This window comes from Vibrio sp. 1159 (assembly GCF_033340395.1).
GTDB lineage: Bacteria > Pseudomonadota > Gammaproteobacteria > Enterobacterales > Vibrionaceae > Vibrio > Vibrio alginolyticus.
This window is the reverse complement of sequence record NZ_JAWOWL010000019.1, coordinates 1-57,671: the sequence shown is the minus strand read 5'-3', so window position 1 is coordinate 57,671 and position 57,671 is coordinate 1. Positions and strand designations below refer to the sequence as shown.

General features: G+C 44.1%; 54 protein-coding genes (1 of these 54 running past the window's edge). 26 read left to right on the top strand and 28 right to left on the bottom strand.

What is annotated here, in order from left to right; genetic code table 11:
• The 7 genes from sucC to sdhC form a co-directional block, all read right to left on the bottom strand.
• A protein-coding gene (gene sucC / locus R7127_RS15510) for an ADP-forming succinate--CoA ligase subunit beta (protein WP_005382179.1) crosses the window boundary here: on the bottom strand, positions 1–832 show its 5' portion. 335 nt of this gene lie to the left of the window's left edge; the window shows 832 of its 1,167 coding nt (coding positions 1–832); its start codon is at positions 830–832; its stop codon lies off the left edge, out of view.
• A gap of 213 nt (positions 833–1,045) precedes the next feature.
• Positions 1,046–2,254: a 2-oxoglutarate dehydrogenase complex dihydrolipoyllysine-residue succinyltransferase gene (odhB, locus tag R7127_RS15505; RefSeq protein ID WP_005382177.1), complete on the bottom strand. Its 1,209-nt coding sequence runs from the start codon at positions 2,252–2,254 to the stop codon at positions 1,046–1,048.
• Positions 2,255–2,282: 28 nt separating this feature from the next.
• Positions 2,283–5,108, bottom strand: a complete 2,826-nt coding sequence (sucA, locus tag R7127_RS15500) for a 2-oxoglutarate dehydrogenase E1 component (RefSeq protein WP_005382176.1) — start codon at positions 5,106–5,108, stop codon at positions 2,283–2,285.
• A 171-nt stretch (positions 5,109–5,279) separates the two neighbouring features.
• Positions 5,280–5,990: a succinate dehydrogenase iron-sulfur subunit gene (locus tag R7127_RS15495; protein WP_005382174.1), complete on the bottom strand. Its 711-nt coding sequence runs from the start codon at positions 5,988–5,990 to the stop codon at positions 5,280–5,282.
• Between the two features lie 15 nt (positions 5,991–6,005).
• Entirely contained in the window at positions 6,006–7,772 is a 1,767-nt protein-coding gene (gene sdhA / locus R7127_RS15490) for a succinate dehydrogenase flavoprotein subunit (protein ID WP_005382172.1), read from the bottom strand.
• The gene (gene sdhD / locus R7127_RS15485) at positions 7,773–8,117 is read right to left on the bottom strand and encodes a succinate dehydrogenase, hydrophobic membrane anchor protein (protein ID WP_005382169.1); all 345 of its coding nucleotides are present in this window, start codon (positions 8,115–8,117) and stop codon (positions 7,773–7,775) included.
• Positions 8,111–8,503 carry a succinate dehydrogenase cytochrome b556 subunit gene (gene sdhC, locus R7127_RS15480; RefSeq protein ID WP_017634811.1) on the bottom strand — a complete coding sequence of 131 codons (393 nt, stop codon included), beginning with the start codon at positions 8,501–8,503 and terminating at the stop codon, positions 8,111–8,113. The genes sdhD and sdhC overlap by 7 nt, the downstream gene beginning before the upstream one ends.
• A 396-nt stretch (positions 8,504–8,899) precedes the next feature.
• On the opposite strand from sdhC, the gene R7127_RS15475 reads away from it, so the two are divergent.
• Entirely contained in the window at positions 8,900–10,189 is a 1,290-nt protein-coding gene (locus R7127_RS15475; protein WP_005382163.1) for a citrate synthase, read from the top strand.
• Positions 10,190–10,281: 92 nt separating this feature from the next.
• On the opposite strand, the gene R7127_RS15470 is transcribed toward R7127_RS15475, so the two are convergent.
• Positions 10,282–11,040 (bottom strand): Nif3-like dinuclear metal center hexameric protein, encoded by a 759-nt coding sequence (locus R7127_RS15470; protein ID WP_033906914.1) that lies wholly within the window; start codon positions 11,038–11,040, stop codon positions 10,282–10,284.
• A 231-nt stretch (positions 11,041–11,271) separates the two neighbouring features.
• On the opposite strand from R7127_RS15470, the gene R7127_RS15465 reads away from it, so the two are divergent.
• The gene (locus R7127_RS15465) at positions 11,272–12,045 is read left to right on the top strand and encodes a DUF1853 family protein (RefSeq protein WP_033906915.1); all 774 of its coding nucleotides are present in this window, start codon (positions 11,272–11,274) and stop codon (positions 12,043–12,045) included.
• 61 nt (positions 12,046–12,106) lie between these two features.
• Here the strand turns inward: R7127_RS15465 and pgm are convergent, their stop codons facing one another.
• Together pgm and seqA are read right to left on the bottom strand one after the other, a co-directional pair.
• The gene (pgm, locus tag R7127_RS15460; protein ID WP_033906916.1) at positions 12,107–13,753 is read right to left on the bottom strand and encodes a phosphoglucomutase (alpha-D-glucose-1,6-bisphosphate-dependent); all 1,647 of its coding nucleotides are present in this window, start codon (positions 13,751–13,753) and stop codon (positions 12,107–12,109) included.
• A 92-nt stretch (positions 13,754–13,845) separates the two neighbouring features.
• Positions 13,846–14,388 carry a replication initiation negative regulator SeqA gene (gene seqA / locus R7127_RS15455; protein WP_005382149.1) on the bottom strand — a complete coding sequence of 181 codons (543 nt, stop codon included), beginning with the start codon at positions 14,386–14,388 and terminating at the stop codon, positions 13,846–13,848.
• Positions 14,389–14,480: 92 nt separating this feature from the next.
• Between seqA and R7127_RS15450 the strand changes: the two genes are divergently transcribed.
• The 3 genes from R7127_RS15450 (at position 14,481) to fldA (ending at position 16,164) form a co-directional block, all read left to right on the top strand.
• Positions 14,481–15,248 (top strand): alpha/beta fold hydrolase, encoded by a 768-nt coding sequence (locus R7127_RS15450; RefSeq protein ID WP_017819953.1) that lies wholly within the window; start codon positions 14,481–14,483, stop codon positions 15,246–15,248.
• Positions 15,249–15,360: 112 nt separating this feature from the next.
• Positions 15,361–15,582 (top strand): DUF2788 domain-containing protein, encoded by a 222-nt coding sequence (locus R7127_RS15445; RefSeq protein ID WP_005393038.1) that lies wholly within the window; start codon positions 15,361–15,363, stop codon positions 15,580–15,582.
• A 48-nt stretch (positions 15,583–15,630) separates the two neighbouring features.
• On the top strand, positions 15,631–16,164 hold the full coding sequence (gene fldA, locus R7127_RS15440; RefSeq protein WP_005382146.1) for a flavodoxin FldA: 534 nt from the start codon (positions 15,631–15,633) through the stop codon (positions 16,162–16,164).
• Positions 16,165–16,216: 52 nt separating this feature from the next.
• Here fldA and R7127_RS15435 read toward each other — a convergent pair whose 3' ends face one another.
• Positions 16,217–16,720, bottom strand: coding sequence for a DUF4442 domain-containing protein (locus tag R7127_RS15435; protein ID WP_005382144.1), 504 nt, complete (start codon positions 16,718–16,720; stop codon positions 16,217–16,219).
• Between the two features lie 200 nt (positions 16,721–16,920).
• Between R7127_RS15435 and fcrX the strand changes: the two genes are divergently transcribed.
• Positions 16,921–17,370 carry a ferric iron uptake transcriptional regulator FcrX gene (gene fcrX / locus R7127_RS15430; protein WP_005382141.1) on the top strand — a complete coding sequence of 150 codons (450 nt, stop codon included), beginning with the start codon at positions 16,921–16,923 and terminating at the stop codon, positions 17,368–17,370.
• A 221-nt stretch (positions 17,371–17,591) separates the two neighbouring features.
• On the opposite strand, the gene glnS is transcribed toward fcrX, so the two are convergent.
• Together glnS and nagE are read right to left on the bottom strand one after the other, a co-directional pair.
• The gene (gene glnS, locus R7127_RS15425) at positions 17,592–19,262 is read right to left on the bottom strand and encodes a glutamine--tRNA ligase (RefSeq protein ID WP_005382124.1); all 1,671 of its coding nucleotides are present in this window, start codon (positions 19,260–19,262) and stop codon (positions 17,592–17,594) included.
• A 276-nt stretch (positions 19,263–19,538) separates the two neighbouring features.
• The gene (gene nagE, locus R7127_RS15420) at positions 19,539–21,032 is read right to left on the bottom strand and encodes an N-acetylglucosamine-specific PTS transporter subunit IIBC (RefSeq protein ID WP_318142043.1); all 1,494 of its coding nucleotides are present in this window, start codon (positions 21,030–21,032) and stop codon (positions 19,539–19,541) included.
• A gap of 489 nt (positions 21,033–21,521) precedes the next feature.
• Here nagE and nagA point away from each other — a divergent pair, with 489 nt between their 5' ends.
• The 4 genes from nagA (at position 21,522) to asnB (ending at position 27,441) form a co-directional block, all read left to right on the top strand.
• Positions 21,522–22,658 carry an N-acetylglucosamine-6-phosphate deacetylase gene (gene nagA / locus R7127_RS15415; protein WP_171343129.1) on the top strand — a complete coding sequence of 379 codons (1,137 nt, stop codon included), beginning with the start codon at positions 21,522–21,524 and terminating at the stop codon, positions 22,656–22,658.
• A gap of 2 nt (positions 22,659–22,660) precedes the next feature.
• Positions 22,661–23,875: a DNA-binding transcriptional regulator NagC gene (nagC, locus tag R7127_RS15410; protein ID WP_025766988.1), complete on the top strand. Its 1,215-nt coding sequence runs from the start codon at positions 22,661–22,663 to the stop codon at positions 23,873–23,875.
• A gap of 81 nt (positions 23,876–23,956) precedes the next feature.
• The gene (locus tag R7127_RS15405) at positions 23,957–25,546 is read left to right on the top strand and encodes a cation:proton antiporter family protein (protein WP_318142042.1); all 1,590 of its coding nucleotides are present in this window, start codon (positions 23,957–23,959) and stop codon (positions 25,544–25,546) included.
• Positions 25,547–25,776: 230 nt separating this feature from the next.
• Entirely contained in the window at positions 25,777–27,441 is a 1,665-nt protein-coding gene (gene asnB, locus R7127_RS15400; RefSeq protein ID WP_005384979.1) for an asparagine synthase B, read from the top strand.
• 115 nt (positions 27,442–27,556) lie between these two features.
• Here the strand turns inward: asnB and rfaH are convergent, their stop codons facing one another.
• Complete coding sequence (rfaH, locus tag R7127_RS15395) at positions 27,557–28,057, bottom strand: transcription/translation regulatory transformer protein RfaH (protein ID WP_005382098.1); 501 nt, start codon at positions 28,055–28,057, stop codon at positions 27,557–27,559.
• Positions 28,058–28,390: 333 nt separating this feature from the next.
• Between rfaH and R7127_RS15390 the strand changes: the two genes are divergently transcribed.
• Positions 28,391–29,779, top strand: coding sequence for a peptide MFS transporter (locus tag R7127_RS15390; RefSeq protein ID WP_005382097.1), 1,389 nt, complete (start codon positions 28,391–28,393; stop codon positions 29,777–29,779).
• A 49-nt stretch (positions 29,780–29,828) separates the two neighbouring features.
• Here R7127_RS15390 and hemH read toward each other — a convergent pair whose 3' ends face one another.
• The 3 genes from hemH to htpG form a co-directional block, all read right to left on the bottom strand.
• Positions 29,829–30,791, bottom strand: coding sequence for a ferrochelatase (gene hemH, locus R7127_RS15385; RefSeq protein WP_064353706.1), 963 nt, complete (start codon positions 30,789–30,791; stop codon positions 29,829–29,831).
• A 167-nt stretch (positions 30,792–30,958) separates the two neighbouring features.
• Positions 30,959–31,603, bottom strand: coding sequence for an adenylate kinase (adk, locus tag R7127_RS15380; protein ID WP_005382094.1), 645 nt, complete (start codon positions 31,601–31,603; stop codon positions 30,959–30,961).
• A 320-nt stretch (positions 31,604–31,923) separates the two neighbouring features.
• Complete coding sequence (htpG, locus tag R7127_RS15375; RefSeq protein ID WP_017819957.1) at positions 31,924–33,828, bottom strand: molecular chaperone HtpG; 1,905 nt, start codon at positions 33,826–33,828, stop codon at positions 31,924–31,926.
• A gap of 271 nt (positions 33,829–34,099) precedes the next feature.
• Between htpG and R7127_RS15370 the strand changes: the two genes are divergently transcribed.
• Genes R7127_RS15370 through R7127_RS15355 form a run of 4 tightly spaced genes read left to right on the top strand, consistent with a single transcriptional unit; the run spans position 34,100 to position 36,607 of the window.
• Positions 34,100–34,978 carry a transcriptional regulator gene (locus tag R7127_RS15370; protein WP_085569965.1) on the top strand — a complete coding sequence of 293 codons (879 nt, stop codon included), beginning with the start codon at positions 34,100–34,102 and terminating at the stop codon, positions 34,976–34,978.
• 11 nt (positions 34,979–34,989) lie between these two features.
• Positions 34,990–35,505 (top strand): transmembrane regulator ToxS, encoded by a 516-nt coding sequence (gene toxS, locus R7127_RS15365; RefSeq protein ID WP_005382091.1) that lies wholly within the window; start codon positions 34,990–34,992, stop codon positions 35,503–35,505.
• Positions 35,506–35,551: 46 nt separating this feature from the next.
• On the top strand, positions 35,552–36,307 hold the full coding sequence (locus R7127_RS15360; protein WP_047102891.1) for a sulfite exporter TauE/SafE family protein: 756 nt from the start codon (positions 35,552–35,554) through the stop codon (positions 36,305–36,307).
• A gap of 21 nt (positions 36,308–36,328) precedes the next feature.
• Complete coding sequence (locus R7127_RS15355; RefSeq protein ID WP_005382088.1) at positions 36,329–36,607, top strand: SelT/SelW/SelH family protein; 279 nt, start codon at positions 36,329–36,331, stop codon at positions 36,605–36,607.
• Positions 36,608–36,646: 39 nt separating this feature from the next.
• Here R7127_RS15355 and yfcE read toward each other — a convergent pair whose 3' ends face one another.
• From yfcE to R7127_RS15325, 6 genes are all read right to left on the bottom strand, one after another.
• Positions 36,647–37,192, bottom strand: a complete 546-nt coding sequence (gene yfcE, locus R7127_RS15350; RefSeq protein ID WP_138939153.1) for a phosphodiesterase — start codon at positions 37,190–37,192, stop codon at positions 36,647–36,649.
• Between the two features lie 75 nt (positions 37,193–37,267).
• Positions 37,268–37,477 carry a hypothetical protein gene (locus tag R7127_RS15345; RefSeq protein WP_005382086.1) on the bottom strand — a complete coding sequence of 70 codons (210 nt, stop codon included), beginning with the start codon at positions 37,475–37,477 and terminating at the stop codon, positions 37,268–37,270.
• 149 nt (positions 37,478–37,626) lie between these two features.
• Complete coding sequence (locus tag R7127_RS15340; protein WP_005382085.1) at positions 37,627–38,034, bottom strand: CBS domain-containing protein; 408 nt, start codon at positions 38,032–38,034, stop codon at positions 37,627–37,629.
• Positions 38,031–38,381: a P-II family nitrogen regulator gene (locus R7127_RS15335; RefSeq protein WP_054578025.1), complete on the bottom strand. Its 351-nt coding sequence runs from the start codon at positions 38,379–38,381 to the stop codon at positions 38,031–38,033. The genes R7127_RS15340 and R7127_RS15335 overlap by 4 nt, the downstream gene beginning before the upstream one ends.
• On the bottom strand, positions 38,371–39,162 hold the full coding sequence (locus tag R7127_RS15330; protein WP_005382078.1) for a DUF1538 domain-containing protein: 792 nt from the start codon (positions 39,160–39,162) through the stop codon (positions 38,371–38,373). The genes R7127_RS15335 and R7127_RS15330 overlap by 11 nt, the downstream gene beginning before the upstream one ends.
• Positions 39,159–39,893, bottom strand: a complete 735-nt coding sequence (locus R7127_RS15325; protein WP_005382077.1) for a DUF1538 domain-containing protein — start codon at positions 39,891–39,893, stop codon at positions 39,159–39,161. The genes R7127_RS15330 and R7127_RS15325 overlap by 4 nt, the downstream gene beginning before the upstream one ends.
• A 255-nt stretch (positions 39,894–40,148) precedes the next feature.
• On the opposite strand from R7127_RS15325, the gene R7127_RS15320 reads away from it, so the two are divergent.
• From R7127_RS15320 to R7127_RS15295, 6 genes are all read left to right on the top strand, one after another.
• Positions 40,149–41,063 (top strand): TIGR01777 family oxidoreductase, encoded by a 915-nt coding sequence (locus tag R7127_RS15320; protein ID WP_047102894.1) that lies wholly within the window; start codon positions 40,149–40,151, stop codon positions 41,061–41,063.
• 44 nt (positions 41,064–41,107) lie between these two features.
• Entirely contained in the window at positions 41,108–41,935 is an 828-nt protein-coding gene (locus R7127_RS15315) for an SDR family oxidoreductase (RefSeq protein WP_064376311.1), read from the top strand.
• 472 nt (positions 41,936–42,407) lie between these two features.
• Complete coding sequence (locus R7127_RS15310) at positions 42,408–43,262, top strand: co-chaperone YbbN (RefSeq protein WP_064376312.1); 855 nt, start codon at positions 42,408–42,410, stop codon at positions 43,260–43,262.
• Positions 43,263–43,421: 159 nt separating this feature from the next.
• Positions 43,422–44,339 carry an SPFH domain-containing protein gene (locus tag R7127_RS15305; RefSeq protein ID WP_005382060.1) on the top strand — a complete coding sequence of 306 codons (918 nt, stop codon included), beginning with the start codon at positions 43,422–43,424 and terminating at the stop codon, positions 44,337–44,339.
• A 3-nt stretch (positions 44,340–44,342) separates the two neighbouring features.
• Positions 44,343–44,804 carry an NfeD family protein gene (locus tag R7127_RS15300; RefSeq protein ID WP_017634826.1) on the top strand — a complete coding sequence of 154 codons (462 nt, stop codon included), beginning with the start codon at positions 44,343–44,345 and terminating at the stop codon, positions 44,802–44,804.
• 617 nt (positions 44,805–45,421) lie between these two features.
• Positions 45,422–45,604: a hypothetical protein gene (locus tag R7127_RS15295; protein WP_021707681.1), complete on the top strand. Its 183-nt coding sequence runs from the start codon at positions 45,422–45,424 to the stop codon at positions 45,602–45,604.
• Positions 45,605–45,644: 40 nt separating this feature from the next.
• On the opposite strand, the gene R7127_RS15290 is transcribed toward R7127_RS15295, so the two are convergent.
• The 3 genes from R7127_RS15290 to zipA form a co-directional block, all read right to left on the bottom strand.
• Positions 45,645–47,054, bottom strand: a complete 1,410-nt coding sequence (locus R7127_RS15290; RefSeq protein WP_005382055.1) for a hypothetical protein — start codon at positions 47,052–47,054, stop codon at positions 45,645–45,647.
• A gap of 510 nt (positions 47,055–47,564) precedes the next feature.
• The gene (gene ligA, locus R7127_RS15285) at positions 47,565–49,577 is read right to left on the bottom strand and encodes an NAD-dependent DNA ligase LigA (RefSeq protein ID WP_033906925.1); all 2,013 of its coding nucleotides are present in this window, start codon (positions 49,575–49,577) and stop codon (positions 47,565–47,567) included.
• Positions 49,578–49,667: 90 nt separating this feature from the next.
• Positions 49,668–50,624 carry a cell division protein ZipA gene (gene zipA / locus R7127_RS15280; RefSeq protein ID WP_005382051.1) on the bottom strand — a complete coding sequence of 319 codons (957 nt, stop codon included), beginning with the start codon at positions 50,622–50,624 and terminating at the stop codon, positions 49,668–49,670.
• Between the two features lie 251 nt (positions 50,625–50,875).
• Between zipA and cysZ the strand changes: the two genes are divergently transcribed.
• The 5 genes from cysZ to crr all read left to right on the top strand — a co-directional run bounded on the left by cysZ (position 50,876) and on the right by crr (position 55,806).
• Positions 50,876–51,619 (top strand): sulfate transporter CysZ, encoded by a 744-nt coding sequence (gene cysZ, locus R7127_RS15275; RefSeq protein WP_025998633.1) that lies wholly within the window; start codon positions 50,876–50,878, stop codon positions 51,617–51,619.
• A 164-nt stretch (positions 51,620–51,783) separates the two neighbouring features.
• Entirely contained in the window at positions 51,784–52,752 is a 969-nt protein-coding gene (gene cysK, locus R7127_RS15270; protein WP_005382045.1) for a cysteine synthase A, read from the top strand.
• A gap of 300 nt (positions 52,753–53,052) precedes the next feature.
• Positions 53,053–53,310 carry an HPr family phosphocarrier protein gene (locus tag R7127_RS15265; RefSeq protein ID WP_005382043.1) on the top strand — a complete coding sequence of 86 codons (258 nt, stop codon included), beginning with the start codon at positions 53,053–53,055 and terminating at the stop codon, positions 53,308–53,310.
• A 140-nt stretch (positions 53,311–53,450) separates the two neighbouring features.
• Positions 53,451–55,175, top strand: a complete 1,725-nt coding sequence (ptsI, locus tag R7127_RS15260; RefSeq protein ID WP_033906926.1) for a phosphoenolpyruvate-protein phosphotransferase PtsI — start codon at positions 53,451–53,453, stop codon at positions 55,173–55,175.
• A 121-nt stretch (positions 55,176–55,296) separates the two neighbouring features.
• The gene (gene crr / locus R7127_RS15255) at positions 55,297–55,806 is read left to right on the top strand and encodes a PTS glucose transporter subunit IIA (RefSeq protein ID WP_005382041.1); all 510 of its coding nucleotides are present in this window, start codon (positions 55,297–55,299) and stop codon (positions 55,804–55,806) included.
• A gap of 96 nt (positions 55,807–55,902) precedes the next feature.
• Here the strand turns inward: crr and R7127_RS15250 are convergent, their stop codons facing one another.
• On the bottom strand, positions 55,903–57,027 hold the full coding sequence (locus tag R7127_RS15250) for a flagellin (protein WP_033906927.1): 1,125 nt from the start codon (positions 57,025–57,027) through the stop codon (positions 55,903–55,905).
• A gap of 116 nt (positions 57,028–57,143) precedes the next feature.
• On the bottom strand, positions 57,144–57,671 hold a 528-nt coding region (locus R7127_RS15245; protein WP_206946719.1), incomplete at its 5' end, for a flagellin.

The window sequence follows — 57,671 nt, the reverse complement described above, 5'->3', positions numbered from 1 at the left end:
GGTTTACGATATCCATCGTACCCATTGCTAGGCCTGCACCGTTAACCATACAGCCAACGTTACCGTCTAGTGCTACGTAGTTCAGCTCCCACTGAGCTGCGTGTGCTTCACGCTCATCTTCTTGTGAAGGATCGTGCATTTCACGAAGCTTAGGCTGACGATACAGTGCGTTTGAGTCGATGTTGATCTTACCGTCAAGACATAGCAAGTTGCCTTCGCCAGTAATCACAAGTGGGTTGATCTCTAGCAGAGCAAGATCGTACTGAGAGAACATAGTGCCAAGACCCATAAAGATCTTAACGAATTGTTTGATTTGGTCGCCTTCAAGACCAAGTTTGAACGCTAGCTCACGACCTTGGTAAGCTTGTGGACCTACTAGTGGGTCAATTGCTGCTTTGTGGATGAGTTCCGGCGTTTCTTCCGCAACTTTTTCAATTTCCACACCACCTTCGGTAGAAGCCATGAAAACAATCTTACGGCTAGCACGGTCAACTACCGCACCTAGGTATAGTTCGTTCGCAATATTTGAAGCTTCTTCAACAAGGATTTTTGTTACTGGCTGACCGTTAGCGTCAGTTTGGTAAGTCACTAGGTTTTTACCTAACCACTTCTGTGCAAACTCTTTAACGCCTTCTTTTGTATCGTGTAGCTCTACGCCACCCGCTTTACCACGGCCACCAGCGTGAACCTGACATTTAACTACTTTCTTGGCTGTACTAATACGGCCTGCGGCTTCAAAAGCTTCTTGTGGTGTATCACACGCGTAGCCTTCTGGCACAGGCAAACCGAATTCTGCAAACAGCTGTTTGGCTTGGTATTCATGCAAATTCATTTCGATATTCCGTTTGTTTTTCCCTTAAGGGATTTATTATTTCCATAACGCTGCAGTCTTGGCTGCTTGTACGTCTGTAGGGTCTTCTCAAATAAATCCTTCATCATGAGTTCTCATACTGAAGGATTCAAATGAAGGCCAAACGTTGAGCTAGTCTAGCCATTGAAATTTTTAACGTCTAGCTACCTACGATAACTAGACGTTTTAGCGATATTAAACGTCTAATAGGAGACGTGCTGGGTCCTCTAGTAACTCTTTAATCGTTACTAGGAAACCAACTGATTCACGACCGTCAATTAGGCGGTGATCGTAAGATAACGCTAGGTACATCATCGGCAAGATTTCAACTTTGCCATCCACTGCCATCGGACGCTCTTGGATCTTATGCATACCAAGAATCGCTGATTGAGGTGGGTTGATGATTGGTGTAGACATAAGTGAACCAAACACACCACCGTTTGTGATAGTGAAGTTACCGCCCATTAGCTCGTCTACCGTTAGCTTGCCATCACGACCTTTGATAGCCAGCTCTTTGATGCCTTTTTCAACATCAGCGAAACCAAGCTTGTCACAGTCTTTTAGGACAGGTGTAACTAGACCACGTGGCGTTGATACCGCCATGCTAATGTCGAAGTAGTTGTGGTAAACAATGTCATCGCCATCAATCGAAGCATTTACTTCTGGGTAACGCTTAAGCGCTTCTGTTACTGCTTTCACGTAGAAAGACATGAAGCCTAAACGAATACCGTGACGCTCTTCGAACTGATCTTTGTACTGCTTACGAAGGTCCATGATTGGTTTCATGTTCACTTCGTTAAACGTCGTTAGCATTGCCGTGTTGTTCTTCGCTTCTAGCAGACGGTTAGCAACTGTCTTACGAAGGCGAGTCATTGGAACACGTTTCTGACTGCGAGCCGCTGCCGGCACGTCAACCACTGCTGGCGAGTCTTCTTTTGACGCAGATTTAGCGTTCGCAAGATGCGCTTCAATATCTTCGCGCGTAATACGACCACCAACACCAGTGCCTTTCACTTGGCTTGCTTCTAAGCCATGTTCAGCCAATAAACGGCGCACTGCTGGGCTTAGTGCGTCATTACTTTCTTCGCTAAGCGCAGCTTTGTGACGCTTATCAGGAGATGCTTCAGTACCTTCTGTTTTGTCTGCAGTTGGTTCACCTGCAACTGCGCCTGGCTTCAATTTAGCAATGATTTGTTTAGAAAGTACTGTCGCACCTTCTGCTTCAACAATAGCTTCTAAAACGCCAGCTTCCGGAGCTGGAACTTCTAGCACAACTTTGTCTGTTTCGATGTCAACCAAAACCTCGTCACGCTCTACTGCGTCGCCTGGTTGTTTGTGCCATGTCGCTACGGTTGCATCAGCAACTGATTCAGGTAAATCTGGAACCAGAATTTCAATTGTCATATCTGTTTCTTCCTTTAACTTCTAATTCTTAATTCGAAGTTTTTGAGTTCACGTTCAGAGCGTCTTCAACCAACGCTTTTTGTTGTTTCAAGTGCACCGACATGTAGCCAACTGCTGGCGAAGCAGAAGCTGGGCGACCTGCGTATTTAAGATTTGCACCTGCAGGAATAGCGGCACGGAAGTTATGTTGGCTACAGTACCAAGCACCTTGGTTCTGAGGTTCTTCCTGACACCACACGAAGTCTTCAACGTTAGTGTATTGAGCAATTGCTGCTTGTACTTCTTCCATTGGGAATGGGTAAAGCTGTTCAATACGCACGATAGCAACATCGTCTTGCTCGTTGTTACGGCGCTGCTCTAGTAGGTCAAAGTAAACCTTACCAGCACAGAACACGACACGTTTCACTTTGCTTGGTTCTAAATCATCTACTTCTGGAATTGCAGATTGGAATGTACCATCCGCCAAGTCTTCAATCGTTGAAGTACATAGAGGGTGGCGCAGCAAAGATTTCGGCGACATAACAATGAGAGGTCGACGCATTGGGCGTACAACCTGACGACGAATCATGTGGTACACCTGAGCCGGTGTTGAAGGAACCACAACCTGCATATTTTGCTCAGCACAAAGCTGAAGGTAACGCTCTAAACGTGCAGATGAGTGCTCAGGACCTTGACCTTCATAACCATGAGGTAGAAGCATAGTAAGACCGCACAAACGCGCCCACTTTTGCTCGCCTGACGAGATAAACTGGTCGATAACAACTTGTGCACCGTTGGCAAAATCACCAAACTGTGCTTCCCAGATAGTTAAACCACCTGGTTCGGCTGTTGCGTAACCGTATTCAAACGCCAACACAGCTTCTTCTGACAATACTGAGTCAAAGACTTGGAATGGCCCTTGGTTGTCATGAATATTCGCTAATGGAATGTAAGTGCTTGCATCGGTTTGGTTATGAAGAACCGAGTGACGGTGGAAGAAAGTACCACGACCCGAGTCCTGACCAGAAAGACGAATACGCTTGCCATCGTCAACCAATGTAGCATACGCCAATGTTTCAGCCATACCCCAGTCAATAGCTTTTTCACCGGTCATCATTGCTAGACGATCGTTGTATAGCTTATTAACACGGCTTTGCAGTTTATGGCTTTCTGGGTACTGACACAGACGATTGCCTAGCTCAATAAGGCGTGTCTTGTCGTATTTTGAATCCCACTCCATATCCCATTCGTGCCCTAAGTAAGGGGACCAGTCTACAGAGTGCAACGCCATTGGACGCCATTCTTTAACAACCACTTCACCGCGATCCAATGCATCGCGATACTCATTGACTAACTGAGTCGCTGTCTCGATATCTGACTCATTTTTGTCGATCAGAACATCTGCATACAATTTGCGTGGTGTAGGATGCTTTTTGATTTTCTGGTACATCAAAGGCTGAGTCGCATTTGGCTCATCCGCCTCATTGTGACCGTGGCGACGGTAACATACAAGATCGATCACGACATCGCGCTTGAACTCGTTACGGTAATCCAATGCAATGCGAGTAACAAAAGCAACTGCTTCAGGGTCATCTGCATTTACATGGAAAATTGGCGCCTGCACCATCTTCGCGATGTCGGTACAGTACATCGTAGAACGCGTGTCACGAGGATTAGACGTCGTAAAGCCTACTTGGTTGTTGATGACGATACGTACCGTACCACCAACTTGGAACCCACGAGCAAGAGACATGTTGAAAGTTTCGGCAACCACACCCTGACCAGCGATTGCTGAATCACCGTGGATGGTGATAGGAAGCACTTTGCTACCTTGATTATCACCCAAGCGGTCTTGACGTGCTCGAACTGAGCCCATGACTACCGGGTTTACGATTTCTAGGTGCGATGGGTTAAATGCAAGTGCTAAGTGAACATCACCGCCTGGAGTCGCAAAATCAGCAGAGAAACCTTGGTGATATTTCACATCACCCGTACCCCAAGTTTCGTCGTGTTTACCTGCGAACTCATCAAACAGGTCTTGAGGTTTCTTACCAAGTACGTTCACCAGCATGTTCAAACGACCGCGGTGAGCCATACCGATAACCACTTCACGCATTCCACTTGTACCCGCATGACGGATCAACTCTTTCGTCATCGGAATCAGCGCATCACCACCTTCTAAAGAGAAACGTTTTGCACCTGGGAATTTCGCCCCGAGGTAACGCTCCAAACCTTCAGCGGCTGTTAGCTCTTCTAGGAATGTGCGCTTCTCATCTTTGTTGAATGATGGCTGGCCTACGACAGACTCAAGGCGTTGCTGAATCCAACGCTTTTGCTCTGTGTCAGTCATGTGCATGTATTCAGCACCGATGGAACCGCAATAAGTTTTGTTGAGGGCTTCATAGATATCTTTCAACTTCATGGTTTCTTGCCCAACAGCAAAAGAACCTACGTTGAAAGTTTCTTCGAAGTCATCTTCGGTAAGATTATGAAAAGCAGGGTCTAACTCCGCCACTGTTGGGCGTTGCCATAGACCTAGTGGGTCTAATTCTGCAGCTTCATGCCCGCGGAAACGGTATGCGTTGATTAGCTGTAGAACTTTTACTTGTTTTGCATCGACATCTGGGTCACTAACTTGGACATTGTAATGCTTTGTTTCTCTAGCGAGTCGTCGGAAGTAGTCACGGACACGTGAATGTGGTTGTTCTGCCACTTCTTCTGATGGCTTAGGCAAGCCTTCAAAAACACGTTTCCACTCCTCACTTACCAGATCGGGATCACTTAGATACAGTTCGTAGAGGTCCTCTACATACGTTGCATTGGCGCCAGCCAAGTGTGAAGACTCGAGCCATGCCTTCATCACGCCGTTGTGCATATTTTCCCTTAACCAGTAGTTTTCACGTTTGCTTCGGTCTTTGCCGAGCTATAAGAGCCGACTAAAAATACGGTCGGCAATTTTTGTATTCTTTACTCGAATATTACTGAAGCAGTGAAGCGGTCATATCGGGTGATCCGCAACACTGCGACATTCCTAAGAGCGAGTAAATTAAACCGAACGATTAACCAACATCGACTTAATGTGACCGATGGCTTTCGTCGGATTTAATCCCTTAGGACAAACACTTACACAATTCATGATGCCATGGCAACGAAAAACGCTAAATGCATCATCAAGATCAGACAAACGTTCATCTGTTGCCGTATCGCGGCTATCAATTAGCCAACGGTACGCTGCGAGAAGACCAGCTGGGCCGATGAATTTATCAGGGTTCCACCAGAATGATGGGCAAGACGTTGTACAACATGCACACATGATACATTCGTACAATCCATCTAAATGCGCACGATCATCAGGCGATTGTAGGTTCTCACGTGATGGTGGTAATGCACCATCATCAATCAAGAATGGTTTAACTTTCGCATAGTTATCATAGAACTGCGTCATGTCAACGATAAGATCGCGCACGACAGGTAACCCTGGTAGTGGACGAATAACTATCTTATCGCCTTGTAGAGCAGATAACGGTGTGATACACGCTAGGCCGTTTTTACCATTCATATTCAAACCATCAGAACCACATACCCCTTCACGGCATGAGCGACGGAACGCGATGCTTGGATCTTGCTCTTTTAGCAGAATCAATGCATCAAGCACCATCATGTCTGAGCCTTCGTCTACCTCAAGGGTATACTCTTTCATGTAAGGCTTGGTATCCACATCCGGATTGTAACGGTATAAAGAGAAGTTTAATTTCATAGTCGTATCCTCCCTTTAGTATGTACGTACTTTCGGCGGGAAAGCTTCACGATGCGTTGGCGTCATGTTCACATCACGCTTAGTCATCGCTTCTGTTTCCGGATTGTAGATAGAGTGGCATAGCCAGTTCTCATCATCACGCTCAGGGAAATCGAAACGAGCATGTGCGCCACGACTCTCTGTACGGTAGTTCGCTGCAACGGCAGTTGAAAACGCGGTTTCCATCAGGTTATCAAGTTCTAGACACTCGATACGCTGCGTGTTGAACTCTGAAGACTTGTCCGCTAGATGCGCATCTTTCAAACGTTCGCGAATCACTTTCAACTCTTCTAGACCGGTTGCCATCGCATCGCCTTCACGGAATACCGAGAAGCTGTTTTGCATGCATGCTTGTAGGTCTTTACGAATCTGAACTGGATCTTCACCACCAGTGCTGTTTTCCCAACGCATAGTACGCGCTAGAGACGCTTCAATATCAGATTCTGTTGCAGGACGAGCTTCTGCTTGCGCTGCTAGCGTTTCGCCAAGGTGCAAGCCAGTAGCACGACCAAATACGACCAAGTCTAGTAATGAGTTGCCGCCCAGACGGTTAGCACCGTGTACCGATACAGAAGCAATCTCACCACATGCGTAAAGGCCTTGTACTTCCATCTCGCTACCGTCGGCCTTCTGCTTAATTGCTTGGCCAGAGACTTGAGTAGGTACACCACCCATCATGTAGTGACAAGTTGGAATTACTGGAATTGGCTCTTTCACAGGGTCAACGTGTGCAAATGTACGAGACAGTTCACAGATACCTGGTAGACGTGATTCAAGTACTTCTTTACCAAGGTGATCAAGTTTCAACTTGATATGTGGACCCCAAGGACCATCACAGCCGCGGCCTTCACGGATTTCAATCATCATTGAACGAGCAACCACGTCACGACCAGCAAGGTCTTTCGCGTTTGGTGCGTAGCGCTCCATGAAGCGTTCACCATCTTTATTTAGAAGGTAACCACCTTCACCACGACAACCTTCCGTCACTAGAACACCCGCGCCAGCAATACCTGTTGGGTGGAACTGCCACATTTCCATGTCTTGCATTGGAACGCCTGCGCGAAGTGCCATACCAACGCCATCACCCGTGTTGATGTGCGCGTTAGTGGTCGATGCGTAAATACGACCTGCACCACCTGTAGCTAGAATGGTTGCTTTTGATTTGAAGTAACAGATTTCACCCGTTTCCATACAAATCGCAGTACAACCCATGATTGCGCCGTCTTGGTTTTTCACAAGATCCAAAGCGTACCACTCCGAGAAGATGGTTGTTTTGTGTTTTACGTTTTGCTGGTAAAGCGTGTGAAGAAGTGCGTGACCAGTACGGTCTGCTGCAGCGGCTGTACGAGCAGCCTGCTCACCACCAAACTCTTTAGATTGACCACCGAATGGACGTTGGTAGATGGTACCATTATCAAAACGAGAGAATGGCAGACCCATTTTTTCAAGCTCGATAACTGACTCAGGACCATTTTTACACATGTATTCAATCGCGTTCTGGTCACCGATGTAGTCGGAACCTTTAACGGTATCGTACATGTGCCATTGCCAATCGTCTTTGTGCGAGTTACCCAGAGCAACAGTAATGCCACCCTGTGCAGACACAGTATGAGAACGTGTTGGAAATACTTTTGACAACAAAGCACATGATAGGCCTTGTTCTGAAATTTGTAGTGCAGCGCGCATACCTGCACCACCAGCGCCGATTACTACGGCATCAAACTCACGAACTGGAATAGACACTTACGCACCCCACAGAATAAATAGACCAGAGAAGACATAGCCGAATAGCACGGCAATAACACCAAGTTGTAGTGCGCCACGTAGTTTCGCGCACTTAATGTAATCAGTTAATACCTGCCACAAACCAACCCATGCGTGAATCAGGATCGAGACAAGTGCCAACATGGTGAATACTTTAGTGAAGGTACCACCAAAGAATTGGGTCCAAGATGCGTAAGAGATATCTGAAAATGCACAGAAGCTAATCAGATAAATCGTGTATAGCGTCATAATGATTGCAGTTGCACGAATTAGTAGGAAATCGTGTACACCATTACGACCAAATGAAGATACGTGTTTTACCATACCAAGATCCCCGCCAATAATGATAATACTGCTGTTGCACCAAACGCGACTTTAGCGCTCATCGTGCCTGAATCTAGTTCTTCAAAGTGACCTAGATCCATCAATAAGTGACGGATACCACCTGCGATGTGGTAGGCAAGTGCAGTAAGAATTCCCCACAGGATGAATTTTACGAAGAAGCTATCGACGATGTCAGCGGCTTCCATAAAACCCATTGGGGATGACAGAGAAATGGATAGTAACCACAGTAATATACCCACCGCAACAAACGTAATTACCCCAGACACACGGTGTAGGATGGATGCGATTGCTGTGATAGGAAAGTGGATGGTCTGTAAATCTAAATTAACAGGTCTTGACTTTCTTTCTTTCACGGGCTTGCTCACTCAGCTCCATTGAGCATTTATTGTTATAACCAATTTCAGCTTCCAAACGTACAAAAGTTAACATCTATTTAACAAACATCGCGAGTAACCACTCAGATAATTGTAAACAAGTTGTTAACAAACGGAATCCAGCAACAAACCTCACTCTTTGTTTCTAGCCCCGAATTTATAAGGATTTAACTAAAATTTTCTTTGCCAATATACGGCGAGCAACATTCTAATACAATTGGTGTAACAAATTATGCTACATAGAACAGATTTTTAACGATTTTCATGAGAAAAATCATAACAAGTGCACACAAAGATGGAGAAAAATTGACTTTAAGCTTTAACAACAGTACAAAAATGGCACATAAACATCCTGGACGGATTAAATAATAAACAAAGGAGATTGTTATGGCGGATAAGAAAGCGACCCTTCATGTTGAAGGTCAAGCGCCAATCGAACTGCCAATTATGGACGGTACGCTAGGTACACCTGTAATTGACGTTCGTAAGCTGGGAGCCAATGGTTACTTTACTTTTGACCCAGGTTTTCTTGCCACTGCATCTTGTGAATCATCAATCACGTACATCGATGGCGGCAAAGGTATTCTTTTGCACCGCGGTTTCCCGATTGATCAATTAGCCAATAACGCAGATTACTTAGAAGTATGTTACATCCTTCTTTATGGTGAAGCCCCTACCCGAGAACAATACGAGCAATTCAAAACGACCGTTACTCGTCACACAATGGTACACGAGCAAATCGCAAGCTTTTTCCATGGCTTCAGACGCGATGCTCACCCAATGGCGGTAATGTGTGGTGTAGTTGGAGCACTTGCAGCCTTCTATCACGACTCTCTTGACATTAACAACGACGAACACCGCGAAATTGCAGCGTACCGTCTGCTGTCAAAAATGCCAACACTGGCGGCGATGTGTTACAAATACTCTATCGGTCAGCCATTTATTTACCCTCGTAACGACCTTAGCTACGCTGAGAACTTCTTGCATATGATGTTCGCAAACCCTTGCGAAGAGTATGAAGTAAATCCTGTGGTTGCCCGTGCGATGGATAAGATTTTCACTCTACACGCGGATCACGAACAGAATGCGTCGACATCAACTGTACGCCTAGCTGGCTCTTCTGGTGCGAACCCATTTGCATGTATTGCCGCTGGTATTGCATCCCTTTGGGGACCTGCTCACGGTGGTGCAAACGAAGCCTGCTTGAGAATGCTAGAAGAGATTGGCAGCGTCGATAACATCCCTGAATATGTAGACCGCGCGAAAGACAAAGATGACCCATTCCGCTTAATGGGCTTTGGTCACCGCGTTTACAAGAACTACGACCCACGTGCGACAGTAATGCGCGAAACGTGTCATGAAGTTCTCAAAGAGCTAAACATTCAAGACCCTCTGCTAGACGTTGCAATGGAACTTGAGCGCATTGCGCTTTCTGATGAGTACTTCGTGTCTAAGAAGCTGTACCCGAACGTAGACTTCTACTCAGGTATCATTCTTAAAGCGATTGGTATTCCAGTTTCTATGTTTACGGTTATCTTCGCGATTTCTCGTACCATCGGCTGGATTGCTCACTGGAACGAAATGCACAGCGATCCACTGAACCGCATCGGTCGTCCTCGTCAGCTATACACTGGCGAAACACAACGTGAGTTTTCTCCACTTCACGAACGTGAATGATCTTTTAGTACGAAGATAGACAAACAAAAGGGTTGAGATTTTCGTCTCAACCCTTTTTTCTTTTTTGCGTTTAACGTTATTAATGGAGAACGCTAAACCGGATTATCAATATCGATAAACTCCACATGTAGGCCATATTCATCCGCTAGCCATTTGCCTAAGGCCTGAACACCATAACGCTCAGTAGCATGATGACCTGCAGCAAAGTAATGAATGTCCATTTCACGAGCGGTATAAGTGGTGCGCTCTGAAATTTCTCCAGAGATAAATGCATCCAGCCCGTGCTGTACAGCAAGTTCAATGAAATCCTGCCCTCCACCAGTGCACCAGCCGACTGTCTCAATCATCTTATCGGTATTCTCTGGAGCGATATGCAGAGGCTCTCTATCAAGAACTTGGTTGATCTTACTCGCAAATTCAACACCAGACATCGGCTTTTTCAAGCGCCCAAACATAACAACTGACTGAGGGTGCCCTTCAAGCCCACCTTCTACTTCGATTTCAAGTAAGCGAGCTAATTCAGCGTTGTTGCCTAGCTCTGGATGAATATCTAGAGGAAGGTGATAACCATATAAGTTGATATCGTTTTTGATCAGACTACGAATTCGTTTACCTTTCATGCCACGAATTGGCTCAGGCTCACCTTTCCAAAAATAGCCATGATGAACAAGCAATGCGTCTGCATTAAGCTCAATCGCTTTATCGATTAAGGCTTGAGAGGCGGTTACGCCAGTGATAACACGCTTTACCGCTGATTTCCCTTCTACCTGTAACCCATTTGGTGCGTAATCTTTAATTAACTGCGGTGACAGTTTGTCATTAAGAATCTGTTCTAGCTTTAAGTTATTCATTATTACTTCCAATTTCTAGCGCATGTAAACCTAAATAACCTCTTGATGGAATCAGACGAAAGAATGCAACCTAGTTGATACAACAACGTTTTGACATCTGGCACCTTGATATCATTTAGGTCTTTAAAGTGTACCTCGAACCCTAATATCGATGCTAGCCACCCTACCCTCAAAAGCAAATTTAGTTACAATAACAAAGCTTGTCGCCTCACCATAAATTTAGGGATACGGATGAACCAACTGCAACGCTTTTACCAATGGATCGCCACTTCACCTCCGCTTTTCAAGTTAACCCCTCCGTTTGCAACCTTAGAAGATATCTCGGTCAAACCTTTGAATAGCTCAGAACAATACAATGGTAATCCGAGACTGGGTTTTTTATATCAGCACCTATGCACTGCGGCTCTTTCTAATTCAGAACGATATCAGATTATTGCCGAAGAAATTCAGTTAAACGACGCGGAAGGTAAGACCATTGGTGCTGTCGATTTAGTGTTGAGGAATACAGAATCAAATCAGATAGAACATTGGGAAGTGGCGATTAAGTTTTATCTTCTTTACAACGGCATTTGGTATGGCCCGAATGCTCACGACCAGTTACATGTAAAATTGGATAGAATGCTCACGCATCAGCTGAAAATGAGCGATCGCCCGGAATTTCAAAAAATAATTCCTTTAAACGACTCTCCAGAAGAGCGCCTAATGATGCAAGGACGACTCTATATTAATCCGTTTACTCCAGAGCCAACTCCTAAGGAGTGCTTGGGTTATGAATTAAATCCAAGTCAGATTAGTGGTTACTGGTGCTATCAACGTCAATGGGATTTAATTGGTAAACCCCTTTATCATTTACATAAACCATGCTGGGCGACCGGTACAGACGATTTCTCTCAACCTATTGAAAAGCCTTTAGATCGATTCATACACGCACAAACGGAAGACGGTCAATTCTGGTTTGTGGTACCAGATTCATGGCCCGGAGATAAAGCGGTTCGGGGCACTTAAACATGAAAGGGTTGATGTTTTCACATCAACCCTTTGCTAGATACATTGACCATTGGATGTTTTACAAACCAGCGGCTGCAAACACTTGATTAACGATCTCTTGTGCTTCAGCTTCGATTTGTTTCAGATGTTCTTCACCTTTGAAGCTTTCACAGTAAATCTTGTAGATGTCCTCTGTGCCTGATGGACGAGCAGCGAACCAACCGTTAGCCGTCGTTACTTTAAGGCCACCAATCGCAGCACCATTGCCTGGTGCATGCGTTAGACGAGCAGTGATCGCATCACCTGCTAGAGTTTCAGCCGCAACCATTTCTGGTGACAACTTCTTCAATACGTCTTTTTGTGGGCCATTTGCTACAGCTTGAATACGGTTGTACTTCGACTCACCGTGCTTCGCCGCTAGCTCTTCATAGTAATCTTGAGGGTTCTTACCCGTTACCGCAGTGATCTCTGCTGCTAGAAGGCATAGCAAGATGCCATCTTTGTCTGTTGACCAAGGTGTGCCATCTTTACGAAGGAAAGACGCACCAGCACTTTCTTCGCCGCCGAAACCAAACTTACCAGTGTACAGACCGTCTACAAACCATTTGAAACCAACAGGCACTTCACATAGCTCACGACCTAGATCCGCAACAACACGGTCAATCAGCGCACTTGAAACTAGTGTTTTACCAACAGCGACGTCTTTACCCCACGCGTCACGATGACGGTACAAGTAGTCAATACAAACGGCTAAGAAGTGGTTCGGGTTCATCAAACCTTTTGGCGTAACGATACCGTGACGGTCGTAGTCAGGATCGTTACCAAATGCTAAATCGTATTCGTCTTTCAGTGCCAATAGACCCGCCATTGCGTAAGGAGAAGAACAGTCCATACGCACAACGCCGTCTTTATCTAGCGACATGAATTGGAAAGAAGGATCGATCGATTCACTTACTAGCGTTAGGTCTAGGTTGTATGCCTGACCAATTTGACGCCAGTAATCGATACCGCTGCCACCCAATGGATCTACACCAATCTTCAGGTTCGCCTTTTGGATTGCTTCCATATCGATAACGTTCACCAGGTCATCGATGTATGGCTTCACCAAGTCCATCTCTACAAACAGATCCGATGCTTTTGCTTCTGCTAGTGGTAGGCGTTTCACACCTTGTAAACCTTCAGCAATCAGTTCGTTCGCACGATCTTCGATAGCTTGAGTCAACTCAGCTTCTGCAGGACCACCATGTGTCGGATTGTATTTGATACCGCCGTCTTGTGGTGGGTTATGTGATGGAGTAATAACGATACCGTCTGCTTTTTCATCGTGTTTGATGTTGTAAGTCAGAATCGCGTGTGAAATACCCGGTGTTGGCGTGTAACCGTTGTCTTGTTGGACAATCACTTTCACACCATTTGCAATCAGTACTTCAATCACACTTGAGAAAGCAGGCTCAGATAGCGCATGCGTGTCTTTACCCACAAACAACGGGCCAATTGTGCCTTGCTCAGAACGAACTTCTGCTACCGCTTGAGCGATCGCTAAAATGTGGTTTTCGTTAAAAGTGTGCTTGTCTGCAGTACCGCGGTGGCCAGAAGTACCAAATTGAACTTTGTGTTCTGCGTTTGCCGCGTCTGGTTGAAGTAAGAAGTAGTTAGCAACGAGTGCTGGGATATTGTGAAGATCTTCCTGCTGCGCTTTTTGCCCAGCACGAGGGTGCATAGCCATGTTTGACATCCTTTCTTTCAATACAAATAAAATTAAAAAAGCCTCATAATATCCGCTCACTGCGACGCATTATGAGGCTTCTATCAGGTTTCTTAGATTGAACCTGTTACTTTTTCTATTAAGTCAGGTTGGAACCCCATGTGTGCCATCACTTGTTCAACCATCTGTCTTTTACGACTTGTATTGTTATTCGTGATAACCCAAAACGGTGTGCCAGGAATGGCTTTTGGCTTGGTCGTATTACCGTTTGCTAGCAAGGTTTCTTCATTATCTGCAAAGTACACGCGTTTGCGTCCTTTTACATTCGTAGCCTGGGCGAAACCTTCTGGATTCAATTTATGTAAGGTCGATAATACCAACATAAAGCGATCAATCGCTTTTTTTAGACCGGCAAACTCATCAGAAATAAGCAGCGAACGCATTTCTTTCACTACATCAACAGATTCCGTTTTACCCGCATCTTTACTTACTACAATCCCTTGTGGCTTCTCTACTACAGGCGCGGCTTTAGCTTCCTGCAACTGACCATCAAGGTTTAAAAGGCGTCGCAAAATATCCGAGGCGCTTTCACCGATATGCTTAGTTTGACTAGCTATATAACGGTATAGATCCTCATCAACCTCAATTGTTTTCATTCGCTTTTCACATTCTCAATGTTTAAACTCTGGGGGATTATAACGAGATCCACGCGGATACTCCACGTTAAACCCATCACGAATAAGATAAAATGTCAGCATTACTCAACTATAAGCAGGAAGGCCAAGGCCAAACAGTTGTTTTGATTCACGGATTGTTTGGTAGTTTAAGTAATCTGGGTCTACTCGCCCGCGATCTTATTAAAGATCACACGGTGATCAGTATTGATCTGAGAAATCACGGCCTCTCTTTCCACTCCGAAGTCCATAACTATACCGATATGGCAAAAGATGTGGCTCAGCTCCTTCAGCACTTAAACGTTGAGCCATCTATTGTTATTGGTCACTCCATGGGCGGAAAAGTCGCGATGGCTCTTGTGGACATTGCGCCAAATGTAGTCAAGCAGTTAGTCGTTCTCGACATGGCGCCTGTTGCCTACACTACGAACCGTCACGATAATGTTTTTAACGGCTTACATGCTGTTATTAATGAAAAACCAGCAAATCGACAGCAAGCCATGGATATCCTAGCTCAACATATTGAACTCGATGGTGTAAGACAATTTCTCTCTAAATCACTGTACAAAAATGGCGATAAGATGGATTGGCGGTTTAACGTACCGAGCCTTTTTGAGAATTATGACCAAATTATTGGCTGGCAAGAAATCACACCAACAGATATCCCAACTTTGTTTATCAAAGGCGGCGACTCTGACTACTTAATGCCAGAACATCAGCCGGCAGTGAAGCGACAATTTAACCATGCTAAAGCACACATTATCGCTGGCACTGGTCACTGGTTACACGCCGAGAAACCGACAGAAGTAATGAGAGTCATTCGAAAATACATTTCGAGTTAACAAATTCGAAAAGCAACACTAGATTATTGAAATAACCCTTCTTGTAGTGCATTAACTTTACCGTTTAACAGTGGTATAGTGCGCCCAAGATTTTTCGGCATGAAGGGCTAAAATGCTTTACGACTATATGGATATGCTCGAGTCTATTGGACTCGATCTTCTTTTTGCTGCTATCTTTTTTTTCATCGGGATGGCGATAAAAGATGTGCTAAAGCAAGGCAATGTACCTGTTTTTGGTCGTCGTATTGTGTGGTTAGTCCTTTTCCTAGGCTGTGCTGGCTTTATTGCAAAAGGTGTAATTCAGCTAACTTGGGAAGGCTCAGGGTTAGGTTAAACCCTTAGTAGCATCGCCAATAACAAACAATGTAAAGGTATAGACTCTATGGCAAGTGTAGGTATCTTCTTCGGTAGCGACACAGGTAATACTGAAGCCGTTGCAAAGATGATTCAAAAGCAACTAGGTAAACATCTAGTTCACGTTCAAGACATCGCGAAAAGCAGCAAAGAAGACATTGATAACTTCGATCTTCTTCTTCTAGGTATCCCAACTTGGTACTACGGCGAAGCACAATGTGATTGGGATGACTTCTTCCCTGAGCTTGAGCAAATCGACTTCTCTACTAAGCTAGTGGCTATCTTTGGCTGTGGCGACCAAGAAGACTACGCAGAATACTTCTGTGACGCGATGGGCACAGTCCGTGATATCGTTGAATCTAAAGGCGGCACAATTCTTGGCCATACCTCGACAGAAGGCTACGAATTTGAAGCGTCTAAAGCACTTGTTGAAGGTGACGAAAGCCAATTCGTAGGTCTATGTATTGATGAAGACCGCCAACCAGAATTGACTGACGAGCGTGTTGAAAGCTGGGTTAAACAGATCTATGAAGAGATGTGTTTAGCTGAGCTAGAAGGCTAATCAAATTGAATGATGCAAAGACCTCCACTTGGAGGTCTTTTTGTATGTATTGTCACACAGCATCGGTAAGTACTTCCTCTTCGCGATACTGAGGTTTCTTTCTTACATAAAGCTTGCGTTGAACCTCTGAAACCACATTCCCCTGTTTATCTTTTACATGAGTAATAAACTCAGGAAAACACTTTTCTCCATTCCGTGTCATTTGATAAATGTTTTCCAGCATCCCTTCAGTGACCTCAAATTCTGCAAACAAATCACTTTGCCCCGGCTTAATAAAGTTAATGCTTGCCTCTTTATCCCACACATAATATTCCTCTCGTAGAATCCCCATCAGCATCAACGAGTAAATAGGATCAGTTAAAGAGAAAATACTGCCGCCATATTGGGTGCGATTGGCATTTTTATTCCACCAGCGAAGCTTTAAACGTACCTTTACAGTACGGAAGTCTTGAGAAATATGTAAGATTTTAATACCCGCCCCCCAAAAAGGAGGCCAAATATTGAGTGCGAACTTTACAATTCCTGGTTTGTATATCTTCGCTAGTCGCCTATTCATCGCTATCCCTGCCCTCTCCAAGCTTAATGTTACACAATTGTAACTGGTCAGAGCTGTAATATAATGGACCTGTTTCTAATTTACAAAAAGATTCTATTAACCCTTTGAAGTTCGTGGTTTAATGTTCCGAACGCTTATCCTATAATGGTAGGAAGATTGAATTCTGTTAAATCGCTGCAGATGATCCAACGGGAAAGTATATGTCAGATAATAATCAGGCGCTGAAGGATGCGGGTTTAAAAGTAACCCTTCCGAGGCTAAAAATTCTAGAAGTACTTCAGCAGCCAGACTGCCAGCACATCAGTGCTGAAGATTTGTACAAAAAGTTGATTGATCTAGGTGAAGAAATTGGCCTAGCAACTGTTTACCGAGTTCTAAACCAGTTCGACGATGCTGGTATTGTAACTCGTCACCACTTTGAAGGTGGAAAGTCAGTCTTCGAATTATCGACTCAACATCACCACGACCACCTAGTGTGCCTAGACTGTGGTGAGGTAATTGAATTTTCTGACGATCTTATTGAAGAACGTCAAAAAGAGATTGCAGCTAAGTACAATGTCACACTAACAAACCACAGCTTATACTTGTACGGCAAGTGTAGCGATGGTGGTTGTAAAGACAATCCAGATGCACACAAACCGAAAAAATAAGGGTTTGTTAATTTAAAAAGTAAACGCCAGCACATGCTGGCGTTTTTTGTTTCTAGAAGTAAGTACCTTAGACGTCAGCACTTTGGTTACAGAACAAAAGCTACTAAACGCCCATCTTTTTCTCCACAGTCTTGCACATCTATATAGCGCTCTGTGGGAGTAGGTATAAAAAATGCCAGCGTTTGCTGGCATTTTTTCATCATTCTCAGCATTAATCGAGATTATTGATTCTCAATTTTTGCCCAGGTATCACGTAGACCGACCGTGCGGTTGAATACTAGATTATCTGCTGAAGAGTCTTTCGAGTCTGCACAGAAGTAACCCATACGTTCAAATTGGTAACCTTTTTCTGCTTCTGCAGAAGCTAGGCTAGGCTCGACAAAGCCATTGATCACAACTAATGATTCAGGGTTGATAGTAGAAGCAAAATCTTCCGCTGCGCCTGGGTTTGGCACCGTAAATAAACGATCGTACAGACGAATTTCCGCTGGAAGAGCTTTATCAGCTGACACCCAATGAATAACGCCTTTCACTTTACGACCATCTGCTGGGTTTTTACCTAGCGTATCTGCATCGTAAGAACAGAAGATCGTTGTGATGTTGCCTTCGGCATCTTTTTCAACGCGCTCAGCTTTGATCACGTAAGCACCACGTAAACGAACTTCTTTACCTAGCACTAAACGCTTGTACTTTTTGTTCGCTTCTTCACGGAAGTCTTCACGCTCAATCCACAATTCACGCGTGAATGGCACTTCACGCACGCCCATTTCAGGTTTATTTGGGTGGTTGGCAACTGTCAAGTTTTCTACTGCGCCTGCTTCAAAGTTTTCGATAACAACTTTAACAGGATCCAGTACAGCCATTGCACGCGGAGCGTTCTCGTTTAGGTCATCACGAATACAAGATTCTAATGAACTAAACTCGATCATATTTTCTTGCTTCGTTACACCAATACGCTTACAAAACTCACGAATAGATGCAGGTGTGAAGCCACGACGACGCAGACCTGAGACAGTCGGCATACGTGGATCATCCCAACCATTAACCAGTTTTTCAGTAACTAGCTGGTTAAGCTTACGCTTAGACATCACTGTGTATTCAAGGTTTAAACGACTGAACTCGTATTGATGTGGACGGCTTTCGATCGTGATGTTGTCTAGAACCCAATCGTACAGACGACGGTTATCCATGAATTCAAGCGTACAAATAGAGTGCGTAATGCCTTCTAGTGCATCAGAAATACAGTGCGTAAAGTCGTACATTGGGTAAATGCACCACTTATCACCAGTTTGGTGGTGCGTAGCAAAACGCACACGGTATAAAACTGGATCGCGCATGACCATGAATGAAGAACCCATGTCGATTTTAGCACGAAGACACGCTTTACCTTCTTCAAATTCACCAGCGCGCATTTTTTCAAACAACGCCAAGTTCTCTTCAACAGAACGGTCACGGTATGGACTTGGTTTACCTGGCGCCTTTAGTGTGCCGCGGTATTCACGAATTTGCTCTGGACTTAGCTCATCTACATACGCTAAGCCTTTGTTAATCAATTCAATTGCATATTCGTAAAGCTTATCGAAGTAGTTTGATGAGTAACATACTTCACCACTCCACTCAAAGCCCAACCAGTTTACATCTTTCTTGATAGACTCAACGTATTCGATGTCTTCTTTTTCAGGGTTTGTATCGTCGAAACGCAGATTACATTGACCCTGGTAGTCCTGAGCAATACCGAAGTTCAAACAGATAGACTTAGCATGACCGATATGCAGGTAGCCATTTGGCTCCGGCGGGAATCGAGTATGCACGCTAGTGTGTTTACCATCCGCTAGATCTTTATCAATGATCTGGCGAATAAAGTTTGATGGACGAGCATCAGCTTCACTCATCTATAGCACCTCAAAAATATTAGTATTGTCAGAGAAAACGGAACCCTGTATCCAAGTATGGTTTCACAGAGTACATTGTTCCTAATGATCCACAATTCTAAGCAATTAGACAACAAGAACTCGCTCTAAAACGACAATATTTATCGAGTTAGCGTGAAAGCAAAGCAGATTCAAAGGGCCTAAACGAAAAAAGGCCCCCTGCGGAGGCCTTTTGCGATGTTGTAGTATCAATTGTTTGCAATACCAATAACAAACAATCGCACCACTATTAAACAGTTAAGCTGGTAACTGAACACCACTTAAGTCTTCATCTTTAGATACATTCTTCATCTCACCAGCAACAATCTCTGCTAGTGGACCAAGGATAACTTGTAGGTTGTTTGTACCTAGCTTCACAACTCCCATAGCTCCAAGATCTTTCAGAGTTTTCTCATTGATAACGCTCATATCCTTCACAGAAAGGCGCAAACGAGTAATACAGGCATCGATAGAACTTAGGTTGTCATGACCGCCAAGTGCCTTCAAGTACTGACGAGCAAGCTCTGAAGAATTGCTTGATCCAGCCACGTTAGATGAAGCTTCTTCATCATCTTCACGTCCCGGTGTTTTAAGGCCAAACTTAACAATCACGGTACGGAACACGAAGTAGTAAACCGCAAAGAAACCAAGACCTTGTACAATGAGCATGTACCAGTTTACCGCTAGCGGGTTACGAGTCGACAATACTAAGTCGACTAAACCAGCAGAGAAACCGAAACCTGCAATCCACTGCATTGATGCCGCGATATAAACTGATAGACCAGTCAGCGCTGCGTGAAGAACGTACAGTCCTGGAGCAAGGAACATGAATGCAAATTCAAGTGGTTCTGTTACACCTGTAAAGAATGAAGCAAACGCAGCCGCAATCATGATAGATGCCACTTTCTCTTTATTCTTTGATTTCGCTGTATGGTACATCGCTAGAGCAGCGCCTGGTAAACCAAACATCATGATTGGGAAGAAGCCCGCTTGGTACATCCCCGTAACACCTACCGTTGCCGTGCCTTCAGCTAATGATTTCGCACCGCCAAGGAAGTTTGGAATGTCATTAATACCAGCAACATCAAACCAGAACACTGAGTTTAGTGCATGGTGCAGACCAACAGGAATTAGAAGACGGTTGAAGAATGCGTAAACACCTGCACCTGCTTCACCCATACCTTGAATGCTTTCGCCAAAACTGACCAGACCGCCGTAAACTGATGGCCAAACGTACATCAGGATGAACGCAATAACGATACCAGCAAAAGACGTTAGGATAGGTACAAGACGCTTACCAGAGAAAAACGCCAGTGCTTTGTGCAGCTCTACGTGAGAAAAACGGTTGTACAACTCAGCAGAAACAATACCAACCAAGATACCGACGAACTGGTTATTGATTTTACCAAATGCAGCAGGTACTTCACTTGGGTCAATGCCTTGAATTTTTGATACTGCACCAGGGGCCAAAAGCGTTGTGACAACTAAGAAGCCCACGAAACCTGAAAGTGCAGCGGCGCCATCTTTGTCTTTAGACATTCCATAAGCAACACCAACAGCGAACAATACTGACATGTTGTCAATGATCGCTGCACCAGCTTTAATAAGAAATGCAGCAAGTGCACTGTTTGCGCCCCAGCCATTTGGGTCGATCCAGTAGCCAATACCCATGAGTATTGCTGCTGCAGGAAGTGTGGCAACCGGCACCATAAGCGCCTTACCCACCTTCTGGAAGTATCCGAGAATGTTCACCTTAAGTTCCCCCTATAGGATTAGATGTTATGTTGAATGACTTATTTCAGCCGTCCAATTTAGTCATCCTAAGTTTATGATATTAATTTTGCTCCGCAAATTAAAAGCTCACCGTTTGTGATCATAATCACCACAATTTGCCCTTTCGGAAGGTTTTTGCTAGCGAGATCATAAAACTTATTTTATTATACGAAAAAATGGCGTTTTAAAGATAATATTCTCGCACTTTATGCAAGGCAGAATCAGTGTTATTTTGGTATCTAGGCGGGTAAATCACTGTAACTTTGCTCTGAAAAAGAATCATAAAAAACCATACAATTATTACTTTTCAGTTAGTTACTATGACAATAACATCGATAAAACGCGACTTGCTGTATGTGACTCGTTATCTAATTCAGTGATACAAACTAAGTACCCATATGACTGAAGCAGTCTCTACTTAGATAACGATATAGAAATTGAATTCTCATCTATAAGGACTAGCTGACTATGTACGCGCTAAGTAACTGTAAAATTTATACCGGTAGTGATGTTCTTACCGATCATGCGGTCATCATCGAAAACGATCTTATTCAATCTATTGTGCCGGTTTCTGAGCTACCTCAAAGCATCGAAGTAAAAGACCTTGCAGGCGCTAATCTAAGTCCAGGCTTTATCGATCTGCAGTTGAACGGTTGTGGCGGTGTAATGCTAAACGATGCAATTACCCCTGAAACCATGCAAATCATGCACCAGGCAAACCTCAAATCTGGCTGTACTAGCTTCCTGCCAACACTCATTACATCATCTGATGAAGATATGCGAACTGCAATTGCCGCAGCTCGTGAGTACCACAACAAGTATCAAAATCAATCGCTTGGCTTACACCTCGAAGGTCCTTACCTTAACGTCGCGAAAAAAGGCATCCATAACGTCGATTTTATTCGCCCATCAGACGAAAGCATGATCGACCTTATCTGCGCAAACGCCGATATCGTAGCGAAAGTAACACTAGCACCTGAGCATAACGACCCAGAGCATATTACGCGATTAAAGGCTGCTGGCATCGTGGTTTCAATTGGCCACACAAATGCAACCTACGCCGAAGCACGTAAAAGCTTTGAAGCAGGCATTACTTTTGCTACACACCTCTTTAATGCAATGACACCAATGGTTGGTCGTGAACCAGGAGTTGTTGGTGCAATTTACGATACTCCTGACGTATATGCTGGCATTATTGCTGATGGTTTTCACGTCGACTACGCAAACATCCGAATTGCTCATAAAATCAAAGGTGAAAAGCTTGTTTTGGTGACGGATGCCACAGCTCCAGCAGGTGCTAACATTGATCACTTTATTTTTGTCGGTAAGAAAGTATATTACCGAGATGGTAAGTGTGTTGATGAAAATGGCACGCTAGGCGGCTCAGCTTTGACAATGATTGAAGCAGTTCAGAATTCAGTTGAGCACGCGGGGATCGCTTTAGACGAAGCTCTACGAATGGCCACGTTATACCCAGCAACAGCAATTGGTGTTGAGGATCGCCTTGGCCGAGTTCGAAAAGGGATGGTTGCAAACCTGACTATTTTCGATCGTGACTTTAAAGTAAAAGCGACGGTTGTTAACGGACAATACGAGCAAAATTAAGCATGAATGGCGGACAGATTGGTAATGTAGATTTAGTAAAACAGCTTAACAGCGCTGCGGTATATAGGCTGATTGATCAGCAAGGTCCTATCTCCCGTATTCAAGTCGCGGACGTGAGTCAGCTCGCGCCTGCTAGTGTTACCAAAATAACCCGCCAACTTTTAGAGCGCGGCCTTATTAAGGAGGTCGCCCAACAAGCTTCAACTGGTGGTCGTCGTGCGATCTCTTTGACTACTGAAGTCAAACCTTTTCATTCGATTGCCGTTCGCTTAGGTCGAGATTACGTACAGTTCAGTTTATACGATTTAGGTGGTACCGCGCTGGCAGAAGATCAGCATGAACTGCACTACACTAACCAAGCAGACTTAATCGCAGGACTTATCGATTTATTAAAAGATTTCGTAAACCGTTGCGAAGACAAAATTGATCAACTCATCGCTATCGGCATCACTTTACCGGGCCTTGTTAACCCAACAACTGGCGTGGTCGAATACATGCCTAATACCGATATCGATAATCTTGCTCTCGGTGAAATTGTTGGAGAGAAGTTTAATACAGCATGCTTTGTTGGCAACGACGTACGTGGCATGGCGTTGGCTGAGCACTACTTTGGAGCAAGCCAAGACTGCCAGGATTCTATTTTGGTTAGCGTCCACCGCGGTACTGGCGCAGGTATTATCGTTAACGGCCAGGTTTTTCTTGGTTTTAACCGCAACGTCGGTGAAATTGGTCATATCCAAATTGACCCGCTTGGTGAGCAATGCCAATGTGGAAACTTTGGCTGTTTAGAAACCGTAGCTGCAAACCCAGCGATTATTCAACGAGTGAAGCAACTGATTACTCAAGGATACGAATCAAGCTTAACCGACCTTGAAAACATCACAATTGAAGCGGTATGTCAGCACGCAATGAATGGTGATGAACTTGCGAAACAGAGTTTAGTGCGAGTGGGCAACCAGCTAGGTAAAGCGATTGCGATTACGGTTAACTTATTTAATCCACAGAAAATTGTAATTGCTGGCGATATTACTGCAGCACAAGATATTGTTTTCCCTGCAATTCAACGCAACGTAGAGAATCAATCTCTTAAAACTTTCCATAACGACCTCCCTATCGTGGCTTCTCACATTGATAAGCAGCCAACGATGGGCGCATTTGCGATGATTAAACGCGCTATGCTAAACGGAGTTTTGTTACAAAAGTTACTGGAAGACTAAGTTTATACAACCAATTGAGTTACAATCTCGGGCTGTGTTTTCACAGCCCGTTTTTGTATATCAGGAATACAGCTCAACAGTATGGAAATTATTCTAATTACAGCCGCTTTTTTAGCTGGTTTTATTGCGCTTAAATGCAGCCTCCCTCCCCTCGTTGGTTTTCTACTAGCTGGATTTGGCTTGCATGTATTTGGTTACCAAAGCAATGACGTTATTGTCACTCTCGCAGATCTTGGTGTTACTCTTCTTCTGTTTACTATTGGACTCAAACTCGATGTAAAAACCCTGCTGTCCAAAGAAATATGGGGAGGGGCAACCGCCCACAACATACTCTCTACCGCTTTTTTTGCCCTAGCGTTATCCGGCTTAAAACTACTGGGCTTGACTTCGCTAGCCAGTATGGACGGCAGCCAAATCCTGCTTTTAGCTTTTGCACTATCGTTCTCTAGTACCGTTTTTGCCGTAAAAGCATTGCAAGAAAAAGGCGAAATGAACGCGACCTACGGCACACTCGCGATCGGTATCTTGGTTATGCAAGATATTTTTGCCGTAGTATTCCTGACTGCTTCAACCGGAAAAGTCCCAGAATGGTATGCCATCGGTTTGTTCGCACTGCCTTTCCTTCGTCCCCTATTCTATAAGCTGCTCGATAAAGTTGGCCACGGCGAAATGCTGGTGCTATTCGGTATTTTCTTCGCGCTTGTTGTCGGTGCTGGGCTATTCGAGTTGGTCGGGATGAAACCAGACTTGGGCGCGCTAATTTTAGGCATGCTACTCGCAGGTCACCCAAAAGCCTCAGAACTATCCAAGTCATTATTCAATATGAAGGAGCTCTTTTTAGTCTGCTTCTTTTTGAACATTGGTTTATCCGCCTCATTGAGCGTGAATGGCGTCGTTCTCGCCCTGCTATTTATCTTACTGCTACCAATCAAAGGACTCTTGTACTTCGTCACTATTAATCATTTTAAGTTTCGAGTACGTACCTCTTTGCTCGCCTCTTTATCACTATTTAACTACAGTGAGTTTGGTCTTATTGTTGCTGGGTTGGCCTATAAAATGGGCTGGATGCCAAGTGATATGCTTGCTGCGATTGCGGTTGCGGTGTCGGTATCCTTTGTAATTTCCGCGCCACTTAACCGCCTTAGCCATAAAATTTATCAACATTCAGGTAAGTGGCTGCAAGAGACAGCGGTAGAAAAGCTCAATCAACGCGACCAACTCATCAACCCAGGTCATGCCCAAGTATTGATCTTAGGTATGGGGCGTATTGGAACGGGCGCTTATGATGAGCTACGTTCACGCTATGGCAAAATTTCATTGGGTATAGAAATTCGTGAAGACGCTGCACATCATCATCGTTCAGAAGGAAGAAATGTGATTTCTGGTGATGCCACCGACCCGGATTTCTGGGAGCGAATTTTAGATACAGGTCATGTAAAACTGGTTCTGCTTGCAATGCCACATCATCAAGGTAACCAAACAGCACTTGAGCAGCTTAAACGCAGAAAATATAAGGGGCAAATTGCCGCTATCGCCGAATACCCAGATCAATTGGAAGGCTTACTTGAAAATGGCGTTGACGCAGCATTCAATATTTATAGTGAAGCTGGTAGCGGTTTTGCTCGACACGTCTGTAAACAACTTCAACCTAAATTCACACCAATTAAATAAGCAACAGCACTGATATTTTTCGGAAGGCTTTCTATTGATAGAAAGCCTTTTTTGTATAGTTTTTATACCAAACCTTGATCTCATTCACCAAAACAACGGTTGAGTTAAATATTTTCCATACAACAAGGCCTTTTATCATTTTTTTAATCACAAAACGTTGCTTTTTTTATTAGTAATGGCAAATTTAAACCATACCGATTAGAAATTGTTTAGTTTAGTAAGGATGTAGTATGTGTTCAGTATTTGGCATTTTAGACATTAAAAGCGATGCAGCCGCATTGCGCCCTATCGCATTAGAGATGTCGAAAAAACTTCGTCACCGTGGCCCAGACTGGTCTGGGATTTACTCTTCAGAGCGTGCTATTTTAGCGCACGAGCGCTTGGCGATTGTTGGTCTAAATAGTGGTGCACAGCCGCTATACAGCCCTGATAAGAAGCTCATCCTTGCCGTCAATGGTGAAATCTACAACCATAAAGAAATTCGTGCTCGTTACGAAGGAAAGTACGAATTTCAAACCGATTCAGACTGTGAAGTCATTCTTGCACTTTACCAAGATATGGGTGCAGATCTCCTTGAAGAACTAAACGGTATTTTCGCTTTTGTGCTCTACGACGAAGAAAAAGATGAGTATTTAGTCGGACGTGACCATATTGGTATTATCCCTCTTTATCAAGGTCACGATGAGCATGGTAACTACTATGTGGCATCAGAGATGAAGGCTCTTGTTCCAGTATGTAAAACAGTAAGTGAATTCCCTCCTGGTAGCTATTACAGCTCTAAAGATACTGAGCCAACACGTTACTATGTTCGTGACTGGAACGAGTACGCAGCAGTACAAGGTAACAGCACTAGCAAAGAAGAATTGACTGAAGCGCTAGAAGCGGCTGTTAAACGCCAACTAATGACTGACGTGCCTTACGGTGTACTTCTTTCGGGCGGTCTAGATTCTTCTATTACATCTGCGGTAGCAAAACGCTTTGCAGCGATGCGTATTGAAGATGATGAAAAGTCTGAAGCTTGGTGGCCTCAACTGCACTCTTTTGCTGTTGGCCTAGAAGGCGCGCCTGACCTGAAAGCCGCTCGCGAAGTTGCCGACCAAATTGGTACCGTTCACCACGAAATGACGTACACGATTCAAGAAGGTTTGGACGCGATTCGTGACGTGATTTACCACATTGAAACGTATGACGTGACGACTATCCGCGCATCAACACCTATGTTCTTAATGGGTCGTAAGATCAAAGCGATGGGTATCAAGATGGTATTGTCTGGTGAGGGCGCTGACGAAATCTTTGGTGGCTACCTTTACTTCCACAAAGCGCCAAACGCGAAAGAGTTCCACGAGGAGACTGTGCGTAAACTGCTTGCTCTGAACATGTTCGACTGTGCTCGTGCTAACAAGTCGCTGGCAGCATGGGGAGTTGAAGGACGCGTACCTTTCCTAGATAAAGAGTTCATTGATGTAGCAATGCGCTTGAACCCAGCAGACAAGATGTGTGGCAACGGTAAAATGGAGAAACACATCCTTCGTGAGTGCTTCGAGCACTACCTGCCAGAATCGATCGCATGGCGTCAAAAAGAGCAGTTCTCTGATGGCGTTGGCTACAGCTGGATCGATACGCTGAAAGAAGTAGCAGAACAGAAAGTGACAGACCAGCAGATGGAAACAGCTCAATATCGATTCCCATACAACACGCCAACGACAAAAGAAGGCTACGTGTACCGTGAAATCTTTGAAGAGTTATTCCCACTTCCATCAGCAGCAGAGTGTGTACCAGGAGGCCCTTCAGTAGCGTGTTCTTCAGCGAAGGCGATTGAATGGGATGAATCGTTCCAAAACTGTGTTGACCCATCAGGTCGTGCAGTACAGACCGTTCACAACGACTCATACTAATTCTCTACGATAAAGATAAGGGTTGGTTCGTCCAACCCTTTTAAAACAGACAAAAAATTAGATACGATCAAAAAGAGGTGCTTTTGCACCTCTTTTTATGTTTGATGGAATTAGGCTATTTTAAATCTAAATCACTATTGTCTATGCTGACAGGCACACGCTTGGTAATCATCTGAACTAGCATAATTGAGCGTTTCTCACCATCTTGTTCTTGGAAGATGGCATCTATGCCCGCAAATTGACCGCTTTTAACTCTAATTTGATCGCCTGGTTTTGGCATACATTCAGAAACGGTATTGTCATTACAACACTTTTCTAGCTGCATCAATTCGAAGACCAAGTCACCTTGAACTTCTTTCGGTTGAGCACCAAAACGCACAAAGTCAACAACACCTCGAGTAGAGCGGACTGAGGTGAAGTTTGGCCCTTGCTCATAATCAAAGTAAGCGAATACGTAACAAGGAAACAGCGGTTCCTCGACTTTTTGTCTTTTACCGCGCAAAATCTTCTCAACTTCTACAGTTGGATAAAAGCACTCTACACCTTGATTTTCAAGGTGTTGTTTCGCCCTAACCTGCTCCCCACGTTTACAATAAAGTAGATACCAACGTTTCATCTTTTTACTAGCCAATTCTATTTTGTTTTTATCCTAGCATTAAGCCAAAGTTGAGTCATTGATATTCAGTTTATCTATAAAAGTATGATTATACATCGCTCGCATTAACGACATTTTTCAGCAACTTACGATAAAGAAGTCCATAGGCAAAAATGGAAATTAAGTTTGTAACACAACCAATACACCATCATATAATCTGCAAATCTAATCAAAAACAGCCACTTAACAAACAAAAATAGTTGAATGGCAAAATTTTATTATTTGTCACTCGTTGAATTGCATTGTATACGTAGAAGTCGTTAAAAAATGTAATAACTATTATTAGAAGAGCTTATGTCAAACCAACATCAATATTTTGGTCATCCACGTGGCCTGTTCTTATTGTTCGGTACAGAACTGTGGGAACGCTTTTCTTACTACGCAATGCGTGCCATTCTCGTGCTTTACCTTACTGATACAACAATGAATGGCGGCCTTGGCTGGTCAACCAAAGACGCATTAGACCTATACGGCATATACACAGGGCTTGTGTATATCACGCCTCTTATCGGTGGTTACCTAGCAGATAACTATTTAGGTCAACGTCGCTCAATTTTGCTTGGTGGCGCGTTAATGGCCATCGGCCAGTTTACTCTTGCACTTCCTGCTGATGCTTTAGGTATTGGTTCGCTACACAGTTTCTATTTAGGTCTTGGCCTACTTATCACTGGTAACGGTCTCTTTAAGCCAAATATCTCAACCATGGTTGGCGACCTTTATCAAGAAGGTGACAACCGTCGTGACGGCGCATTCACTATCTTTTATATGGGTATCAACTTAGGTGCATTACTTGCCGGCGTCGTTTCTGGCTCTGTGACAACCTCTTACGGTTGGAAAGCTGGCTTTGTTGCCGCTGGTGTGGGTATGCTGGTTAGCCTAGTGATGCAAATGGTACTGGCTCAATCATGGCTTGGTGATATTGGCCGCGAACCAGCGGCGAAACGAGATCTAAATAACAAAAACGCCACCACGAAGCAGCCACTCACCAAAGAAGAAGTGAATCGACTAAAAGTAATTCTGGTCATGAGCTTATTCACTATTGTCTTCTGGGCAGGCTTTGAACAAGCAGGTGGCCTGATGAACATCTACACTCAACAATATACTGATCGCATGATTGGTGGTTTTGAAGTTCCTGCTGCGTGGTTCCAATCACTAAACCCATTTTTCATTATTACTCTAGCGCCAGTTCTGGCTGTCCTTTGGGTAAAATTGGGTAAACGTGAACCCACTTCGCCAGTGAAATTTGCAATGGCACTATTTTTCTTAGCGATTGGTTTCCTTTGTATGGTTGGCGCAGTGCTAGAACAAGGTGGAGATACAACAGTAAAAACATCGATGTTATGGTTGGTCGGCGCTTTCTTCTTCCACACATTAGGCGAGCTGTGTTTATCTCCAATTGGTCTTTCATTGGTGACTAAATTAGCACCGCTTCGCTTAGCTTCACTTATGATGGGTGCATGGTTTGGCTGTAATGCGATTGCTAACTATGTTGCGGGCTATGTGGGTTCTCACGTAGGCGAGTTAGGCGCTATGGCTATCTTTAGTGGTATTGCGGTCAGCGCAACCGTAAGTGGCGTAATTTTGCTCCTATTCTCTAATACACTCGTTCGCTGGATGCATGGCGCTGAAAATACGCACAGCACGGCAGAGCAAGTAGAAGAGCAGCAAGTACAAGTTGCTTGATCGCTCAACTAAACGTAGAAAGGGTCGCTATTGCGACCCTTTTTTGTATCTAAAGTTTAGATTGAACTAACTCAACCATCATCTCGATATGAAGTTCACTATCGTTCAAACAAGGGATGTAGGTAAAGTTTTCACCACCTGCTTCAAGGAAAATCTCTTTACACTCTTCCGAGATCTCTTCCAACGTCTCTAAACAATCTGAAGAAAATGCAGGGGTCACAACATTAATATTTTTCACACCCTTTGCAGGAAGTGCCTCTAGGGTCTTATCGGTATAAGGTTGAAGCCACTCTTCTCTCCCAAATCGGGACTGATACGTCATGCCAATTTGTTGTTCGCTTAAACCTAACGCTTTCCCAAGCAAGCGAGTCGTCTCTTCACAATGCTGTGGGTAAACATCACCATTGTCAGCATAACGTTTTGGAATACCATGATAAGAACACAGCAGGTAATCTCCCTGACCATTCTTTTGCCAATGTTCACGAACTGAATGCGCTAACGCTTCAATATATTTCGGGTGATTGTAATAATCACGAATAAAGCTAAAGCCTGGCATCACAGGCAGGTTCTTAAATGCTTTAGTGATTCCGTCAGAAACCGCTGCCGTTGTTGTGCCCGAGTATTGCGGATACAACGGTAAAACAATGACTTCATCAACGCCTTGCGCCAATAGGGCTTCAAAGCCTGATTGCAAACTTGGGTTACCATACGTCATACCAAGCTCTACAGGTATATCAAGCTTTTGTGCCAACTTTTCCGTTTGGCGTTTAGAGTACACCATCAACGGCGAGCCCTCTTCCATCCATACTGATTGATAGAGTTTGGCAACTTTAGGAGCTCGGATAGGAAGGATAACGCCGTGCAATAGTGGACACCAAAGCCATCGAGTCATGTCTACCACTCGGTGATCATGAAGAAACTGACTTAAAAAGCGCTTTACGGCAGGAGCGGTTGGTGCGTCAGGAGTTCCCAGGTTAACTAGGAGTACACCCTGTTTATTATTCTCTTTCATAACATCCTATTCATGGTAAACGGCTTGGTTCATATATTTAAGTAACCTCGAAGTAACGAATAGCCGAGCTGAAGTTAATTAGATATATGTTTACGAGTAAACTAAAAAAAGCGACCACTTGGGCCGCTTTCAATATATCAAAATATTAAATTTTTGACTTCAGCAAATTAAGATAGTGCTTTCTCGATATCCGCACTAACTTCAGCTACTTGCTTAGTACCATCAAACTTAAGGTACTTAGTCTTTCCTGCTTCAGCTTCTTTGCCGTAGTAGTTGATTAGCGGTGCAGTTTGCTCGTGGTAAACACCTAGACGAGCACGTACTGTTTCTTCTTTGTCGTCATCACGAACAACAAGATCTTCACCAGTTACATCATCTTTACCTTCCACTTTAGGCGGGTTGTAAACCACGTGGTAAGTACGACCAGAAGGAAGGTGAGCACGACGACCAGCCATACGCTCAACAATCACATCGTCTGCAACGTCAAATTCGATAACGTAGTCTACGTCTACGCCCATTTCTTTTAGGCCGTCAGCTTGAGGGATAGTACGTGGGAAACCATCTAGTAGGAAACCGTTTGCACAGTCTTCTTGAGCGATGCGCTCTTTGATAAGACCAAGGATGATTTCATCAGAAACTAGCTGACCAGCGTCAATAACAGCTTTAGCTTGTTTACCAAGCTCTGTACCTGCTTTGATAGCAGCACGAAGCATATCACCAGTAGAGATTTGTGGAATACCGTATTTTTCCATGATGAAGTTTGCTTGTGTGCCTTTACCTGCACCTGGAGCACCTAGAAGAATGATGCGCATGATTTATCCTCTTTAATATTTAAGATTTATACCGAAGCTCACAATAGCTGACCTCTTAGACATCAAACCTGAGAAGCACCTGCAACGATAAGTTTCGGTATAACGTATATAGGCGAGCAAAAATACACGCCTTATTACTCACATTCAAGTCGCAGATTCTATCACAGGTTCTCTGAGCAAAGAGTGTATTAAGACTAAAGAATGTTAACAGTACCCTCTTTCACGCCCTATTGATTATTAACTCAGCACTTGAGATGCAAAATTTTGCGACAACAAACAAAAAGCTCGCGAAATGCGAGCTTTTTGATTTGCAGAGGTTATTACACCTTAGTCAAAAGTTGATTAACGGCTCCTAAGAACTCTGTTGGATCCTCAATAGAGCCTCGCTCCGCTAGCATTGCTTGACCAAGCAGAACTTCAACCCAGCGACCAAACGCTTCTTCATCGGCTTCGTCAGCCATACGCTTAACCAATTCGTGCTCAGGGTTTAGCTCAAAGATGTATTTCACTTCCGGCACAGCTTGACCAGCTGCCGCAAGAAGCTTCGCCATTTGAGTGCCCATTTCGTAATCGTCCGTTACCACAACAGCAGGCGTAGATGCGAGTTTGAAGGTCGTACGAACTTCTTTCACACGATCGCCTAGGTAAGACTTCGTGCGCTCTACAACCGACTTAAACTCTTCTTCGGTTTCTTTTTGCTTCTCTTTTTCTGCTTCATCTTCAAACTGACTTAGATCAAGCCCAGCTTTAGTGATTGACTGGAACTGTTTACCATCAAACTCAGTTAAGTAGTTCATCAGCCACTCATCAATGCGGTCGTACATCAAGATAACTTCAATGCCTTTCGCTTTGAACTGTTCTAAGTGAGGGCTGTTTTTCGCAGCTGCATAGCTGTCTGCCGTCAAGTAGTAGATCTTATCTTGACCTTCTTTCATGCGCTCAACGTAAGACGCCAAGCCCACAGTTTGCTCAGAAGAGTCCACTTCAGTTGAAGCAAAGCGCAATAAACCTGCAACTTTCTCTTTGTTTGCAAAGTCCTCCGCAGGGCCCTCTTTCATCACAAGACCAAACTCTTTCCAGAATGATTGGTATTTCTCTTCGTCATTCTTGGCCATACGCTCGAGCATCGTTAGCACGCGCTTAGTACAAGCATTACGTAGAGACTGAGTCACTTTATTGTCTTGTAAGATCTCACGTGATACGTTTAGCGGTAAATCGTTTGAGTCTATTAAACCACGTACGAAGCGTAAGTATGACGGCATAAATTGCTCTGCATCGTCCATAATGAATACGCGCTGTACGTATAGTTTCAAGCCTGATTTGTGGTCGCGGTTCATCATATCCCAAGGTGCTTTCGATGGGATGTATAGTAAGCTCGTGTAGTCGTTTTTACCTTCTACACGGTTATGACTCCAGACCAAGGGATCGGCAAAGTCATGTGATACGTGTTTGTAGAACTCTTGATACTCTTCTTCTGAAATATCAGATTTGTTACGCGTCCACAGTGCTTGGGCTTTGTTGATTTGCTCCCACTTCTTCTCGTCTGTTTCCTTGCCTTCGTCATCACGAACGACAGTTTGGATTGAAACAGGAATGCCGATGTGATCAGAGTACTTACTGATAACGTCACGTAGACGCCACTCATTCAAAAACTCTTTACCCTCTTCACGCATATGAAGAATGATGTCGGTACCACGTGACTCTTTGGTAATGTTTTCGATGGTGTACTCACCTTCACCCGCTGAGTGCCATTGTACCGCTTCATCAGCGGCTAGACCCGCAGCGCGAGTGCGCACGGTAACGGCGTCAGCAACGATAAATGCCGAGTAGAAACCAACACCAAACTGACCAATAAGCTGAGAGTCTTTGCTCTGCTCTTCAGATAGCTTTGAGAAAAACTCAGCTGTACCAGATTTTGCGATTGTTCCTAAGTGCTCAATCACATCATCACGGCTCATACCGATACCGTTATCAGAAATGGTTAAGGTATTTGCGCTTTCATCAAACGACAGTTTCACGCAAAGGTCTGCATTACCTTCGTATAGATCTGGGTTAGATAACGCCTGAAAGCGCAGTTTGTCTGATGCATCTGATGCGTTAGAGATCAGCTCGCGCAAAAAGATCTCTTTATTTGAATAAAGAGAATGGATCATTAAATGCAGTAGTTGTTTTACTTCTGATTGAAAACCACGAGTTTCTTTATTTTGAGATACGGTTTCGCTCATGTGTGCTCCATAACATCTAAACTAATTGGCTTTTTCATAGGGACAAGTTTGTGACTTTCCCCTTGAAATCACCTTACCGAGATGTCATTTAACATGTGGCTGACAAATGTAAATTCAAGGTCAATATTGCTAAAAACGGTGTTTTTTTAGAAAATTTTAATTATCCTACCCGTCTAAAAGCATCTAAAATGTCGTGCGCACTCCAAGCGCCCCGGTAATTTTGTGACATAAATCACCATAATTACAACATCATCCATCTAAGAAGAACTAAATGACTAACATTGGCACCAAATTTCTACTTGCTCAAAGGTTCACCTTTGATCCAAATAGTAATTCGCTCGCTGACCAACAAAACGGCAACGACGTTGTACGATTAGGAAGCAACGAAAGCCGTATACTTCTGATGTTGGCAGAGAGACCAAACGAAGTTTTAACCCGTAACGAGCTTCACGAGTTTGTTTGGCGTGAGCAAGGTTTTGAGGTGGATGACTCAAGCCTGACTCAAGCGATTTCTACTCTGCGTAAGATGTTGAAGGATTCAACAAAATCTCCAGAGTTTGTTAAAACGGTACCTAAACGTGGCTACCAACTCATTTGTTCAGTGGAACGCTTGAGCCCATTTTCTACTGACTCTAACACTGACGCTGAAGAAACCTCTTCTGAACAAGAAGCGCCAGCAGTGGAGTTAGAAGCGAGCGATATGCCACCGACAGAGGTAGTGACCGATACTACTGCTGATATTGAGCCTCAAGTAGAGCCGACTAAAACTCAGCCGAAGCCAGCATCTAACACGATTAACTGGCTACCGCGTGTCATTATCTTTTTGTCTCTGCTGCTTCCTGTTTGCGTATTGTTATTCACGAACCCTGCGGAATCCCAATTCCGTCAGATTGGTGAGTATCAAAGTGTACCGGTGATGACACCTGTAAATCACCCTCAAATCAACAACTGGTTGCCTTCAATAGAGCAATGCATTGAGCGCTACGTGAAGCACCATGCAGAAGACTCGTTGCCAGTGGAAGTGATTGCCACTGGTGGACAAAATAACCAGCTGATTCTGAACTACATTCATGACAGTAACCACTCTTACGAGAACGTAACACTGCGTATTTTCGCTGGTCAAAACGATCCAACAGACATCTGCAAATAAAGGAGGCCAATATGAAGATTAAATTAGCATCTGCGGTTTTGGCCGTATCCGTTCTTTTCAGTAGTTGGTTGTATTGGGGAAGTGACCTAAAAGTGGAGCAGCTCCTCACAGCAAACGAATGGCAGTCGACCATGGTGACAGTCATTACAGACAGCTTGCCTGACGATACTGTCGGCCCACTACGCCGAGTTAATGTTGAATCAAACGTGAAATATCTCCCTAATGGTGACTATATTCGCGTAGCAAATATAAAACTATTCGCTCAAGGTTCAACCGCAGAATCAACGATAAATATCTCGGAAAAAGGCCGCTGGGAAGTAAGTGACAACTATTTGTTGGTCTCGCCTTCGGAGTTTAAAGATATTTCATCTTCTCAATCAAAAGACTTTTCCGAAGCACAGCTACGTTTGATTACTCAAATTTTTAAGCTAGATGCGGAGCAAAGTCGTCGTATTGACGTCGTGAACGAAAAAACACTCTTGCTCACTAGCTTGAACCACGGTTCTTCGGTACTGTTTAAAAACTAATTTTGATTGGATGATAAGGGGGCAAGACGCCCCCTTTGTTTTGCTTATGGATTGGCTAGATACCACTACTCTCTTTTTCGGTTCACTAATCGCCAACACGCTGGCTTCACTTTCCGGTGGCGGAGCAGGCTTGCTTCAATTCCCTTTACTCATCTTTCTCGGCTTACCGTTCTCCGTTGCGCTAGGCACACATAAGGTGGCTTCGGTCGCTTTAGGCTTAGGCGCAGCAAGCACGCATTTGAGATCAGGCACTATTAAATGGAAAATCGCGCTCTACCTTATCTTGTCCGGTAGTATTGGCGTGATTTTAGGGGCTAACTTAATTGTACAGATCCCTGATGGTATCGCGGAAAAGATGCTCGGTACGATGATCCTAGCGCTAGGTATCTACTCGCGATTTAAGACATCGCTAGGCCAAGCTGAAGTAATACGTAACCGTCATCCTATCGGTTGGGTTATTGGTGGAATTGGCTTACTGTTTATCGGCATCATTAACGGATCTCTTACCGCAGGTTCTGGTTTGCTCGTGACACTATTTTTGGTGCGCTGGTTTGGTTACGACTACAAACAAGCCGTTGCTTACACCATGATTTGTGTCGGCCTGTTTTGGAATGGCATTGGAGGCATTGCCGTCGTACAGGCAGGGGCGCCTATTCACTGGGCTTGGTTACCTGTTTTATTGTTAAGCTCTTTTCTAGGCGGCAGTTTAGGCGCATGGGCCGCGACTCGATACAGTAACAGAGTGATTAAAGTTGCATTCGAAATTCTCACGTTTGCGGTGGGCATCAAGTTGCTGGTTTAAAAAGATTAAAAGGAAAGTTTCATGGATAAAGCAATCATTGATATTTATTACTGCCGCCAGTGCAACTGGATGTTGCGTTCAACTTGGCTATCGCAAGAATTACTGCATACTTTTAGCGAAGAAATAGAAACAATCAGCTTACACCCGGACACAGGTGGTCGCTTCGAAATTTTCTGTAATGGCCAGCAAATTTGGGAACGGAAAAAAGACAGCGGCTTTCCTGAAGCCAAGGTGCTAAAACAGCGCGTTAGAGACATTATCGACCCAGAACGCGATTTAGGACATTCAGACACAAAATAGGGAGCAATTCGCTCCCTATTTTTTTACTTAGTAAAACCGTTAAATCATGGTTTGTGCTAATACTTCGCCTTCTGGCGTTTTTACCGTTAGCTTATTGTCTTCTAGAGTACCAAAGCTTCTCGGTAAGCCATTACGTGGGAATGTCATCGAGCCTGGGTTGAATATAATGGCTCCATCTTGCATCTCTGCGACGGGAACATGTGTATGCCCGTGGGCGATGATATCACCTTCGCGCAGTGGCGGCCGTTTTTCAGAGTTGTACAAGTGACCATGAGTCAAAAAGATTCTCTTGCCAGATTCAAGTAGCACCCATGAGTAATCCATCATCATTGGAAACTTCAATAGCATTTGGTCCACTTCACTATCACAGTTGCCACGTACAGAAATAATTTGATCACTGTATTGGTTCAATAAGTCTGCTACCTGTGGAGGGTTGTAGCCTTCCGGAATAGGGTTTCGCGGCCCATGGTTTAGCGTATCTCCTAGCAAAATCATGTGGTGCGCACCAGAGGCCAGAAATAGCTCAATGGTTTCTTTAGTTGCTGGCAAAGAGCCATGCAGGTCTGAGGCAAAAAATAGTTTCACGACATTGTCTCCTCAAAAAGTATGAGGTCATTCTACGGCATTTTTTTAGCAGCTCAACCTACGACGGTTTGAATACTACTGATAGCGCAATGATTCAATGACCATAGGCAAAACATAGAACCATGCTGCATACGCTGTTCCAACCAACACCAGTATCCAAAACACCATCGACATAAATTTTGATTTGGCTAGATGGTGCAGCGGATCGGGCTCTCCGCATCCTGGACATGCATGAGCGCGTTTTGAGATTTGTTTCTCACACACGGGGCAAGAGACTAAAGGCATGATACAGATTCCTCGACATTAGGCTTAGGGCGCAAAGAATAATGGTGAATTAACACATATGCAACCTAACATATATTAAATATTTTAGTTCTTTGTAACAGTCGCTGACTTGAGAAAAAATTCGTTGATTTTTCATTTATATCAACCTATTACACTTCTTCTCGCACCATACCGTTGATGACAATATTGTTATAACTCACCATCCCAATGACCTCGCCACTTTCAATGACCGGCGCTCTGCTTATGCCAAATCGCTCAAACAAACGTGCACAATATTTTACGTTCATATCTGGTTCGACACACAAAGCGGGCTTGGTCATGATTTCATAAATATTTGTGCGCTGAGGAGAACGATTATTCGCCAGCACCTTTTTGGCGATATCATTCATCAACACGATGCCATATTCATCATTATCATCTCGCTTTTTCACCACCAGCGCTTTGACTTGGTATTTTTTCGCTAGCGTTATGCCTTCGTATACGGTCATCAGTCCATCAACCATTACATACGTTGCCGCCATAACATCTCGAACTCTAATTATCGTTTGATCACTCATAATTCATCCTCGACTACTTTGGTCAATGTCTCGACTTGATGCGCGACACCGACTGCATCTTCAATATCGATCTGAACAGCAATCCCCTGTCCCGACTCTCTGTCAAATTCACCAACCTCATTAATGGTCTCTAATATGTGCCGAGATAGATGTTCCTCGACCACAAACAGCAGCACATCTTTTTGCACTTCTAGCGTTAAACCAAAAAACGTTCGCTTTTGATTTAAACCTTGCCCGCGAGCATTGTTAATCACTGTTGCACCGGTCGCACCAGCATCGCGTGCAGCGTCCAACACCTTGTCTGTTTTGCTGTCTTCAACAAACGCAAGTATCAATTTAAAGCGCATTTTCTTCTTCCTCCGAGACGTTTTTATTCAGCCACTGGGTTATTTGCGCATAGCCCATCACAGAGATCATAGGAAATAGACTGGCAAACGCGATCAAGCCAAAGCCATCAATCATTGGGTTTCTTCCAGGGACGGTCGAAGCAAGCCCTAACCCTAATGCAGTTACAAGTGGGACAGTGACGGTAGAAGTTGTTACGCCTCCAGAATCGTAGGCGAGTGGAACAATAAGCTTAGGAGCGTAAAACGTTTGAATCACAACGACGATGTAACCCGCGATGATGTAATAATGAATGGGATCGCCCACGACAATCCGGTAACTCCCTAATGCAATACCAATTGCCACCCCAAACGCAACGGCTACGCGCAAGCCGTTAATACTGATACTGCCTCCAGAGACTTGGTTTGCTTTTATCGCTACAGCGATTAAAGAAGGCTCTGCAATCGTGGTACTAAAGCCTATAAAAAAGGCGAAGGTGTAAACCCAATAATAGTCGACCCACATTAAGGCTTTCCCTACCGATACTTTGAACTCTTGTAAAAACTCCGGCGCCGTTAATTGCACAGCCATCGTCTCCCCAAGTGGAAACAACGCCATTTCTAATCCAAGTAAAAAAAGAGCTAACCCGAAAATCACATAAACGAACCCAAGCAAAACTTTCTTAAGGTTGCTAACAGGACGCCTTAACACCGCTAACTGAAAACCAAAAATAATGCTGGCGATGGGAACGACGTCTCGAACGGTCGATAACAAAGTGTCTAGGAAATGATCAATTGAAATCATGTTACGACCATTCCGTAAACCATCACAAACATCATCGGTAACAGCGAGGCAAAAGCGATTAAACCAAAGCCATCCACCATAGGGTTACGCCCTTTAATAGAAGACGCTAAACCGACACCCAGTGCAGTGACCAAAGGTACTGTTATGGTGGACGTGGTTACACCTCCTGAATCGTAAGCGACGCCAATAATGGCTTCAGGTGCAAACCACGTCAGTATTACAACGCCGACGTAGCCACCAATGATCATGTAATGAATCGGCCACCCTTTTAAGATACGCAAAACGCCGATAACGATGGCTATCCCCACAGAGAGAGCTACTGTTACTCGAAGTCCTTCTCCGTAATCCTGCATGGACTGCTCTGAGTTAGCGATCATTCCGCCCTCTGCCGCAACTTCTGAGGCTTCTTCCGCTACCGCGGTTAATGCAGGTTCAGCTATCGTGGTGCCAAACCCCAAACAAAACGCAAAGACTAATAACCAAAACACGCTGCCTTTTTTTGCAAAGGCTTGAGCCATACTCTCTCCGATAGGAAAAAGACCAAGTTCTAGGCCAAAGATAAAAAAGGTTAATCCTAAAACGACAAGCAACAAGCCAAAAAGAATGGAGACCAGGTTGGGCAGCGGCTCTTGCAAAACGACTAATTGGAAAAAAGTGATAACAATGATGATGGGTAATAAGTCACGAGCACTATTGAGGAGCGCTCGAAAAAGCGCAACAAATGCTTCCATGCCTATCCTCCTTGATTGTGCAAACTGATTACGCTCGTTCCAATGAGCGATAACTTCTAGTCTGGCATAGATTTCACTCTTCTACCGTGAATGCACTAGCGCCATCTATAACATTTAGTTACATATTTTCTAATATGTGAAGTTAATAGTATCTCTGCCAGCTTGTCACTATCCCAGAAATAATGGTGTTGAGATGATCAAGCTAAGCACAAAACGACTATAATGTTCTAATACGTGTACATTCAAAGAGATAACATGAAGATATTACTCACAGGTGGCACTGGGTTTATTGGCTCGGAGTTGCTCAAGCTGCTATCAACTCACCAAGTTATGCTACTTACACGCTCTCCAGAGCGAGCAAAACAACGCCTACAGCATGCTGATCTGGGTAATATCGAATACCTTGACTCGCTCGAGTCGTTCGCCGATCTCAATCACGTTGATGCCGTCATTAATCTTGCAGGTGAGCCTATTGCGGATAAAAGGTGGACCAGCGAGCAAAAAGAAAAAATCTGCAAAAGTCGTTGGAAAATTACCGAGCAAATTGTTGAGCTGATCCACGCAAGTACCGAACCTCCCTCTGTTTTTATTAGTGGCTCGGCAGTTGGCTACTATGGTGATCAACAAGACCATCCGTTTGATGAGTGCTTACATGTTAATAGCGACGACTTTCCTCACGAGGTTTGTGCAAAGTGGGAGCAAATAGCCAAGCGCGCAGAGTCGGAGCAAACTCGGGTTTGTCTAATGAGAACTGGCGTGGTACTCGGCCTTAATGGTGGTGCGTTGGCAAAGATGCTATTACCTTACAAGCTTGGCGTAGGCGGCCCACTTGGGAACGGTAATCAGTACATGCCTTGGATTCACATCCTAGATATGGTCCGCGCCATCATGTACTTGCTTGAAACACCACATGCCCACGGTGCATTCAATATGTGCGCCCCCCATCCTGTGACTAATCGTATATTCAGCGGCACACTAGCTAAAACGCTAAAACGTCCGCATATCTTGTTCACGCCTAAATGGGCGATGGAACTCCTAATGGGAGAATCTTCCTGCTTATTGTTTGATAGCATGAGAGCCAAACCCAAAAAACTCACCGAACTGGGCTTTAAATTTAGCTACTCCAGAATAGAGCCAGCACTCAAGCACTTGCTTCATGACCGGAGCTGATGAATGATGGCTCTAATCAAGGTTTCTGAGTCTTAAATTAAATTATGAAAAAGTCGATTCTTATTACGGGTTGTTCAACCGGCATCGGTTACGTGTGCGCTCACGCCCTACAAAACAAGGGATTTAATGTCATTGCATCTTGTAGGAAAGAACAAGATGTCCAGCGCCTAATTAATGAAGGGCTAACCTGCATCAATCTAGACCTAAATAGCCCAGAAAGCATTTCTTCGGGCGTGAAGCAAGCGCTAGAGTTAGCAGAAGGTAAGCTTTACGCAGTGTTCAATAATGGTGCCTATGGTCAGCCCGGAGCACTGGAAGACTTACCCACCGAGGCTCTTCAAGATCAATTTCAGACCAACTTTTTTGGTTGGCACCAGTTGGTCAGAGAGGTGCTTCCTCATATGCGCCAGCAAGGCGAAGGACGCATCATACAAAACAGCTCTGTTCTTGGTTTTGCCGCAATGAAATACCGTGGTGCCTATAATGCATCAAAATTTGCCTTAGAAGGCTGGACAGATACGCTCAGGCTAGAGCTTGCGGATACGAATATCAAAGTGGCATTGATAGAACCAGGACCGATCGAAACTCAATTTAGAAACAATGCATTACGAGCCTTTGAGAAGTGGGTTGATATTGAATCTAGCCCCCATCGTCATGCTTATGAAGGACAAAGAGAGCGACTCAACAACGACAAGTCTAATAATCAATTTGTTTTACCTGCAGAGTCTTGCATCGCACCAGTTCTTCATGCATTAACTAGCGTTTCACCGAAAATTCGTTATCGAATTACTACACCGACTAAATTATTCGCAGTCTTGAAAAGACTATTACCAACCCGTGTACTTGATAAAATTTTGCGACAGGCTGCATAAAAAAGTTTTGTCGAAATGTAATTTCACCGTAACAATGTGATGTCATTATGAACATGTAGGTTAAAAAAACCTCAACTAAACGAATCAATTTCTACGCAATTCAGCGGGGATTCTTTCGCCCAAAGTGATTGACTTGCTTAGATTTGGTATCGCCACCCATTACGTTTTGTAGCAATGTTTATACTACTGCGAGGCAACAATGACATTAAATCAGCTTAACTGGCTTAGTGTGGGTGTAGTGTTGACCATGTTCATCCTATTTTGATACCGCACCAACAAATAGCATTAGAATTGCGCTGCTTCGGCAGCGTTTTCTTTTTATCTAACACCTGAGCAGCAATAACCTCACTCTATTACCTCACGTTTTCTCAAAATAGAATGATTCATTATTGATGGTGAATGTCGCTTGAATTTCACCTAAATCAACTCCATATCTAATATCAACGACAAGACACAAGGCAAGGATACTCTGATGCAATCCCCATTTATCGTTGAGATAACAGAACAGAACTTTCGCGAAACGCTTGAAGGATCAATGAACACGCCCGTTTTGATCCACTTTTGGGCCAACGCTCAGCCAGAAAGCGCACAGATACTCCCTGAGTTGCAATCTCTTGCTCAACAGTACAACGGTGCATTTACGCTTGCTCTACTAAATTGTGAAGATCAGCCCGCTTTAGCGTCTCAATTTGGCGTGCAAGTATTGCCAACTATCGCGCTGTTTATAAATGGTCAAGCCGTCGATGGTCTGGGAGGCCCCCAGCCAATTGATGCCATTGCTACCATGCTACAAAAGCATTTGCCAAGCCCAGATGAACAACTATTAAAACAAGTCAGTGAACTTCTTCAGCAAGGTGAGCATGCTCAGGCTTTGAGCATCATCCACACTTTGCCGGCAGAGCTGCAAGAGCGTGGTGATGTGAAACTCGCGATGGCTGATTGTTTGCTAGAAACCAAACAATTTGATATTGCCCAAGAACTACTGAACGCTATCCCTCTCGAGTATCAAGATAACTACTACAAGAGCCTAATAGCCAAGCTCGAGCTGCATTTGCAGGCTGCAGATAGCCCTGAGTTACAGCGACTAGAACAAGCATACGCAGCAGACATGGCAAACTTCGAACTCGCTTGTGAATTGGCGGTACAATACAACCAAGTTGGTCGGGATGAAGAAGCGTTGGAACTGCTGTGGAATATTCTTAAAAAAGACTTGGGCGCCCAAGACGGTGAAGTGAAGAAGACTTTTATGGATATTCTCAGTGCGCTAGGTCAAGGTAACGCATTAGCAAGCAAATATCGTCGCCAGCTTTACTCAATTTTGTACTAAGCGCCGCATTCTTCTAAGAATAAGACAACAAAGGCCGGGATTTCCGGCCTTTGTCATATAAAAAACCAATAACCTCTCAAAGGTCTCAGAACTTCAATTGTCTATTGTCTATAAATAGGTAAAAATGGATCGAACATTATGCACTTAAGGGAATAACTCATGCCAATTGATTCACTGATCACCATCGGTATTTTCGTCGTTCTTGCTGTCGTTATCTTATCTTCAGCCATTAAAACGGTTCCGCAAGGAAACAACTGGACAGTTGAACGCTTCGGACGCTACACCCACACATTAAAGCCGGGTTTAAACTTGATCATTCCATTCGTTGATAAAGTTGGTCAAAAAGTAAACATGATGGAGCGCGTTCTCGATATTCCTGCGCAAGAGGTCATTTCAAAAGATAACGCTAACGTGGTTATTGACGCTGTCGGATTTGTTCAAGTGATCGATGCTGCAAAAGCGGCTTATGAAGTCAACGACTTAGAACACGCTATTAGAAACTTGACCCTTACGAACATTCGTACCGTTTTAGGTTCAATGGAACTGGACGAAATGCTGAGCCAACGCGACATGATCAACTCTAAGCTGTTGGCGATTGTTGACCAAGCAACAAACCCTTGGGGCGTAAAAGTCACACGAATTGAGATTAAAGATGTCCAGCCACCAGCCGATCTGACCGCTGCAATGAATGCGCAAATGAAAGCCGAGCGTAATAAGCGTGCGGAAATTCTTGAAGCAGAAGGGGTTCGCCAAGCTGAGATATTAAAGGCCGAAGGTCATAAACAATCAGAGATATTAAAAGCTGAAGGCGAAAAGCAGTCTGCTATTCTCCATGCAGAAGCACGTGAGCGTGCCGCGCAAGCAGAAGCAAAAGCGACTTACATGGTTTCCGAAGCCATTGCAAAAGGTGACATGCAAGCCGTCAATTACTTCATTGCACAGGGTTATACCGAAGCGATCAAGAGCATTGGTCAAGCCGAAAATGGTAAAATCATTATGCTTCCATTAGAAGCAACCGGACTAATGGGCTCGGTTGCAGGGATAGCAGAAATGTTTAAACAGCAAGATAAAGAATAATTTATGGACTTTTTTAGTTTGTTGGAAGGTATCTCTTTCTGGCATTGGCTAGCGTTTGGCTTTGCTCTTTTAGCAGTTGAGCTACTTGGTACCGCAGGGTATTTTCTCTGGCTCGGGATGTCTGCACTTATCGTTGGAGCACTCATGACCGTTTTGCCAATGAGCTGGCAATTGCAATGGCTTTGCTTTGCAAGCTTCAGCTTAATCACCACCTGGCTTTGGTGGCGACGACAATGGTCTAAAGACAAGCAAGAAGACCAAGAAAGAGATCTGAACCAAAAGTACAAGCAGTTAATTGGGCGTACTCTTATCCTTGAAGAAGACTTTTCCGTCGGGCTCAATCGCATCAAGGTAGCCGATACCACATGGTCCGCACAATCGGATCAAGCACTTCCAGCCGGTACCCGCGTAAGAATCACCGATGTTGAAGGTATTATTTTAATCATTGAGCCTGATTCTAATTAATTTATGCCAAAGTAATGGGGCAAATCATGCTCCATTACTTTAATCTAAACAACTGCTTTCATTTCATTACCTTAATTAAAATCGAGAAAAAAATAAGTATTAGTAATATTATTAATACCCTACCTACCATTTCCTATTATTTAATTATTCAACACACGACAATCAATAAGATAGAAATATATCTAGGTAAATTATCGATCTAAATTTATTTTAAAAAATAAAACTTTATTGAATTATTTTTTGATCTTTTTATCCTCGGATACATACTTAACGCATAAGCATTTAAGTTGAGTGCTTTTTATTTGGTAAGTAAGAGGATGTACTATGAATAAGCTTCTCTTTTTAATGTTGTGCGGTATTTTTTCTTTTTCTTCCTTTGCCTACAACAACGGAAACGGCGGTACAACTAATTTGGGACCTATAGTCGAATGTAAGATGCCAAGTGGCGACGTTACGAATATTCCAAGTGAAATGTGTCGATTTAGAGGTGGGGAATGGGAATAGTAAAGAAGTAAGAGCTTAGTTTGATATAATAGCCCTATTCAACCTTGCCTTTCTGCGTAGTCACGGTTTATACAAGCACGTAGATATTTAAAGTTTATATTAAGGTGATTATTATGAGATTTTTATCTGGTCTATTAGTAATATCTTTTGCCATAATTCCGTTAACCACTCATGCTAATGGTGCATCCGGTGGTCGTACGTTAGGCCCAGAGATAAAGTGTGAGTTGCCAAACGGTAATGTACATATGTTGCCACCGTTATATTGCAAAATATACGACGGCCGAGAAGTGAAATAGAAAAGGAGCCTAGCGGCTCCTTTTATTATCTAATTAAGTATTAGTGGAAGCTGTAAGGGATAAGAACTTGTAGACGTAAGTCTGTTTCATCCGCATCGCCAGCACCTGCGTACTCATCACGTTCTAGGATTGTACCGTGTAAACGAATGGTAGAACCTTTAAGCGCGCCACTTTGTAGTGAGTAAGATACTGTTGCGTTAACTGCGTATTCGCTTTCGTAATCCCAGTCACCTGATGCTCCGCTTGCTGCAGAGTCAGCGCCAGTACCGTAACCAAAGCCTAGGTAGTAGTTCCAGCCGTTACCTTGGTTGTAAGATAGACGGTTGTACCATGCTAGCTCACCCGCTTTGTTCCAGTCAGACAGCGCGTCCCACCACTGAGACCAAGTACCATTGTTCATACCATATGTATGAATAGTACGAGGAACGAAGTCCGCACGGTTATCTGTGTCTGTGTAGCGCAACTCAGACATCCAAGCTAGCTTGCCGAAAGATTGATTCAAAGACAGACCAGTGTGGAAACCTAGACCATCGTATTTCACATCGTCATCAACACCGTAGAAATCAAATGCTAGAGTTGTACGATCGCTCACTGTGTACTTCAAATACGCTTTGTAAGATGTGTTATCAGTCTCGTTGTGGTAGCTAGTTACTTGACCTGCACCCCAGTCAACACCATTTGCATATTGAACGCCAGTAGCTTGACCCAAACCAAGTTGCATAAACAAGCTGTCAGTTAGGTTACCGTTTAGGCCTAGAGAGTGTAGGTAGCTCCATGAAGTGTCAGACCAAAGCGCTGGTGCGTAATCATCTTCGTGAAGCAGCCAAGGTGCTGTAAATTGGTCTGCGCCAAAGTAGCTTAGGTTGAAATCACCAAGTTTAGCGTTTAGTTCGAAACCACGGTAAGTACCAGGTACAAAGCTCCAAACGTTACCGATTGTACCGTTACCACCAGCCTGTAACATACCGAAACGAGCATTAAAGTTTTCGTTTGCTTTGAATTTCAGCGCTGCTTTGTAAACTTTAAGCTGCTGACCATCACCTGCACCCCAGTCTAGGTTGTTACAAGTTGAGATTTCGTTACATAGGTAGCCTTCGTTTGAATTGTAAAGACTATCGTTGTAAAGATCGCCAGAGTAGTAAGCCGCAACATCTGCGCCCACCCAACCATCGTGGTAGCCAGAAGTGAAGTCTAAAATTGCGTTGTAAGAAGAGTAGTTTAGACGACTCCAACGGTCACCATTTTCACCGCCGGGCTTACCTGTTGTACGAGTTCGTGAACGAGTATCAACTATGAATAATGCATTCAGACTTGAGTCTTGCATAAATTCGTTCACTTTCTCTACGTACTCGCCACCTGCTGCACTTTCAGTAGACGCTGTAGCTGGAGCGACAGCAACAACACCAAACATTGCTGCGGTTAACGCTGAAACCTTAAAAAATTTGTCCATGGAAAAACTCCTAAAAATGGATATAGCTGTATTTTTCTATCTCACCTTTAGTTGGCCGCCGAAGGAGAGAAGTAAATTCCTGATCAAACCTCATTATTTCTAATTTGGCTTTTTTTAGTTCCTGCATACACACCGTGTATCCACGTGATTAAGACTAACTTCGCAGCTAAAAACATCCAAATGGAACTTATTTTTTTTCTAAAAAAATATGAGCCACTCCAAAGTTCCATATAACTTATTGATCCAGATCTTATTTTTAACAACACCAACACAACTCAACAAAATATCATTTAAAATCAAACATTTAAATTTAGCCTGAAAGTATCAACTTGAAGTCACTCGCAGACTAAAAAAGCCAAAAAAACCAATAACCCAAGGTTCGATCTTGATCACTGAAAAGAACAAAGGCATCAATTACTCAATAAAAAAACACTTAATTATGAACAAGAAAAAGCCCCGCATGCTTACCATACGGGGCTTTTAGTTATTTTTTAGCTTTTTTGAGAAGACTTAATTCATCAATTCGAGTAAGTCTTGTTCTGTTTTAATTTCGATACCCAGTTCTTGTGCCTTTGCGAGCTTCGAACCTGCATTTTCACCAGCAAACAAAATATCGGTTTTCTTAGAAACACTACCCGTCACTTTAGCCCCCAGTGCTTGGAGGGCTTCTTTGGCTTCTGTACGCCCCAGTTGAGAAAGTGTTCCCGTTAATACTACTGTTTTACCTTCTAATGGTAATTCCCCCACCTGCTCAGTAGTATTAATCTCTGGCCAGTGGATCCCTTGTTCAAGCAAATCTTTAACCACCGCTTGGTTCTGTTCTTCACTAAAGAAAGTCGTAATATGTTGAGCAACCACAGCACCGATGTCTTGCACTTCAATCAACTGCTCTTCGGTAGCATTTTGGATCGCTCCCAACGTTTTAAAGTGCATTGCTAAGTTTGCTGCGGTTGCCTCGCCAACTTCACGGATCCCCAGTGAATACAAAAACCGAGGTAAAGTCGTTTCTTTGGATTTTTCTAACGCATTCACAATATTCTGCGCAGACTTTGGCCCCATGCGATCTAGTACGGTTAAAACCCCCGCAGATAACTTAAATAAGTCAGCAGGAGTTTTCACCATCTCACGGTCAACAAGCTGCTCGATCACTTTATCGCCTAAACCGTCAACGTCTAACGCTTTACGAGAAACAAAGTGTTTTAGCGCTTGTTTGCGTTGGGCTTGGCAAACTAAGCCCCCCATACAACGTGTTACCGCTTCTCCTTCGATCCGCTCAACATGCGAACCACAAACAGGACACTGAGTTGGGAAAACAATATCTCGAGCTGTTTCTGGTCGACGCTCTTTGATGACAGAAACGACTTGCGGAATAACATCGCCAGCACGGCGGATCACAACGTGATCACCAATCTTGACTTGCAGACGTTCTATCTCATCTGCGTTATGAAGCGTCGCATTACTTACCGTTACCCCACCAACAAATACAGGCTCTAGTTTAGCAACAGGTGTAATCGCACCAGTGCGACCGACTTGGAACTCCACTTCATTCAGTGTCGTCATTTCTTCCTGAGCTGGGAATTTGTAGGCAATCGCCCAACGTGGAGCGCGAGCAACAAACCCCAGACGCTCTTGCACGGCAATATCGTCAATTTTAATAACGACACCATCGATCTCATAAGGGAGGGCATCACGACGCTGCAATATATCTTGGTAGTAAGCTTTTACATCCGCCAAGCTTTCAACTCGCTTAGTTTCCGGACACATTGGCAGCCCCCAAGATTTGATTTGCAAAAAGCGTTCGTAATGACTTGCTGCCAATTCTGCGCCTTGCACCACGCCTACACTGTATGCATAGAAGCTAAGCGGACGAGAAGCCGTAATACGTGAATCCAATTGTCGTAAGCTACCTGCCGCAGCGTTACGTGGATTAACAAAGATTTTCTCGCCTTTCTTCCTTGCTAATTCATTGAGCTTTTCAAACCCAGCTTTCGGCATAAAGACTTCACCACGAACTTCAAGACGATTTGGCCAGTCATTACCCCTGAGTTTTAAAGGAATGGCTTTAATCGTACGCACATTCTCTGTGATGTTTTCACCCGTAGTACCATCGCCTCGAGTGGCCGCCTGAACTAAAACGCCATTCTCATATAACAAACTTACGGCGAGTCCATCCAATTTAGGCTCACAACAGTATTCTTTCACACTCAGGCTTCCCACGCGCTCTTGCGCGCGCTTGTGGAAACTATCAAGTTCACTATCATCAAACGCGTTATCAAGCGAAAGCATCGGTACTTCATGTGTCACTTGGCTAAACGCAGAGAGAGGTTGTCCACCGACACGTTGGCTTGGCGAGTCTACGGTTATTAAGTCAGGGTTCTCAGCTTCAATATCCAGTAACTCTCGCATTAAACGGTCGTACTCGGCATCAGGGATCTCTGGGTTATCTTCCACGTAGTAACGCACAGCGTGGTAATGCAACGACTCTTTTAGTTCTTCTAGTCGCTGAAGTACTGATTCAGACATAGTAAAGCCCCGTGTATTTTCAATCGGTGAGGTTGGGAAATTCAAGAAAAAGGGCTCCATCCGGAGCCCTATTATTATTTGCTGTTAAGATTATGCGTTAGCGGCATTAAACTCAACTATTTGACGTCGATAAGATGCTAAACGATCTGGCGTCATTAAGTTGCGCTGGTCATCAAGTACGTTACCACCTAAATCATCAGCAATTTGCTGCGCAGTTCGGAGCATTAAGTTGAAGTTCTGTTCAGCCTCGCCATAACAAGGCAATGTCATGAAGAATGAAATACCCTTCGTTGTAAACTCAGCAGGATCAGCATGCTCAAACGTACCAGGGTGCATCATATTAGCGACGCTAAACAGCACTTTGCCGTTACCGGACAAGTCGACATGACGGTGGAAAATATCCATCTCGCCATAAATTAGACCGTTTTGTTGCATACTTTCAAATAAAGCAGTACCAACAAATGGCTCTTCACCAGCACAGTGCACATTCAATACAATCACTTGCATTTCAGGTTCTGGCTTTGGCTCTTCCTTAGGCTCTGCAACGACAGGCTCACTAACCGTTTCGACTTGCTGTTCTTTCTCCGTAATATCAAACGCGGCGGGAATAGCGTCTTCTTCCACAGCGGGCTGGAATGGCTCTTCAGCTACTGTTGCTTGAACAACAGGCTCAACGTCCTCTTCTTTATCTTTTTCTGCAACAAATGAAGGGATGTCATCCGGCTCCTGCTGCGTCTGTTTGACTTCAGATGGACCACCGAATAACGGGTCAGATTCAAACTTGTTGTCGAAAGAGCTCGCCATCCCAAAATCTGGTTCTTTGCGATCTTTGCGAATGATCTCAAAGTCATCTTCAGGAGCGGGAGCGAAGTCTCGTTCTTTCTCAACAAGATCATTTTTGTCTTCTTGGTTAACATCCAGCTTACCAAGTGGCTTGTTACCAAACTTTGCTTTGCCTTCTTTTTTACTGCTCCATAAACCATGAAACAGTAATGCCGCGATGGCTAATGCGCCAACAACAATGAGTACGAATCGCAATTCCTGCATTATTTACTCTCAATATACTTGTTTTTACTACTCGCAGTTCCTTGAGCAGCAACCCAAGTGCAATAAATCTGAATGATACGTTTACTTTACCAAAACTATATGTAGATTTAGAACAACTTAATGCAAGAAGTTCCGTTTTTTGTTGTGATTCTTGCCACGATTCCACTTAACAAGACGTCATTTGTCAGGGCATTGAAAGAAAAGTCCTCACAGGTACAATGAGTTTTCATTTACACGAAGCCAAAATAGACATGAAGCAAAACAATCAGCAGAGAACCGGGTTCGGTTATTTTCTATACGGGATACAATTGGCACTTGCCCCTAAAATCAGGCGCTTTGTCATCTTACCTCTACTTGCAAATATCTTGCTTGTAGGTGGTGCCATCTTCTATCTATTTTCAAACCTTAATATATGGATAGAAGGCTGGATTGGGCAGCTGCCTGAGTTTTTATCCTGGTTAACTTACATTCTTTGGCCTTTACTCGCTCTGACGATACTCGCTACCTTCTCCTATTTTTTCAGCACGCTCGCGAACTTTATCGCCGCGCCATTCAATGGCCTCTTGGCTGAAAAAGTGGAAGAGTACTTAACGGGACAAAAAGTAAATGATGATGGTTTCACTGCCGTCCTGAAAGATGTTCCTCGCGTTTTAGCTCGTGAGTGGAGAAAGCTCCTTTACATTTTACCTAAAGCAATAGGCCTATTCCTGTTATTGCTCATCCCTGCCCTTGGACAAACAGTAGGCCCATTTTTATGGTTTATCTTTACCGCCTGGATGCTCGCGATTCAATATTGTGACTACCCGTTTGATAACCACAAAATCCCATTTAACGACATGCGTTACAAATTGAAACAAAAGCAAGGTAAGGCCTATGGCTTTGGGGTATTGGTGTCTGTATTTACGACGATCCCAATTTTGAACCTCATTGTCATGCCTGTAGCAATATGTGGTGCAACCGCTATGTGGGTCGCGGAGTTTAAGCACCAACGATAGTCGATTAGAGATTAAGGAAAGGGATCAGCGCCAGCTTTTCCCTTTTCTTTTATCAAGTTCTGGGCCAACCTAATAAGATATAACTTTTTAATCCTTTTCCCTTTTTTTCATACCGCATATTCTTCTATCCATATTCACACAACGTGTAATGAAGGAACATCACTATGAGCAAAATCTACGAAGATAACTCTCTTACTATTGGTAATACACCTCTCGTTCGTCTAAACAAAGTAAGTAAAGGCAAAGTTCTCGCGAAAATTGAAGCGCGTAACCCTAGCTTCAGTGTTAAGTGCCGTATCGGTGCAAACATGATTTGGGAAGCAGAGAAAGCGGGCCTTCTTAAGCCAGGTGTAGAGCTTGTAGAACCTACCAGTGGCAACACAGGTGTTGCTCTAGCATTCGTAGCGGCTGCTCGCGGTTACAAGCTAACATTGACCATGCCTGAATCAATGAGCCTAGAACGCCGTAAGCTACTAAAAGCACTAGGCGCGAACCTTGAGCTGACTGAAGCGGCGAAAGGCATGAAAGGGGCGATTGCTAAAGCAGAAGAAATCGTAGCAAGCAACCCTGAGAAGTACCTACTTCTTCAACAATTTGACAACCCAGCGAACCCAGAAATCCACGAAAAGACTACGGGCCCTGAGATTTGGGAAGCGACAGACGGTGAAATCGACGTATTCGTTGCTGGTGTTGGTACGGGCGGTACTATCACAGGTACAAGCCGTTACATCAAAGGTGAAAAAGGCAAAGCCATCACTTCTGTTGCAGTTGAGCCAGCAGAGTCTCCGGTTATTGCACAAGCACTTGCTGGCGAAGAAATCCAACCTGCCCCACACAAAATTCAAGGTATCGGTGCTGGTTTCATCCCTGGTAACCTCGATTTAGACATTATTGACCGTGTTGAGCAAGTTACCTCAGAAGAAGCGATTGAGATGGCTCGTCGCCTAATGGAAGAGGAAGGTATCCTAGCTGGTATCTCATCTGGCGCAGCGGTTGTTGCAGCGAACCGACTTGCGGAACTACCTGAATTTGAAGGAAAAACAATTGTAACTGTCTTGCCAAGTTCCGGTGAGCGTTACCTAAGTACAGCACTCTTTGCAGGTATCTTTACCGAAAAAGAGAACCAACAATAATATGTGTTCAAATCAATTTTTAGTTTAAAAAAGCCCCGTTTAGGGGCTTTTTTGTTGATCCCTGCCCTACCTTTGGTAATATCAGGGTGTTTTATTTCTAGCTTCAAAATAAAGAAGCAGAACACAAAAAGGTTTCAAAGTGATTACGCACGCAAACAGTTGCGTAGTTACCAAACTTTTGACTAGTATCAGAACTGACGCGCTTTGAACTCTTCCCGTGCTAGCGCACAAGATGTAAAGCAGTTAAGCTAAAATCTGGTCACAAACTAACAAAAAAATACATTTATTGGGGTATATCACATGTACGAGAAGCAAGTAGAAATCACAGCAGAAAACGGCCTTCACACTCGTCCAGCTGCACAGTTTGTTAAAGAAGCAAAAGCATTCGACGCAGACATCACTGTGACTTCTAACGGTAAAAGCGCTAGCGCTAAGAGCCTGTTCAAACTACAAACACTAGGCCTAGTAAAAGGTACTCAAGTTACTATTTCTGCTGAAGGCCCACAAGCTCAGCAAGCAGTTGACCACCTAGTTGCTCTAATGGACCAACTACACTAATCCGGTCTCCTACTCCAGAAGCCATTTTGTGAAAGCAAAATGGCTTCGTTGGAAATAGGCTCAAAACTAAGCTAAAACTATTCGTTAGCGCACCCATTATTCTCCCGTTTTATAAAGTTGACCAAACTTAAGGTAAGGCTATGATTTCAGGCATCCTAGCATCTCCTGGTATTGCAATCGGTAAAGCACTACTACTTCAAGAAGATGAAATTGTCCTAAACACAAACACTATTTCTGACGATCAAGTAGAAGCTGAAGTTCAGCGTTTCTTTGACGCTCGTAACAAATCTGCAGCTCAGCTAGAAACTATCAAGCAAAAAGCGCTTGAAACGTTTGGCGAAGAAAAAGAAGCGATCTTTGAAGGTCACATCATGCTTCTTGAAGACGAAGAGCTAGAAGAGGAAATCCTAGCACTTATCAAAAACGACAAGATGACTGCTGATCACGCTATCCACTCAGTGATCGAAGAGCAAGCATGTGCTCTTGAGTCTCTAGACGACGAATACTTAAAAGAGCGTGCAACTGACATCCGCGATATCGGTTCTCGTTTTGTTAAGAACGCACTAGGCATCAACATTGTTTCGCTTAGCGATATCAACGAAGAAGTAATTCTTGTTGCTTACGACCTAACGCCATCTGAAACTGCACAAATTAACCTAGACTACGTGCTTGGTTTTGCTTGTGACATCGGCGGTCGTACATCTCACACTTCAATCATGGCTCGCTCACTTGAGCTTCCAGCTATCGTTGGTACTAACGACATCACGAAGAAAGTTAAGAATGGCGACATGCTGATTCTTGACGCAATGAACAACAAGATTGTTGTTAACCCATCAGAAGCTGAGCTAGAAGAAGCGAAAGCGGTTAAAGCAGCATTCCTAGCTGAAAAAGAAGAGCTAGCGAAACTGAAAGACCTACACGCAGAAACGACTGACGGTCACCGTGTAGAAGTTTGCGGTAACATCGGTACAGTGAAAGACTGTGACGGTATCCTTCGTAACGGCGGTGAAGGTGTTGGTCTGTACCGTACTGAATTCCTATTTATGGATCGTACTGCGCTGCCAACTGAAGAAGAACAGTACCAAGCGTACAAAGAAGTTGCGGAAGCAATGGACGGTCAAGCGGTGATCATCCGTACTATGGATATCGGCGGCGATAAAGATCTCCCATACATGGATCTTCCAAAAGAGATGAACCCATTCCTAGGCTGGCGCGCTGTACGTATCAGTCTAGATCGTCGTGAAATCCTTCGTGATCAGCTACGTGGCATTCTACGTGCTTCTGCACACGGCAAACTGCGTATCATGTTCCCAATGATCATCTCTGTCGAAGAAATCCGTGAGCTTAAGAAAGCGATCGAAGAGTACAAAGAAGAGCTACGCGCTGAAGGCCACGCGTTCGACGAAAACATCGAAATCGGTGTTATGGTTGAAACTCCTGCTGCTGCTGCGATCGCACACCACTTAGCGAAGGAAGTGTCTTTCTTCTCTATCGGTACAAACGACCTAACTCAGTACACGCTAGCGGTTGACCGTGGTAACGAGATGATTTCTCACCTATACAACCCACTATCACCAGCTGTACTTACAGTGATCAAGCAAGTTATCGACGCTTCTCACGCAGAAGGTAAATGGACTGGTATGTGTGGTGAACTTGCAGGTGACGAGCGTGCAACACTTCTACTTCTAGGTATGGGTCTGGACGAGTTCTCAATGAGCGGCATTTCAATCCCTAAAGTGAAGAAAGTAGTTCGTAACTCTAACTTCGCAGAAGTGAAAGCAATGGCTGAAGAAGCCCTTTCTCTACCGACAGCAGAAGAAATCGAAGCCGTGGTAGAAAAGTTTATTGCTGAGAAAGCTCAGTAATCGGTAGTACCAAGTAATTCAATACTTAATGGCCATTAGACGGCGAAAAAAGTCGTCTAATGAGCTATATTGGTATACTATAATTCGACAGAATAAAACCAAACCTTAGGAGCATGACACAATGGGTCTGTTTGACAAACTTAAGAAGCTTGTATCTGATGACAGCGCTGACGCTGGTGCTATCGAAATCATCGCGCCACTTTCTGGTGAGATTGTAAACATCGAAGACGTGCCAGATGTTGTTTTCGCTGAGAAAATCGTTGGTGACGGTATTGCTATCAAGCCAGCAGGCAACAAAATGGTAGCTCCTGTAAACGGTACTATCGGTAAGATCTTCGAAACTAATCACGCGTTCTCTATCGAGTCTGACGACGGTGTTGAGCTTTTCGTTCACTTCGGTATCGACACAGTTGAACTAAAAGGCGAAGGCTTCACGCGTATCGCTGAAGAAGGTCAAACTGTTAAAGCTGGCGACACTGTAATTGAATTCGATCTAGCTCTTCTAGAAGAGAAAGCGAAGTCAACGCTAACTCCAGTTGTTATCTCTAACATGGACGAAATCAAAGAGCTAAACAAGCTTTCTGGTTCTGTAACTGTTGGTGAAACTCCAGTTCTACGTGTAACTAAGTAATTTTTACTTAATCGAACACGAAAAAACGCTGCCATTGGCAGCGTTTTTTATTACCTGAAATTTTGTTTCTAATCGACTTACATCAATGAAATCCGCTCAGCTAAGTAATCCAAGTGCCGAACTCGGCCTTTGCTTTGCCTGAGCCAATAACGCTGTTGTCGCATCTTGGAGCACTTGAGAACGCACCATTTCCGTAGATTCTCTTGCGAAGTCTGTATCTCTTATTCGACTCTTGGATTCTGTAACACTCCGATTCACAGTATTTAAGTTATCCATCGAGCCGTTTACACGGTTCTGAAAGCTGCCAATTTCACTTCGGTGCGAATCAACGTACTTAATTGCTGCATCAATCACCCCAACTGAAAGCTGAGCCTTACCTGCCGTCGACATATCAATGTCATCCATTGTGACTAATTGACCAGCGCTCACATCAAGCTCATCCGCTAAACTCCCATCGAGAACCACACCCTCTGGCGCCTTCATCGTAGAAGCGAAGAATTGCAGTTCGTTGTTTTCCGTTACTGAAGCATTCACTATCGATTGTTGAGCATTGATGTAAGTGGCGACCTGTTCTATACGGTCACCCAATTTGAGTCCAATGGATTCCGTTTGGGTTTGCCCTTTACTGTCTTGGTATTCGACTTTTAGGGTTTGGTTATCTTTAGTGACTCGCCAATCTTTATCGATCGCATCACCAACATAATGCTGCCCTCCCATCTCTGGGATATGGCTACGCATGTTACGTAACGTCAAAGAGATTGAATTAGCGTTCGCGCCAATATGGAAACTTTGTGAACCGTAAGATCCATCAAACAGGTTTTTATCCGCAAATGTTGTCGTGATCGCGACACGATCAAGCTCATCTTGCAGCGCTACGACCTCATATTGAATACTTTGCCGATCACTTGAGTCATAACTGCCGTTTGCTGCTTGAAGCCCCAGAGAGCGTAAGCGTTGCAATATGTCACTGCTTTCGTGCAATGCTCCCTCCGCTGTTTGAGCAACAGAAAAAGCGTCGTGTGCATTTCTTAAGGCGACATCAAGCCCTCTCGTTTGTACATGGAGAGTATTCGATATCTGTAAACCTGCCGCATCATCGCTCGCCGAGTTGATTCGAAACCCCGAAGTTAGGTTGCGTTGTGACTCAACATTTTGCGCAGCTGCTTGACTCAGGTGTCTCTGCGCCACCATCGCAGAAACATTGGAATTTAAAGAGATCATCTAATCGATATGAATGCCTTATCGAACATAATGTCAGGACACATCTGAATCGTTATAGCCAATAAGCAAAAAGCCAGGGATGAGCCTGGCTTTGGTTTCTTGCTTTGTTAAATAGATTAACCTAGCAGACTTAGCGCTGAGTTAGGCGCTTGTTTCGCTTGCGCAAGGATTGAGCTTGACGCTTGCGATAGAATTTGTGATTTGGTCATTGCCGTTGTTTCTTTCGCGAAGTCAGTATCTTTGATACGGCTCTTCGACGCATTCACGTTCTCGTTAATGTTGTCCAAGTTGCTGATTGCGTGGTTGAAACGGTTCTGGAATGCACCCAGCTCTGCGCGGTGGCTGTCTACGTATTTCAGTGCCGCATCGATGATAGCAACAGATTCTTGTGCGCCACCAACTGAGGTTACGTCGATAGTATCTACCGTTACCTTTTTGCCTTCGCCCAAACCTAGTTCACCAGATAGACCACCTGAAAACTCGACCTCGCCCTCAACTTTGTTGTTGCCAGCGAAGATTTGCAGTTTACCGTCTTGGTCTACTGACGCTTTCACTAGGTCAGTTTGACCGTTAATGTAAGTCGCAAGCTCTTCGATATCGTCACCCGCTTTTGCGCTGATGTTGATTTCTTGCTCTTGGCCGTA

Coding starts and splice junctions, on each gene's coding strand:
- crr (WP_005382041.1), top strand. CDS start 55,297: ATGGGTCTGTTTGACAAACTTAAGAAGCTTGTATCTGATGACAGCGCT.
- R7127_RS15250 (WP_033906927.1), bottom strand. CDS start 57,027: ATGATCTCTTTAAATTCCAATGTTTCTGCGATGGTGGCGCAGAGACAC.
- glnS (WP_005382124.1), bottom strand. CDS start 19,262: ATGAGTGAAGCTGATGCTCGTCCATCAAACTTTATTCGCCAGATCATT.
- R7127_RS15445 (WP_005393038.1), top strand. CDS start 15,361: ATGCTTTACGACTATATGGATATGCTCGAGTCTATTGGACTCGATCTT.
- R7127_RS15305 (WP_005382060.1), top strand. CDS start 43,422: ATGCCAATTGATTCACTGATCACCATCGGTATTTTCGTCGTTCTTGCT.
- R7127_RS15345 (WP_005382086.1), bottom strand. CDS start 37,477: ATGCCTTTAGTCTCTTGCCCCGTGTGTGAGAAACAAATCTCAAAACGC.
- R7127_RS15330 (WP_005382078.1), bottom strand. CDS start 39,162: ATGATTTCAATTGATCATTTCCTAGACACTTTGTTATCGACCGTTCGA.
- R7127_RS15325 (WP_005382077.1), bottom strand. CDS start 39,893: ATGGAAGCATTTGTTGCGCTTTTTCGAGCGCTCCTCAATAGTGCTCGT.
- R7127_RS15465 (WP_033906915.1), top strand. CDS start 11,272: ATGAACCAACTGCAACGCTTTTACCAATGGATCGCCACTTCACCTCCG.
- R7127_RS15495 (WP_005382174.1), bottom strand. CDS start 5,990: ATGAAATTAAACTTCTCTTTATACCGTTACAATCCGGATGTGGATACC.
- R7127_RS15470 (WP_033906914.1), bottom strand. CDS start 11,040: ATGAATAACTTAAAGCTAGAACAGATTCTTAATGACAAACTGTCACCG.
- nagA (WP_171343129.1), top strand. CDS start 21,522: ATGTACGCGCTAAGTAACTGTAAAATTTATACCGGTAGTGATGTTCTT.
- R7127_RS15320 (WP_047102894.1), top strand. CDS start 40,149: ATGAAGATATTACTCACAGGTGGCACTGGGTTTATTGGCTCGGAGTTG.
- rfaH (WP_005382098.1), bottom strand. CDS start 28,057: ATGAAACGTTGGTATCTACTTTATTGTAAACGTGGGGAGCAGGTTAGG.
- R7127_RS15265 (WP_005382043.1), top strand. CDS start 53,053: ATGTACGAGAAGCAAGTAGAAATCACAGCAGAAAACGGCCTTCACACT.
- R7127_RS15290 (WP_005382055.1), bottom strand. CDS start 47,054: ATGGACAAATTTTTTAAGGTTTCAGCGTTAACCGCAGCAATGTTTGGT.
- cysZ (WP_025998633.1), top strand. CDS start 50,876: ATGAAGCAAAACAATCAGCAGAGAACCGGGTTCGGTTATTTTCTATAC.
- R7127_RS15360 (WP_047102891.1), top strand. CDS start 35,552: ATGGATTGGCTAGATACCACTACTCTCTTTTTCGGTTCACTAATCGCC.
- sucA (WP_005382176.1), bottom strand. CDS start 5,108: ATGCACAACGGCGTGATGAAGGCATGGCTCGAGTCTTCACACTTGGCT.
- pgm (WP_033906916.1), bottom strand. CDS start 13,753: ATGGCTATGCACCCTCGTGCTGGGCAAAAAGCGCAGCAGGAAGATCTT.
- cysK (WP_005382045.1), top strand. CDS start 51,784: ATGAGCAAAATCTACGAAGATAACTCTCTTACTATTGGTAATACACCT.
- R7127_RS15310 (WP_064376312.1), top strand. CDS start 42,408: ATGCAATCCCCATTTATCGTTGAGATAACAGAACAGAACTTTCGCGAA.
- R7127_RS15450 (WP_017819953.1), top strand. CDS start 14,481: ATGTCAGCATTACTCAACTATAAGCAGGAAGGCCAAGGCCAAACAGTT.
- R7127_RS15435 (WP_005382144.1), bottom strand. CDS start 16,720: ATGAATAGGCGACTAGCGAAGATATACAAACCAGGAATTGTAAAGTTC.
- fcrX (WP_005382141.1), top strand. CDS start 16,921: ATGTCAGATAATAATCAGGCGCTGAAGGATGCGGGTTTAAAAGTAACC.
- seqA (WP_005382149.1), bottom strand. CDS start 14,388: ATGAAAACAATTGAGGTTGATGAGGATCTATACCGTTATATAGCTAGT.
- R7127_RS15335 (WP_054578025.1), bottom strand. CDS start 38,381: ATGCGCTTTAAATTGATACTTGCGTTTGTTGAAGACAGCAAAACAGAC.
- R7127_RS15390 (WP_005382097.1), top strand. CDS start 28,391: ATGTCAAACCAACATCAATATTTTGGTCATCCACGTGGCCTGTTCTTA.
- ptsI (WP_033906926.1), top strand. CDS start 53,451: ATGATTTCAGGCATCCTAGCATCTCCTGGTATTGCAATCGGTAAAGCA.
- R7127_RS15300 (WP_017634826.1), top strand. CDS start 44,343: ATGGACTTTTTTAGTTTGTTGGAAGGTATCTCTTTCTGGCATTGGCTA.
- sdhD (WP_005382169.1), bottom strand. CDS start 8,117: ATGGTAAAACACGTATCTTCATTTGGTCGTAATGGTGTACACGATTTC.
- fldA (WP_005382146.1), top strand. CDS start 15,631: ATGGCAAGTGTAGGTATCTTCTTCGGTAGCGACACAGGTAATACTGAA.
- R7127_RS15315 (WP_064376311.1), top strand. CDS start 41,108: ATGAAAAAGTCGATTCTTATTACGGGTTGTTCAACCGGCATCGGTTAC.
- toxS (WP_005382091.1), top strand. CDS start 34,990: ATGAAGATTAAATTAGCATCTGCGGTTTTGGCCGTATCCGTTCTTTTC.
- R7127_RS15295 (WP_021707681.1), top strand. CDS start 45,422: ATGAGATTTTTATCTGGTCTATTAGTAATATCTTTTGCCATAATTCCG.
- ligA (WP_033906925.1), bottom strand. CDS start 49,577: ATGTCTGAATCAGTACTTCAGCGACTAGAAGAACTAAAAGAGTCGTTG.
- R7127_RS15340 (WP_005382085.1), bottom strand. CDS start 38,034: ATGAGTGATCAAACGATAATTAGAGTTCGAGATGTTATGGCGGCAACG.
- R7127_RS15370 (WP_085569965.1), top strand. CDS start 34,100: ATGACTAACATTGGCACCAAATTTCTACTTGCTCAAAGGTTCACCTTT.
- R7127_RS15405 (WP_318142042.1), top strand. CDS start 23,957: ATGGAAATTATTCTAATTACAGCCGCTTTTTTAGCTGGTTTTATTGCG.
- asnB (WP_005384979.1), top strand. CDS start 25,777: ATGTGTTCAGTATTTGGCATTTTAGACATTAAAAGCGATGCAGCCGCA.
- odhB (WP_005382177.1), bottom strand. CDS start 2,254: ATGACAATTGAAATTCTGGTTCCAGATTTACCTGAATCAGTTGCTGAT.
- R7127_RS15355 (WP_005382088.1), top strand. CDS start 36,329: ATGGATAAAGCAATCATTGATATTTATTACTGCCGCCAGTGCAACTGG.
- hemH (WP_064353706.1), bottom strand. CDS start 30,791: ATGAAAGAGAATAATAAACAGGGTGTACTCCTAGTTAACCTGGGAACT.
- R7127_RS15475 (WP_005382163.1), top strand. CDS start 8,900: ATGGCGGATAAGAAAGCGACCCTTCATGTTGAAGGTCAAGCGCCAATC.
- adk (WP_005382094.1), bottom strand. CDS start 31,603: ATGCGCATCATTCTTCTAGGTGCTCCAGGTGCAGGTAAAGGCACACAA.
- nagC (WP_025766988.1), top strand. CDS start 22,661: ATGAATGGCGGACAGATTGGTAATGTAGATTTAGTAAAACAGCTTAAC.
- zipA (WP_005382051.1), bottom strand. CDS start 50,624: ATGCAGGAATTGCGATTCGTACTCATTGTTGTTGGCGCATTAGCCATC.
- htpG (WP_017819957.1), bottom strand. CDS start 33,828: ATGAGCGAAACCGTATCTCAAAATAAAGAAACTCGTGGTTTTCAATCA.